General features: G+C 40.4%; 49 protein-coding genes (1 of these 49 running past the window's edge). 17 read left to right on the top strand and 32 right to left on the bottom strand.

Features of this window, described 5'->3' with window-relative positions; genetic code table 11:
- Positions 1 to 731 carry the 3' portion of an N-acetylglucosamine kinase gene (locus tag ABDW32_RS22465; protein ID WP_077437438.1) on the top strand. Its footprint begins 136 nt before the window's first position, so the window shows 731 of its 867 coding nt (coding positions 137-867); the start codon falls outside the window, past its left edge; its stop codon occupies positions 729 to 731.
- A gap of 11 nt (positions 732 to 742) precedes the next feature.
- Positions 743 to 1,267: a glutathione peroxidase gene (locus ABDW32_RS22460; protein WP_343566060.1), complete on the top strand. Its 525-nt coding sequence runs from the start codon at positions 743 to 745 to the stop codon at positions 1,265 to 1,267.
- A 180-nt stretch (positions 1,268 to 1,447) separates the two neighbouring features.
- Here the strand turns inward: ABDW32_RS22460 and ABDW32_RS22455 are convergent, their stop codons facing one another.
- Positions 1,448 to 2,584, bottom strand: a complete 1,137-nt coding sequence (locus tag ABDW32_RS22455) for a serine hydrolase (protein ID WP_343566059.1) — start codon at positions 2,582 to 2,584, stop codon at positions 1,448 to 1,450.
- 33 nt (positions 2,585 to 2,617) lie between these two features.
- Positions 2,618 to 3,499 carry a LysR family transcriptional regulator gene (locus ABDW32_RS22450; RefSeq protein ID WP_343566058.1) on the bottom strand — a complete coding sequence of 294 codons (882 nt, stop codon included), beginning with the start codon at positions 3,497 to 3,499 and terminating at the stop codon, positions 2,618 to 2,620.
- A gap of 198 nt (positions 3,500 to 3,697) precedes the next feature.
- Between ABDW32_RS22450 and ABDW32_RS22445 the strand changes: the two genes are divergently transcribed.
- Complete coding sequence (locus ABDW32_RS22445; RefSeq protein ID WP_343566057.1) at positions 3,698 to 4,411, top strand: methyltransferase domain-containing protein; 714 nt, start codon at positions 3,698 to 3,700, stop codon at positions 4,409 to 4,411.
- 297 nt (positions 4,412 to 4,708) lie between these two features.
- Here ABDW32_RS22445 and ABDW32_RS22440 read toward each other — a convergent pair whose 3' ends face one another.
- Genes ABDW32_RS22440 through ABDW32_RS22430 form a run of 3 tightly spaced genes read right to left on the bottom strand, consistent with a single transcriptional unit; the run spans position 4,709 to position 7,145 of the window.
- Positions 4,709 to 5,164 (bottom strand): NUDIX domain-containing protein, encoded by a 456-nt coding sequence (locus tag ABDW32_RS22440; protein ID WP_343566056.1) that lies wholly within the window; start codon positions 5,162 to 5,164, stop codon positions 4,709 to 4,711.
- 36 nt (positions 5,165 to 5,200) lie between these two features.
- Positions 5,201 to 5,947, bottom strand: coding sequence for a hypothetical protein (locus tag ABDW32_RS22435; protein WP_343566055.1), 747 nt, complete (start codon positions 5,945 to 5,947; stop codon positions 5,201 to 5,203).
- A 52-nt stretch (positions 5,948 to 5,999) separates the two neighbouring features.
- The gene (locus ABDW32_RS22430) at positions 6,000 to 7,145 is read right to left on the bottom strand and encodes a DEAD/DEAH box helicase (RefSeq protein WP_343566054.1); all 1,146 of its coding nucleotides are present in this window, start codon (positions 7,143 to 7,145) and stop codon (positions 6,000 to 6,002) included.
- Positions 7,146 to 7,468: 323 nt separating this feature from the next.
- On the opposite strand from ABDW32_RS22430, the gene ABDW32_RS22425 reads away from it, so the two are divergent.
- On the top strand, positions 7,469 to 9,883 hold the full coding sequence (locus ABDW32_RS22425; protein WP_343566053.1) for a thiamine pyrophosphate-dependent enzyme: 2,415 nt from the start codon (positions 7,469 to 7,471) through the stop codon (positions 9,881 to 9,883).
- A gap of 188 nt (positions 9,884 to 10,071) precedes the next feature.
- Here the strand turns inward: ABDW32_RS22425 and ABDW32_RS22420 are convergent, their stop codons facing one another.
- The 5 genes from ABDW32_RS22420 to ABDW32_RS22400 form a co-directional block, all read right to left on the bottom strand.
- Positions 10,072 to 10,926: an ROK family protein gene (locus ABDW32_RS22420; protein ID WP_343566052.1), complete on the bottom strand. Its 855-nt coding sequence runs from the start codon at positions 10,924 to 10,926 to the stop codon at positions 10,072 to 10,074.
- Positions 10,913 to 12,019 carry a chorismate synthase gene (gene aroC, locus ABDW32_RS22415; protein ID WP_343566051.1) on the bottom strand — a complete coding sequence of 369 codons (1,107 nt, stop codon included), beginning with the start codon at positions 12,017 to 12,019 and terminating at the stop codon, positions 10,913 to 10,915. Before aroC ends, ABDW32_RS22420 begins: the two co-directional genes overlap by 14 nt.
- A 215-nt stretch (positions 12,020 to 12,234) precedes the next feature.
- Positions 12,235 to 13,485, bottom strand: a complete 1,251-nt coding sequence (gene aroA / locus ABDW32_RS22410) for a 3-phosphoshikimate 1-carboxyvinyltransferase (protein WP_343566050.1) — start codon at positions 13,483 to 13,485, stop codon at positions 12,235 to 12,237.
- Positions 13,485 to 14,597, bottom strand: a complete 1,113-nt coding sequence (locus ABDW32_RS22405; RefSeq protein ID WP_121126455.1) for a chorismate mutase — start codon at positions 14,595 to 14,597, stop codon at positions 13,485 to 13,487. Before ABDW32_RS22405 ends, aroA begins: the two co-directional genes overlap by 1 nt.
- Before the next feature lie 118 nt (positions 14,598 to 14,715).
- Complete coding sequence (locus ABDW32_RS22400) at positions 14,716 to 15,540, bottom strand: prephenate dehydratase (RefSeq protein ID WP_077437425.1); 825 nt, start codon at positions 15,538 to 15,540, stop codon at positions 14,716 to 14,718.
- Positions 15,541 to 16,060: 520 nt separating this feature from the next.
- Between ABDW32_RS22400 and ABDW32_RS22395 the strand changes: the two genes are divergently transcribed.
- Genes ABDW32_RS22395 through ABDW32_RS22380 form a run of 4 tightly spaced genes read left to right on the top strand, consistent with a single transcriptional unit; the run spans position 16,061 to position 18,912 of the window.
- Entirely contained in the window at positions 16,061 to 16,537 is a 477-nt protein-coding gene (locus ABDW32_RS22395; RefSeq protein WP_343566049.1) for a thermonuclease family protein, read from the top strand.
- A gap of 37 nt (positions 16,538 to 16,574) precedes the next feature.
- Complete coding sequence (locus tag ABDW32_RS22390; RefSeq protein ID WP_343566048.1) at positions 16,575 to 17,447, top strand: EamA/RhaT family transporter; 873 nt, start codon at positions 16,575 to 16,577, stop codon at positions 17,445 to 17,447.
- Positions 17,444 to 18,061 (top strand): YigZ family protein, encoded by a 618-nt coding sequence (locus ABDW32_RS22385; protein ID WP_343566047.1) that lies wholly within the window; start codon positions 17,444 to 17,446, stop codon positions 18,059 to 18,061. Before ABDW32_RS22390 ends, ABDW32_RS22385 begins: the two co-directional genes overlap by 4 nt.
- Positions 18,058 to 18,912 carry a nucleoside phosphorylase gene (locus ABDW32_RS22380; protein WP_343566046.1) on the top strand — a complete coding sequence of 285 codons (855 nt, stop codon included), beginning with the start codon at positions 18,058 to 18,060 and terminating at the stop codon, positions 18,910 to 18,912. The genes ABDW32_RS22385 and ABDW32_RS22380 overlap by 4 nt, the downstream gene beginning before the upstream one ends.
- A gap of 26 nt (positions 18,913 to 18,938) precedes the next feature.
- Here ABDW32_RS22380 and rodA read toward each other — a convergent pair whose 3' ends face one another.
- From rodA to ABDW32_RS22325, 11 genes are all read right to left on the bottom strand, one after another.
- The gene (gene rodA / locus ABDW32_RS22375) at positions 18,939 to 20,204 is read right to left on the bottom strand and encodes a rod shape-determining protein RodA (RefSeq protein ID WP_343566045.1); all 1,266 of its coding nucleotides are present in this window, start codon (positions 20,202 to 20,204) and stop codon (positions 18,939 to 18,941) included.
- Positions 20,197 to 22,179, bottom strand: coding sequence for a penicillin-binding protein 2 (mrdA, locus tag ABDW32_RS22370; protein ID WP_343566044.1), 1,983 nt, complete (start codon positions 22,177 to 22,179; stop codon positions 20,197 to 20,199). The genes rodA and mrdA overlap by 8 nt, the downstream gene beginning before the upstream one ends.
- 27 nt (positions 22,180 to 22,206) lie before the next feature.
- Positions 22,207 to 22,725 carry a rod shape-determining protein MreD gene (locus ABDW32_RS22365; RefSeq protein ID WP_077437419.1) on the bottom strand — a complete coding sequence of 173 codons (519 nt, stop codon included), beginning with the start codon at positions 22,723 to 22,725 and terminating at the stop codon, positions 22,207 to 22,209.
- A complete protein-coding gene (mreC, locus tag ABDW32_RS22360) occupies positions 22,718 to 23,560 on the bottom strand; it encodes a rod shape-determining protein MreC (RefSeq protein ID WP_343566043.1) in 843 nt (280 codons plus the stop codon). Before mreC ends, ABDW32_RS22365 begins: the two co-directional genes overlap by 8 nt.
- A gap of 92 nt (positions 23,561 to 23,652) precedes the next feature.
- A complete protein-coding gene (locus ABDW32_RS22355) occupies positions 23,653 to 24,675 on the bottom strand; it encodes a rod shape-determining protein (RefSeq protein ID WP_077437417.1) in 1,023 nt (340 codons plus the stop codon).
- Between the two features lie 373 nt (positions 24,676 to 25,048).
- Complete coding sequence (locus tag ABDW32_RS22350) at positions 25,049 to 26,356, bottom strand: NAD(P)/FAD-dependent oxidoreductase (protein WP_343566042.1); 1,308 nt, start codon at positions 26,354 to 26,356, stop codon at positions 25,049 to 25,051.
- 252 nt (positions 26,357 to 26,608) lie between these two features.
- Positions 26,609 to 26,941: a 2Fe-2S iron-sulfur cluster-binding protein gene (locus ABDW32_RS22345; RefSeq protein ID WP_343566041.1), complete on the bottom strand. Its 333-nt coding sequence runs from the start codon at positions 26,939 to 26,941 to the stop codon at positions 26,609 to 26,611.
- 2 nt (positions 26,942 to 26,943) lie between these two features.
- Positions 26,944 to 27,948 (bottom strand): NAD(P)/FAD-dependent oxidoreductase, encoded by a 1,005-nt coding sequence (locus ABDW32_RS22340; protein ID WP_343566040.1) that lies wholly within the window; start codon positions 27,946 to 27,948, stop codon positions 26,944 to 26,946.
- A 5-nt stretch (positions 27,949 to 27,953) separates the two neighbouring features.
- Positions 27,954 to 28,388, bottom strand: a complete 435-nt coding sequence (locus ABDW32_RS22335) for a MarR family transcriptional regulator (protein ID WP_077437413.1) — start codon at positions 28,386 to 28,388, stop codon at positions 27,954 to 27,956.
- A gap of 114 nt (positions 28,389 to 28,502) precedes the next feature.
- A complete protein-coding gene (gene secDF / locus ABDW32_RS22330) occupies positions 28,503 to 31,490 on the bottom strand; it encodes a protein translocase subunit SecDF (RefSeq protein ID WP_343566039.1) in 2,988 nt (995 codons plus the stop codon).
- Between the two features lie 257 nt (positions 31,491 to 31,747).
- Positions 31,748 to 32,221, bottom strand: coding sequence for a hypothetical protein (locus ABDW32_RS22325; protein WP_343566038.1), 474 nt, complete (start codon positions 32,219 to 32,221; stop codon positions 31,748 to 31,750).
- Positions 32,222 to 32,445: 224 nt separating this feature from the next.
- On the opposite strand from ABDW32_RS22325, the gene guaB reads away from it, so the two are divergent.
- The 4 genes from guaB (at position 32,446) to murA (ending at position 38,798) form a co-directional block, all read left to right on the top strand.
- Positions 32,446 to 33,921, top strand: a complete 1,476-nt coding sequence (guaB, locus tag ABDW32_RS22320) for an IMP dehydrogenase (protein WP_343566037.1) — start codon at positions 32,446 to 32,448, stop codon at positions 33,919 to 33,921.
- A 144-nt stretch (positions 33,922 to 34,065) separates the two neighbouring features.
- Entirely contained in the window at positions 34,066 to 36,345 is a 2,280-nt protein-coding gene (locus tag ABDW32_RS22315) for a UvrD-helicase domain-containing protein (RefSeq protein ID WP_343566036.1), read from the top strand.
- 52 nt (positions 36,346 to 36,397) lie between these two features.
- The gene (locus ABDW32_RS22310; protein WP_343566034.1) at positions 36,398 to 37,192 is read left to right on the top strand and encodes a DUF4290 domain-containing protein; all 795 of its coding nucleotides are present in this window, start codon (positions 36,398 to 36,400) and stop codon (positions 37,190 to 37,192) included.
- 280 nt (positions 37,193 to 37,472) lie between these two features.
- On the top strand, positions 37,473 to 38,798 hold the full coding sequence (murA, locus tag ABDW32_RS22305) for a UDP-N-acetylglucosamine 1-carboxyvinyltransferase (protein ID WP_343566033.1): 1,326 nt from the start codon (positions 37,473 to 37,475) through the stop codon (positions 38,796 to 38,798).
- A 160-nt stretch (positions 38,799 to 38,958) separates the two neighbouring features.
- Here murA and ABDW32_RS22300 read toward each other — a convergent pair whose 3' ends face one another.
- Both ABDW32_RS22300 and ABDW32_RS22295 read right to left on the bottom strand, forming a co-directional pair.
- Positions 38,959 to 39,363, bottom strand: coding sequence for a DUF5606 domain-containing protein (locus tag ABDW32_RS22300; protein ID WP_343566032.1), 405 nt, complete (start codon positions 39,361 to 39,363; stop codon positions 38,959 to 38,961).
- A 25-nt stretch (positions 39,364 to 39,388) separates the two neighbouring features.
- Positions 39,389 to 39,847 carry a peptidylprolyl isomerase gene (locus ABDW32_RS22295; RefSeq protein ID WP_104385786.1) on the bottom strand — a complete coding sequence of 153 codons (459 nt, stop codon included), beginning with the start codon at positions 39,845 to 39,847 and terminating at the stop codon, positions 39,389 to 39,391.
- 164 nt (positions 39,848 to 40,011) lie between these two features.
- Between ABDW32_RS22295 and radC the strand changes: the two genes are divergently transcribed.
- The 4 genes from radC to ABDW32_RS22275 all read left to right on the top strand — a co-directional run bounded on the left by radC (position 40,012) and on the right by ABDW32_RS22275 (position 42,733).
- Complete coding sequence (gene radC, locus ABDW32_RS22290) at positions 40,012 to 40,710, top strand: DNA repair protein RadC (RefSeq protein ID WP_343566031.1); 699 nt, start codon at positions 40,012 to 40,014, stop codon at positions 40,708 to 40,710.
- Between the two features lie 15 nt (positions 40,711 to 40,725).
- Positions 40,726 to 41,475 (top strand): class I SAM-dependent methyltransferase, encoded by a 750-nt coding sequence (locus ABDW32_RS22285; protein ID WP_343566030.1) that lies wholly within the window; start codon positions 40,726 to 40,728, stop codon positions 41,473 to 41,475.
- Positions 41,476 to 41,702: 227 nt separating this feature from the next.
- Positions 41,703 to 42,104 (top strand): hypothetical protein, encoded by a 402-nt coding sequence (locus tag ABDW32_RS22280; protein WP_343566029.1) that lies wholly within the window; start codon positions 41,703 to 41,705, stop codon positions 42,102 to 42,104.
- Between the two features lie 101 nt (positions 42,105 to 42,205).
- A complete protein-coding gene (locus tag ABDW32_RS22275) occupies positions 42,206 to 42,733 on the top strand; it encodes a hypothetical protein (protein WP_343566028.1) in 528 nt (175 codons plus the stop codon).
- A 67-nt stretch (positions 42,734 to 42,800) separates the two neighbouring features.
- On the opposite strand, the gene ABDW32_RS22270 is transcribed toward ABDW32_RS22275, so the two are convergent.
- From ABDW32_RS22270 to ABDW32_RS22255, 4 genes are all read right to left on the bottom strand, one after another.
- Complete coding sequence (locus tag ABDW32_RS22270) at positions 42,801 to 46,115, bottom strand: SNF2-related protein (protein WP_343566027.1); 3,315 nt, start codon at positions 46,113 to 46,115, stop codon at positions 42,801 to 42,803.
- An 11-nt stretch (positions 46,116 to 46,126) separates the two neighbouring features.
- Positions 46,127 to 48,196: a TonB-dependent receptor gene (locus ABDW32_RS22265; RefSeq protein WP_343566026.1), complete on the bottom strand. Its 2,070-nt coding sequence runs from the start codon at positions 48,194 to 48,196 to the stop codon at positions 46,127 to 46,129.
- Between the two features lie 19 nt (positions 48,197 to 48,215).
- On the bottom strand, positions 48,216 to 49,025 hold the full coding sequence (locus ABDW32_RS22260) for a hypothetical protein (RefSeq protein WP_343566025.1): 810 nt from the start codon (positions 49,023 to 49,025) through the stop codon (positions 48,216 to 48,218).
- 106 nt (positions 49,026 to 49,131) lie between these two features.
- Positions 49,132 to 50,442 (bottom strand): BamA/TamA family outer membrane protein, encoded by a 1,311-nt coding sequence (locus ABDW32_RS22255; RefSeq protein WP_343566024.1) that lies wholly within the window; start codon positions 50,440 to 50,442, stop codon positions 49,132 to 49,134.
- A gap of 252 nt (positions 50,443 to 50,694) precedes the next feature.
- Between ABDW32_RS22255 and ABDW32_RS22250 the strand changes: the two genes are divergently transcribed.
- A complete protein-coding gene (locus tag ABDW32_RS22250; protein ID WP_343566023.1) occupies positions 50,695 to 52,575 on the top strand; it encodes a M1 family metallopeptidase in 1,881 nt (626 codons plus the stop codon).
- 220 nt (positions 52,576 to 52,795) lie between these two features.
- Here ABDW32_RS22250 and ABDW32_RS22245 read toward each other — a convergent pair whose 3' ends face one another.
- From ABDW32_RS22245 to ABDW32_RS22225, 5 genes are all read right to left on the bottom strand, one after another.
- Positions 52,796 to 53,419, bottom strand: coding sequence for an alpha-ketoglutarate-dependent dioxygenase AlkB (locus ABDW32_RS22245; protein ID WP_343566022.1), 624 nt, complete (start codon positions 53,417 to 53,419; stop codon positions 52,796 to 52,798).
- Positions 53,420 to 53,443: 24 nt separating this feature from the next.
- On the bottom strand, positions 53,444 to 54,280 hold the full coding sequence (locus ABDW32_RS22240) for a methylated-DNA--[protein]-cysteine S-methyltransferase (protein ID WP_343566021.1): 837 nt from the start codon (positions 54,278 to 54,280) through the stop codon (positions 53,444 to 53,446).
- A 78-nt stretch (positions 54,281 to 54,358) separates the two neighbouring features.
- Positions 54,359 to 54,646, bottom strand: coding sequence for a SelT/SelW/SelH family protein (locus ABDW32_RS22235; RefSeq protein WP_343566020.1), 288 nt, complete (start codon positions 54,644 to 54,646; stop codon positions 54,359 to 54,361).
- 154 nt (positions 54,647 to 54,800) lie between these two features.
- Positions 54,801 to 55,685, bottom strand: coding sequence for a 4,5-DOPA dioxygenase extradiol (ygiD, locus tag ABDW32_RS22230; RefSeq protein ID WP_343566019.1), 885 nt, complete (start codon positions 55,683 to 55,685; stop codon positions 54,801 to 54,803).
- Between the two features lie 88 nt (positions 55,686 to 55,773).
- Positions 55,774 to 56,607, bottom strand: a complete 834-nt coding sequence (locus ABDW32_RS22225; protein WP_343566018.1) for a helix-turn-helix transcriptional regulator — start codon at positions 56,605 to 56,607, stop codon at positions 55,774 to 55,776.
- Positions 56,608 to 57,671 lie beyond the last annotated feature (1,064 nt).

The raw sequence follows: 57,671 nt of genomic DNA, 5'->3' as shown, positions 1-57,671 counted from the left end.
AAGAAATACCTGAAATAATACCCTATGCCGATGAGGTGACAGAACTTTATTTTTTTGGGGCGGGCTGTATTACTCCAGACCGTCGTGAAATGGTTTCCAATGCGTTGACCCCTTTATTTGAAAATGCATATATCGCGGTAGAGAATGACCTGTTTGGTAGTGCGCTAGCCACCTGTGGTAATAAGAAAGGCTATGTAGCTACACTCGGTACAGGATCAGATCTGAGCTTTTTTGATGGTGAGGAACTTATGCCTTCCCACAATGGCAATGGTTATGTATTGGGAGATGAGGGTTCCGGTGCCTACTTCGGTAAAAAGCTCCTACGTTTATTTCTATACGGGCGTATGCCAAAAGATCTGAATGAGAAATTCGCCGTTAAATACCGGATAAATAAAGAGGTGGTTATAAAAAATGTCTATCAGAAAGAACGTCCAAATGCCTTTTTAGCCTCTTTTGCACCGTTTATGTCTGATAATATTACCCATCCATTTATTATTGACCTGGTAAAAAGTGGGTTCGAAGAGTTCGTTCAGGCATCTATTTTGACTTATGCCGATTATACACAGTATGAATGTCACTTTGTAGGTTCTATTGCCTACAGTTTTGATTTATTATTGCGTGAGGTGTGTGAAACACATCAGATCAAGGTCGGAACAATACTAAAATCACCTATTAACGAACTGTTCAATGCAGTATTGGAAAGAGAGAGTAACTCATTGTTAAGTCTATAAAATAAATAAATATGATTGTAGCAACTATTATGGTGTATATGTCAATGTTATTTGGCAATCCCGACATTTATAATTTCACTTTTAAAACGCTGGAAGGGCAGGAGGTGAAGATGTCCGAATTTAAAGGAAAGAAGATACTCATCGTTAATACCGCTTCTAAATGTGGTTTCACAAAACAGTACAAAGACCTGGAAGAGCTCCACAAGACATTTGGCGATAAGTTAGTGATCATCGGTTTTCCGGCAAACAACTTTGGACAACAGGAACCGGGATCTAATACGGAGATCCAAGAATTCTGTGAAAAGAATTACGGCGTGGATTTTTTGATGGCTGAGAAAGTGGAAGTAAAGGGAGATCAAATTTCCCCTTTATTTAAATATCTGACCACGCAGGATAACCCTGATTTTACAGGCGATATCAAATGGAACTTTGAGAAATTCCTGATCGACGAAAATGGTAAATTGGCCCATCGTTTTCGGTCAGCTACAAATCCATTAGACCCAGCGATTGTAAACTGGGTGGGAAATAAGAAATAAATCAATTAGATACTCAATAATAAATATGATACCCTCAAAAAGTTAGATACTATTTGGGGGTATTTTTATGGGTGAAAGACAGCGGGATGATTCTGATTGTGCTCCAACTGTTCTGCTTATCAAGCCTTTTTTTCGTAGTTGAAAAATAAAAATTGTGAAACTTTTTCACTGAATTTTAGGCTATTTTATATATGTGTCATATAAGGCCTGGATGCAGTCTTTCAATAGCGGATTAAACTCTTCACTATCAGGTATGTTGCAGCCATTGGTAATCACTACAAATCCATATTTTTCTGCAGGATTGAAAAACATGGCACTATATAAGCCATAGGCAGAGCCTGTATGCCCCGTTAATGTAATTCCTGGAATGACCGTGTCTTCATTCATCATGGCCAGTCCATATCCTGAATCCCTGTTGACAGCAGTTTGCATAATCTTCGCATACTTTTTATCCATTATTTTCTTTCCGTTCCCCATTCCATAGTTCATATGCATGAGCATATATTTTGCAAGATCGAGTGCCGATATTTTCATTCCGCCGGTCGGGGAGAGTGTAGGTGTTGTATACCCCAACTGATAAGCTGTAAGTTCATCCCTTCTTGGGGCATAGGCATTTGGTTCTTCTATAAAATTGGCTTTGTCATCAAATGAGTATAAAGGGACTAACTTGGTCTGATCCAGCGAATCAATACAATATCCACCATAAAGATGCAATGGCTTGAGAATGTTTTTGGAAATATAATTGTCAAAACGCATCTGTGTCAGCTTCTCCAATACGGCCCCTGCCATATTAAAATTAAGATTGCAATATTGATATTGGCTGCCTGGTGCATAAAGGTTGTATGAATCTTTCCAGTCCGGATTTTTAGATGGGTTGATTACATCCAGATTAAAATAGCCGTTTTTATCATTGATGCTGGAAGTATGGGAAAGTACCATCCGAAGGGTAATTTTTGCTTCGGGATAGTTTGGATTTCTAATCGGGAAACCGATGAGATCGCCGAAATCATCGTCTAGCGAACAGCGGCCCTGTTTTAGAAGTTGCATAAAAGAGGTCGCGGTAAACGACTTCGATATGGAGGCGATTCGGAAAATATCGTTGTCCTGTAAGGTGGTTTTGTCTTTTATGTTTTTGTAGCCGTAGTTCTTATGAAAGTCAATCTGGTTATTTTTGACAAGTACCACACTCAATCCTACTGCTTGATAGCGTTGCATGATTGCCAGCAATCTTTGATCGATTTCTGAAGCCTGCTGCCCAAATAATAGTACGGGGAGCAGCAATGTTAGTAGGAGGAAGGAAATGAAGGTCTTTTTCATGATATGTAAGCGAAAAAATAATCAGGGCTAATTTTAACTTTTATTGAATTTAAGATATTCTTTTTGAATACACTGAATAAATTCCCCAAGAGCACTATTCTTGCTTTTTATATTCGAAACAAGGATAACCTCTGTTTTACTATCGATGTCATCAAGTTTCAGCATTTTCAATTTTAGATGTGGATACTGTTTAATCGTCGATGCCGGAACAACAGCCAGGCCCAATCCCTGCGCAACGAGTTCAAGGATAGAGGACATGGAATTGCTCTGGTGTACAATCTTGGGTTCGAACCCCATACGATTGCAGGTGTTGATCGTCAAACGGTGGTATTCAGAAGCATATTTTTGATTGAATGAAATAAAATTTTCATTGAAGAAATTGATGTTGTTAAAGTCCACGGTAGTGGATCCCACAATAACCATTGGATCTTCAAACAGGGGAGTGATAAGGAGTTCGCTTGCGTAAATAGGCGCGCGCATAATGCCGAGATCCAGTTTTCCATTTTCCAATGCTGCTTTCTGTTTTTGAGTTGATGTTTCAAACAAACTGACCCGTAGGTAAGGGAATTTTTGCTGAATCTGTTTCAATACTGTCGCCAACATCTGCTTTGGTGTGGAACTGATATAACCTAATTTAAATTCACCTGAAATATTGTTATGGATCTGTTTAGTGATTGTTTTGCTATGCTCTAAATTTTGTAGGATCTCCATGACCTCATCCAAAAAGTATTTACCTGCTTCGGTCAGTTCTACTCTTTTGTTGGTCCTAAAAAATAGAATAACACCCAGCTCATCTTCAAGATCCTTGATTTGTCTGCTTAGAGGTGGTTGGGACATAAATAACCGCTCAGCAGCCCTTCCGAAATGAAGTTCCTCGGCCACTGTTTTGAAATAAATAAGATGTCGGATTTCCATTGATACTTTTTTGGTATGAATCGATGACAAAATAAATATTTTTAATGAATTTGGGTTAACCTTACCTTTAAATAATTAAAATTTATAGGCGATACCCATGTTCAGCATGCAAACAGCGCCGATGAAAATAACTTGGATACGCGAGGTATCCATCGCGTGATAATCGCGTATTTATGCACATTAAATAATTATTAGACTATGAATAAGGCAACATTACAGGAAATTGAAACGCGATTTGATCAGGATGTCGAACGGTTCTCCAATTTAGAAACAGGTCAGGCGACGACGCTGGATGCAGTGTGGAATATGGAGCTCATAACGGATGCAATTTCATCGCTCTATCCGAATCTGGAGAATGTGTTGGATATCGGCTGTGGCGCTGGTAACTACGACGTGAAATTGCTTCAGAAAGTCAGCACCAATCCGGATGTTACCTTGGTCGATTTGAGCCTACCGATGTTAGAACGGGCTAAAGAACGTGTCGGCGTACTTACGAATGGAGCGATCAATTTGATTAAGGGTGATTTTAGGGAGGTCGATCTACCCGAAGAGAAATTTGATGTTATCATCGCGACGGCGGTTTTACATCATTTGAGAGACGATCAGGATTGGGAGAGCGCATTTCGTAAACTTTTTAAACTTCTCAAAAAAGGGGGCAGCGTATGGATTTTTGATCTGATCGAACAGAATAGTACTGCTCTCCAACACCTAATCTATCGTGAAAAATATGGCGCTTATTTAATCAGCTTGAAAGACCAGGCATATCGTGACCATGTTTTTGCCTACATCGAGCACGAGGACACGCCACGGCCCTTGATCTATCAGCTTGAATTATTGGCAAAGGTCGGATTCAAAGATATCGATGTGTTACACAAGAATTTATGTTTTGCTTCTTTTGTCGCATTTAAGTAGTATTCTCATATGATAAAAACATAAAATAAATAAGGCGATACGGGGAGTATCGCCATAAAATCACACTAACTATTAAAAAACCTATAGGACTAGGAATTTACAAATTCAATAAACCAATGTCTGTTTGATATCGCTTCCCCTTCACTTATCCCGTCTGGTCGAGATATCAAAAAAATAATAAAATGTAATTATTAAGGTCAATACTTCAAAAAAACAAAGTATTTCCATTGGTTTACGTAAAGATATGTGTTTATTTTTTAAATACAAATAAAATTGACGAAAATTAAAAATTTATTATCATTTCACTGTTTTTAAGAACTCTGTCCACGCTACCTGATCAGTTTTAAACGTTAGATCTGCTATTGTAAGTTCGTGTAACGGAACCCAACGGAAAGACTGCCGTTTATTATCTTCAACTTTCTCGTTCGGATCAAAGTCAAATGCTTTGGTCGTCGTTCTGATCTGAATGCTTGATGTATTTTTTACCTGGTAGTAAATTGATATAATCTGGCTGTCGTTGAAGCTCGATTTCTCATAAAAATCAGTTGTATAAATATGCTTAACAACAGCAATGTCAAATGCACATTCTTCCTGGTATTCTCTGATTAAAGCCTCCAATAGACCTTCGCCATACTCTAGTCCTCCACCGGGGAATTTGGTAAATGAAACATTCTCCGTTCTTTCATCACTGATCAATACTTCCTGCTTTTCATTGATCAGTATCCCGTATACTCTTACGTTAAATGGAAACATTCTTTATTCTCTATTTGTAATAATCAATTTTTTCTTCTATAATGGCATAAAACCATTTTCAACCGCAAACTCATCCAATCCGATATAGGAATAATGTCTTGGCAGAAACCAGCCAATTGCCTCCATAATACTCGTAAATTCTTTCTCTGTTCTAAATTGATTGGCGACGATATTAAATACCAGGTCCTGAGATGCCTTTTCTTGGTCTTTATAATTACGTGCGATAAGCATAATTTTAGCATTCTTGACGCCATAATAATCCAAAAACTCACGAAGTTGTGCGCGCACCTGTTGAGGTAGGATTGTTTCCGATGGTTGACCGACTAAGATTTCTTCATCTTTACCAATTGTAGTTTGCTCCGTTTTTTGTGAAAAAATACTTTGGTCCGTGTAAAACTCTTCATTCAGAAAATAATTGACCAAATCGCCGTAGGTGAATATCCAATCTGGATTTTCATTTTGTGGATTAATAGCGATACCAAAACCTTTGGGTAGTACAAAATCCTTTAAACGGTTTTTGATAACAAAGGCCTGGAAATTCTGATCTTTGGGCACACTTTCCAGTTGGAAATAAGGAAATCCGTCCGGGCCGATGACTACTTCGGTTTCGGCGAGTTTCAATGTACACTCAGCGATGTTATTTAAGAAGGTATCGCGCCATGATTCATCCCGTTCTGCAAAGGGAACTTCCATCAGATTGTTGACGATAATGGTTTTTTCTAGGTCTCCTAACCGATTGTCGTTCGCATTGTTACTATCGTCAAATAAATGTATTGTACTCATCTTGGACTGTGATTTTGTTAATTGCAGGTAAAAGTAAAAGAATAATTATAATTTAACGACGTTTTCTTGATTTTGGTTGCCCTTTTCGGCTATTGTTCTGGCTGCTGGAAAGCATTTTTTCCCAACTCAGTAAAAAGGGGTGTTGATCGTCTATCTGTACTTGTTTACCTAGTGATAATTGTAGCTTGATCCATTTCTGGTTATCTTCGGCGTCACAGAATGTGATAGCCGTACCATCCGCCTGAGAACGCCCCGTTCTTCCAATGCGGTGTGTATATAACGCCGGCGAGTCCGGTACTTCATAATTTATAACCGCTTCCAGATCGGGGAAATCTACGCCTCTTGCCAGTAAATCCGTTGTAATCAATACCCTGTTTTCTCTACTTCTAAATTTGTTGATAATATCCTCACGTTGAGCCTGAGACTTATCACCATATAGGGCGAGAGCTGAAATGTTATTTCGACGAAGATCGGCTTCAATCCGTTCAACGCCATGTACTGTCCGTGTGAAAATAAGAACTTGTGATTTAATCTTATTTTCAAGCAGGTAACGGACTAGATTTTTCTTGTCATTTTTATCGACGTATAATACATACTCGGAGATTTTTCCTTTTTTTAATTGATTTTCTATCGTTATCTCTATCGGGTTTTTCAGTCTTTTTTGAATGATTTTATCCATTTCCACCGTACGTGTTGCGGATACGAAAATAGACTGTCTTTCAGCTGGTAGCGCCTGTATGATTTTATTGATTTCGATTGTAAAGCCCAGATCAAGCAATTGATCAAATTCATCAACGACTAAAGTGTCAACAGTTTTGAGACTAACAAGCTGTTGTTCCAGAAAGTCTAGTAGTCTACCGGGAGTCGCTAGGAGGAATTGCGCTTTAGGATAGTTCGCGAGTTGGCTTTCGTAAGTCCCACCACCATAAAAGCAGGCGATATCGAGACCTGTACCCGCGATCAGTTTAGCAATCCTGTCTTTCGTTTGGATACAAAGTTCGCGTGTTGGAAGCAGAATAAGTACAGAGGCATGTTCTCTTTTCCCCTTTTCCAATAAATGCTGTATGATCGGGATAGCGAAAGCTTCGGTTTTTCCAGTCCCTGTAGGGGCGATAGCCAGACAATCTTTGCCTGCTAATAGGGCAGGAATCACCTGCTCCTGGATAGCTGTAAGTACCGAAAGCCCTTGTTTTTCCATGTTGGAAAAAAGAAGCTTATTGAGTTGAAGTGCTGAAAAGTTCACAGTGAAAAAATAAAATTAAAAAGAAGATCTATCTCAATCTTGTGTTTGCTGTCTGATGAGAGAAGGAAAGTATAAATTTCTGATCCCTATCGCTAGACTTTAATCCCCGTATATAATAATTAAAAATCTACAAAAATTAGGAATTTTTCTCAAAAAGTACTAATTTGAGAAATTAGAATATTCTATTTCAAATACGAACCATTGATTGTCAATTTATTTGACAAACACCAATTATATAGAATAATATTTTTGTTAAATTTGTTGAAACAAAAAAGAATATGTTTGATACTGCATTTGACCAAAACAATGAATCTATTTCCACTTTGAGCTTTGACGAGTTCAAAAAGATTATTGTGAATGATTATCGAACTGCCTTGGAAAGTCGTTACGTAAGTTTATTGGGACGTAAGGAAGTGCTTACTGGTAAGGCGAAGTTTGGTATTTTTGGCGATGGAAAAGAGTTGGCACAAATTGCGATGGCTAAAGTCTTCAGGAATGGCGATTGGCGGTCGGGATATTACCGTGACCAGACATTTATATTTGCTTCGGGGATCAGTGATGTCTACCGTTTTTTCTCTCAATTGTACGCACATCCAGATGTTGAAGCGGATCCTTCTTCTGCCGGTAGGCAAATGAACTGTCATTTTTCTACACGTGTATTGGATGATCGGGGGAATTGGCTTGATCAAACGGTTCAGAAGAACTCCTTTTCAGATATTTCTACTACAGGTGGACAGATGGCCAGGGTGTTGGGACTCGGATTAGCATCTAAATTATATAAACAAAATAGGAATCTGGATTATCTGTCCTATTTCTCAAATAGGGGCAATGAAGTTACCTTCTGTACCATAGGGAATGCTGCAACCTCAGAAGGCGTATTTTTTGAGGTCATCAATGCGGCCGGAGTACATCAGATTCCTGCGGTTATTTCTATTTGGGATGACGGTTACGGGATTTCAGTGTCGAATGAAATACAGACTACAAAAGGCGATATTTCTGAAATCCTGAAAGGTTTTCAAAAAGAGGAACTTACAAACGGAATAGAAATTTTTAAAGTCAGGGGCTGGGATTACGCGGGCCTGTGCGAAACATACGAGCAAGCTGCTAACATTGCAAGAGAAAAGCATGTTCCATGTCTAATCCATGTGACCGAATTGACACAGCCACAAGGGCACTCATCTTCAGGGTCTCATGAGCGTTATAAATCTCAGGAGCGCCTGCAATGGGAAACCGAGTTTGACTGTATCGCTAAAATGAAGGAATGGTTACTGAGTTCGGGCATTGCTACAAACGAAGAGTTAGATCAGTTGGACCGTGAAGCGAAAGATTTTGTCCGTCAGGAACAAAAACGGGCTTGGACCGATTATATCAAAACCCTGACGCTTGAAGCAAAAGAAGCTATAGATTTATTGCTACGTATTCCAAATGAAAAAGCGGATTTTGCAGCTAAAAAACTGCAGTCAATGGTTGAACCTTCATTGAAGGAGGTGTATGGACAGGTACGGAAAGTATTGCATGAACTAAAAGGAAAACCGACCGCAGGCCGTCAGGAATTGTTGGATTGGTATAAAGTTAAACAGGAGATTAACGAAAAACGGTATAATTCAAAATTATTTACCGATGGTGTGGATTCACCGTTCAACGTGCCAACGGTAGCCGCAAATTACAGCGAAGATGCTAAAATTGTAGATGGAAGGGAAGTGTTGAACCTCTGTTTTGAAGAAAATTTCCGACGTGATGAGCGTTTATTGGCTTTCGGAGAAGATGTAGGGAGGATAGGAGACGTTAACCAAGGATTTGCGGGCCTACAGGACAAACTCGGCGCGCATCGTGTATTTGATACCGGAATCCGGGAGAATTCCATCATAGGCAAAGGGATTGGATTGGCAATTCGTGGGTTAAAACCAATTGCTGAAATTCAATATTTAGATTATTTGATTTATGGAATCACCGTTGCCAGTGATGATTTAGCCAGTTTAAGTTACCGCACTTTCGGAGGACAAAAAGCACCGGTTATTATCCGTACCCGCGGCCATCGTCTGGAGGGGGTATGGCATTCGGGATCCCCGATGTCTGTGATATTGGGCTCATTAAGAGGACTGCATGTCTGCGTACCGCGCAATATGACGCAAGCTGCCGGAATGTATAATACACTTTTCCGTTCAGATGAACCTGCTATTGTCGTCGAATGTCTCAATGGTTATCGCCTCAAAGAACGTTTGCCGGATAATGTCGGTGAATTTACAGTGCCAATTGGCTATGCCGAGTGTATAAAGGAAGGACAGGATATCACGGTAGTTTCCTATGGTTCGACGCTACGTGTTGTTGAAGAAGCTGCAGTGGAACTGGAACGATTGGGGATATTTATTGAAATTATTGATGCCCAGACCTTACTACCGTTTGATAAAGGTCAGCTGTGTGCCGAGTCCTTGAAAAAAACAAATAAGTTACTGGTTGTAGATGAAGATGTGCCCGGAGGAGCTGCCGCGTTTATACTACAGGAAATACTTGAAAATCAAAATGGTTATTATTTGCTTGATAGTCAGCCTCGGACCTTAACAGCAAAAGCACACCGCCCGCCCTATGGCTCGGATGGTGATTATTTCTCGAAACCATCTTCAGATGATGTCGTGGAAACTGTGTATGCGATCATGCATGAGGCTAATCCGGAAAAATATCCATCGATGTTTTAACAAATAGCTATTTTTTAGATCATAAAAAAAATTGCTATTCAAAGCACCTCTCAATAGGGAGTGTTTTGAATAGCATTTTTTGTGAAAACACTTTAGCAAGCCAGAACTTATCTTGGCTTGATTTTTTGCTCAGCTATTCATGATAATCTCACTTTTCGGAGAACTTTTTCAGTTTTGCCATCCGGGTGCTAACTGAATAAACTTGCGGCTCCGATCATGGCTGCCTTTTCCCCCAATATCGCTGTGTGGATGGTGAATCTCTTGAATTCTTCCCGGTCGGCAATAAAGATAGGAAGTGCTTTCGCGATATTACCGCCAATAATAAAGAGATTAGTCTGATATTTTTCTTCAAAGAAATGCATAAAATCAAAGAGATGCGTTGCGTATTCATCCTTGATTGTTGCAAATGCAGCTGTTTCTCTATGATTATCCAAAATTTCTTTTAAACCAGTGACATCTTTCCCGGTGATCTCTTTGAATCGTTTGACAAACCATCTTGTCACAAGGTATTCCTCAAAAATACTTTCGTGGTAAGGAGTATTCCATAAATCTGCATCGAAGGCTTTCTCCCCTTTATTCCAGACCGCAGATCCTAAACCTGTTCCCAAGGTAATACCAAGTATTCTCGGATTGTCCTGAAGCTGCTGTACAAATATTTCGCCCTGCAGGAAAGCTGCAGCATCGTTGATAAAGTGAATAGCGGTCGGAGGTAAGCCCAGCTCTGCGGATAAAAGGCTTTTGATGTCTTTATCATACAGGTTGTCGTACTTACTTTGTCCTAACATTTTAGAGATGCCGTTTTCATAGTCAAAAGGCCCTGGCATTGCAATGCCAATGAACTGAATAGCAGTCGGTGAGCTAGCTATACTATCCCGTACTGTGGAGGCCCAGGTCTGTAAAATCGTTTTAGCATCTCCTTGAGAAAAAACGTGGTTTCTGACCACGTTCTCTAAATGTATATTCCATTGTTTGGTGTCAATGATACAGGCGGAAATATGAGTGCCTCCAATGTCAACACCTACGACATAATTATCTTGCAGCATGTTTGTAACTTTGATGTTTAAGTAGATGATCCGCAATCACAAGTGCCGCCATGGCTTCTACAATAATTACCGCTCTTGAAACAACACAAGGGTCATGTCTTCCCTTACCACTTGCGATGGCGGGATTGCCATGGATATCTACTGTTTCCTGATCTCTCATGATGGTGGCAACAGGCTTAAATGCTACTTTAAAAGTAATGTCCATTCCGTTTGATATACCGCCTTGTATTCCCCCAGAGAAATTGGTATGTGTATGCACTTGATTTAAATCATGGTCATCTGCTACAAATATATCATTATGTTCGGAACCTCGCAACTCTGAGCCTGCAAAACCTGATCCATATTCAAATCCGTGTACGGCATTGATGCTCATCATTGCTTTGGCAAGGTCAGCATGGAGTTTGTCAAATACGGGTTCTCCAAGTCCGACGGGTACATGTCTTATCACTGCCGAAATGCGTCCACCTACTGTATCACCTGCTTTTCTCACAGCGTCTATAAATTCGACCATCTCATTGGCTGTAGCCGGATCAGCGCAGCGCGCGATATTGGATTCGCGTAGTTCAAGCAAGGCTTTAAGATCTTTGGTGTCCAGATTCGGAGCTTCGATCGTGCCTACACCGGATACATGGGCGAAGATTTCAATGCCAAATTGTTGTAGAAAGCTCTTCGCAACAGCGCCTGCAGCAACACGAGCAGCTGTCTCGCGGGCCGAGGAACGGCCACCGCCGCGGTAGTCGCGGATGCCATATTTCATTTGGTAGGTGAAGTCCGCATGAGAAGGTCTGAAGATATCTTTAATGTGGGTATAGTCCTTAGAACGTTGATCTTCATTTGGTATAACAATGGCAATCGGCGTTCCAGTAGATTTACCTTCGAATACGCCTGATAATATCTGGGCCGTATCACTTTCTTTTCGTTGCGTGGTAATCCTGGACTGTCCCGGTTTACGTTTATCTAGTTCAGACTGTATAAACTCTTCGTCTATCGTTATATTTGAGGGGCAACCATCAATAATTACACCGATCGCTTTACCGTGCGATTCGCCAAAAGTGCTGATTCTGAATAAATCGCCAAATGAGTTTCCTGCCATAAAAATTAAATTTCAATAAACTTAGATAAATTTGCCTTTAAATGCAATGAAAACACTATCCTAAAACCTCACTTTGTCAATTTTGATTATTTTAAATCATTTCTACGTCCGTCGGTGGATAGCCTTCCTTTTGTTGTTATTAAGCAATTAAAAGCGTGTATATAGGTTATAAAAACCGGGAACTTATAATTATACGCTCCCGGTTTCTCTTAATATTAGTCAATGCTAAAAGATTGGGTCTGCAGATGTTTCCAGAAATCCGGATACGACTTTTCTACAACCATTGGTTCCGCAATCTTGATGTGGTCAAAAACCAATGCGAGGGGTGCAAATGCCATTGCCATACGGTGATCCTCATAGGTGTTAAAGGTCACGTCTTCCGGCCGGAATACCCCTGCTGTTTTAAGATGATAGGTTTCGTTATCTTCGATCAGTTCAGCGCCAAATTTAGCTATTTCAGTCTGTAGAGCTGCAATTCGATCCGTTTCTTTGATCTTTAATGTTTCAAGACCTGTAAAGGAAACCTCACGACCTAAAGCTGCAGCGACAACGACGACAGTCTGTGCGAGATCGGGGCATTCTTTGAAGTCAAATAACGTTTTTTTCGAATCTATTGCTGTTTTATGAAGATGTAGGCCATCGGCTTCAAAACTGGATTGCACGCCAAAATGGGTCATGATATCGACAATTGCAATATCTCCTTGCAGACTGTCTTTTTTAAGCCCAGGCAAGACGATAGATGCTCCGTCTTCTGCCAGCGCTACAATAGCGTACCAGTAAGAAGCTGCACTCCAATCTGGCTCCACATAAATCGTGCTTTTCGAAAAGGGCTGTGGGGCAATATGTATTTCATTTGCTGTCCACTCATACTGTATGCCGACACTTTTTAGCATATCGAGGGTCATGGATACATAGGGCCTGGAGGTCAGTTCGCCCTCGATTTCCAATGTAAGTCCCTTTTTCAATGCGGGAGCAATTAATAGTAGGGCAGAGATGTATTGGCTACTGATATTTCCTTTTATGCGGACACGGTCCTTTCCCTGAAATAATCCGCCTTCTATTTTTAGGGGTGGATAGCCGACTTTCTTCTCGTAATGAATGTCTGCGCCGATTTCCTTCATGGCATCAACCAATATGCCAATTGGGCGTTGTTGCATGCGTTCGGTCCCTGTCAGAATAAAGTTTCCTTGAACCAAGTTTAGATAGGCTGTTAAAAAACGCATTGCAGTACCTGCAGGACCGATATCAATTGTGTTGTAGCCGGGCTGTGGATCTGATGCGATCTGTAAGACGCGGTTTAGTGTAACAGTATCAGCGGCTTCAGAAAGATTAGCAATATCAACCTGCCCCTTACTCAACGAGCGGATAATAAGAGCACGGTTGCTCTCGGATTTTGATCCTGTCAGTTGAACCGTGCCTTTTATTTTTTTCGATGGATGCGTCAGCTTGATGACTTGTTGATTCATTATGCTTCTGCTGTTGGTTGTTCCTGTGAATTCATAACCGCATTTTGTTTACGGATAGATTCATTATGAATTAATTCTAGGAATTTTGTTGCAAATTCACTGCCCAAAGAAAGTGCTTCAGCAAGTTTAGTACGTTTTTGAACAATCTCATCCCAACGGTTTACCTGTAAGATGGTTACATTGTTGTCGCGTTTGTATTCGCCGATTTTCTCAGCAATTTTCATACGCTCGCCGATTTTTTGGATAATTAAATCGTCCAATTTATCAATATTGCTACGCAATTCGGCTAATTTGTCCTCAAATGAAGGATTGTTAGAATCAGCTTTACGTAATGTCAAATGATTGATCAACTCTGCTAGGGCTGCTGGTGTAACCTGCTGTTTGGCATCTGTCCATGCAACAGAAGGATCAATATGTGATTCAATGATCAGACCTTGCATATCCATATCCATAGCTTTTTGTGCGATGTAAGGTAACAACTCGCGGTTACCACAGATGTGACTAGGATCGTTAATGATCGGCAAATTAGGGCAAGCTGTTTTTAACTGGATAGCTAAATCCCACATCGGCTCATTGCGGAATGCTGTTTTCTCGTAGGAAGAGAATCCGCGGTGGATAGCACCTAATTTTTTGATGCCAGCGCGGTTAATACGCTCCAAAGCACCGATCCATAACGATAAATCAGGGTTAACAGGGTTTTTTACGAAAACTGGTACATCTACGCCTTGTAGCGCATCCGCAATTTCTTGTACGGTGAATGGATTTGCAGTGGAACGTGCACCTACCCAAAGTACATCAACACCAGCTGCCAAAGCTTCTTCAACGTGTTTTGCTGTTGCAACCTCCGTCGCTGTTAATAAACCTGTCTCTTCTTTCGCTCTCTTCAACCACTCCAAACCAATGGAACCGATACCTTCAAATTCACCTGGGCGAGTACGTGGTTTCCAGATTCCTGCACGTAAGATATTTACTTTTCCAGTATTCGCCAATAGATGTGCTGTAGATACCAACTGTTCTTCTGTCTCCGCACTACAAGGGCCTGCGATAATTAAAGGTTTGTCTCCAGTATCCAACCATGATTTCAAAGGAGTGATTTCTAATGTATTTTTCATCGGAATAAATTTTTAAAAGGTATTTGAGTCTGTTAAGCTGCTATGCTTGTTCTGTAAGTTATTATAGCTCCAACAGATTCAGGGTAAGTTGATTGTTTTATAATTATTAAATTGTTGATTATAATTTTTCGTTTTTGATGTATTCGCCCATAATATTGAAATTGATACTATGTTTGAGTACTTTTCGGATCGCAGCTTCATAGTCTGATTGTTTTTTCCATTCAACATCAACGAAAAAGTCATATTCGTTGCGTTTTCCGATAACAGGCATAGACTGAATCTTGCTCAAGTTGATATTTTGCTCAGCAAAACACTGTAAAATTGTCGCTAAGGACCCCACTGTGTTTCCCGTTTGGAACGATAAGGATGCTTTATTGGCATTCTTATGTTCAACCACCTCATTCGAAAGAACCAAAAAACGTGTTGCATTCTTTTTATTGGTTTCGATTCTTTTTTCTAAAATCTCAAGTCCATAAATCTCTGCAGCCAAAGTACCTGCAATTGCAGCTGTGTCAGTCAATTTCCGTTCAGCAATCATCTTTGCTGTGGCCGCTGTGTCTGACCCTTCGGTAATACGTACACCTTCCAGTTCCGAAAGAAATTCCTCGCATTGGCGGATGGCGATTGGATGCGATTCGATGTGTTTGATGTCTTTCAATTTAACACCTGGTAATACCATTAGATTTTGTTGAATGTTGAGATAGACTTCACCTGTGATATGGAATTTGTAATCCCGAAGCAGATTATAGTTTGGTAGGAGACTACCTGCAATCGAATTTTCGATCGCCATAACAATGTAATCTACTTTTCTTTGTTTTAGCAATTCACAGGTTTTTTTGAATGAATCACATTCAACAATTTCGACCTCACGCCCAAAATATTTAAATGCTGCTTCCTCGTGAAATGAAGCTTTTGCTCCTTGTATCGCAATTTTTAAACTCATTTTCTTGTTGCTATTTTGCCCTTAAACAAGAAAGAGTCCCGATCATCTAAACCGGGACTCTTTCTTGTTATATTCTAATGTATACACAATCTAATCCCGGCTCTTATTTTTAAAATAAAAGAAGTTAAAATAGAAATATGTATATGATCTGTTCATCCTTATGTTGTTTGACATTTCAAATGTACGAATGTTTTTGAAATATCAAAGAAAAAATAATTTTTTTTATCAAAAAAGCCTCATTTATTACTGCTTTTTTTACTGTTTTTTTTATCAAAAAAAAGCTTTATTTTTTGATAGGATTATATTTTCTTTTGTTTTTATAAAATACTATATATAAGTTATTTATCGTTTTTTAACTATTTTATTTCGGTGTTTTTTAGTGTAAAAATCATTAAAAAAAACATGATTTTTTAATGATTTTTTTTCTTAAAAATAATGTGTTTTTTTATTGAAATATCACTGGTTTTATCAGTTGTTTGCTGAAAAAGTATTTTATTACCTTTGCCCAAATATGAATTTTATGCTAAAGCGATTTAATTTTTTAGTGAGCACCGCTATCGTCTGTTTCTTATTTTTAGGGTTTTCTTATAAAGGTGAGGAGCGGTATGTGAAAGTACGACGTGTAATCGATGGGGATACCTTTGTGATTGAAAATGGTCATAAAAAGGGTGAACGGGTACGTATGATTGGGATTGATGCTCCCGAAACAAGGAGAACAGCACGGAAGGAGATAGGTTACTATGGAACGGAAGCTAAGGCATATCTACAAACTATGTTGACCGGAAAAAATGTAAAGCTGGTCTTTGATGTCGGTAAAAAGGATCGTTATGGAAGACTTCTCGCTTATGTGTATCTTAGGGAGAAATTTGTTAACGCAGAGCTGATCGAGCAGGGGTACGCTGTGACCTACACCTTAGCACCGAATGTTCAGTATGCTGATTTTTTTGTGAAATTGGAACAACGGGCTCGTCAGGCTAAGCGCGGACTTTGGAAATAATTAAGCATGGGGCTTTGGAAAATTTAGTAACAGAACAATGATTTTTGTCCTTATAAGTGTTATCTGCAGTGTCACTGTAGCAGTATTATTAAAATTGGCCAAACAGCGTGGCGTTGAAACAAAACAGATGATTGTCTGGAACTATCCAATGGCAGTTGCGCTGACCTACTTTATATTAAAGCCGGAAATAGCGGATGTTAGCTGGACGACGTTGCCGTTTCCGCTGTATATCGCATTGGCTATACTGTTACCGGGGATGTTTATATTTATTGCACTATCTATACGTTACAGCGGTCTGGTAAAAACTGAAGTGGCTCAACGACTGTCTTTATTTATTCCCTTGATGGCATCGTTTTTTTTGTTCAACGAGAAGGTGCAGGGCAACAAAATATGGGGGATAGGAGTAGGTATATTAGCTATTATATGTTCCATTGGTTGGCGAAAATCGCTTCCCGTAGCAAATATGACTGATACAGGATATAAAAATAGCCTCTACCCCTTGCTTGTATTTTTTGGTATGGGGATTATAGATATCCTTTTTAAGCAGGTGGCGTTGCATGTGGTCATACCTTATGTCAGTTCGATATTTATTATATTTGTCATGGCTATGCTGATCGCATTTGGATTGCTTAGCTACATGCTCTTTATTGAAAAGCAGAGCTTTTCACTTAAAGCGGTTTTTTATGGTCTGATTTTAGGTGCTTTCAATTTTTCCAATATACTATTTTATATGAAAGCTCATCGGGCCTTGCCGGAGAACCCTTCCATCGTATTTACCGGAATGAATATTGGCGTGATCTCACTGGGGGCTTTGGTTGGAGTATTATTTTTTAAAGAAAAGCTGTCGTGGTTGAATTACCTGGGGATAGTTCTTTCTATTGTTTCAGTTTTAATTATCGCATATCTGTGAGCTTATTTGAAGATACATATCGAACGATCGATGCTAACTATGAGGGAATTTTTAGAGATAAGGGAAGTAAATTTATTGCCTATGCATTTCCTTTTAAATCTGAGGATAAATTAAAAGATATTCTACAGGAGGTGAAATCCCTACATCCAAAAGCGCGGCACCATTGCTGGGCTTATCGGTTGACTCCGGATCGTAATGTATTTCGTATAAATGATGATGGTGAGCCGTCAGGCACCGCAGGCCGTCCGATCTTGAATGCCATGCTCTCGGCAGATATTACAAATTTAATTGTCATTGTCGTCCGTTATTTCGGCGGTACTTTATTGGGAGTGCCAGGATTGATCAATGCCTATAAATCTGCCACACAGGAGGCATTGGATCAGGCTCAGATCATCCAACGTACGGTGAATGACAGCTATGGCTTGACCTTCGATTATCTGCATATGAATGATGTTATGCGTGTCATTAAAGAAGAAGGATTGGAAATCGAAAAGCAGGAATTTGACAACAGATGCTATCTGGAATTTGAAGTGCGCAAAATGCAGGTGAACCGTGTCGTAGAACGCTTTTCAAAAATTGAAGGTTGCCAGTTGAATTATTTAAGAACGATATGATAAACAATTCAGAACTCATCCTAAATTCAGATGGAAGTATTTATCATTTGAATTTATTGCCAGAAGATATAGCGCATACGATCATTACGGTGGGAGATCCGGATCGTGTTGCCAAGGTGTCAAAATATTTTGACCGTATCGAACTAAAAAAAGGAAAACGTGAGTTTCTTACGCATACAGGATATGTTGGCTCCAAACGGCTGAGCGTGATTTCTACAGGTATAGGCACGGATAATATCGATATCGTATTGAATGAGTTGGATGCATTGGTGAATATCGATTTTCAGCATAAAACAGTGAAAAGCGAACTTACATCTTTGGATATTGTGCGTATCGGAACTTCTGGTGCAATACAGACAGATGTTGAAATGGGAAGTATACTGGCTTCGGAATATGGGGTCGGGTTTGATGCATTGATGCAATTCTACCAAAAACCTTATGATGAAATTGAACAGGATATCCAGCAGGCGCTAATTCAGTATTTTCCACAATTGAATTTGAAACCTTATGTAGCACAAGCGGGCAAGCGCTTACTAGACCGTATTGCATTTGATCTGCCTAAAGGAATTACCTTGACAGCACCAGGGTTCTACGCGCCACAGGGACGTTGCTTGCGATCATCCAATACAATTTGCGATTTAATTCCTTTGGCAAATGCATTTCAGCATAATGGTTTCCGTTTGACCAATCTGGAAATGGAAACTGCGGGTATATATGCCTTGGCCAGCATGTTTGGTCATCAGGCCTTATCCATCAATGCCATTTTAGCGAGTAGGATAGCCGGAGAATTTTCACCGAATCCTGAAGCAGTCGTGGAAAAAGCTATTCAACTGGTACTGGAAAGAATTTAGAAAATCTCCCCGGTACCAAATCTGCATTAAACAACTCCTTTTCGATTGGAGTCAAATTTGAGCATGATAAAGAGTAGTATCGTGAAACTCCAGAGTGAAGACCCGCCATAGCTGACAAAAGGTAATGGAATCCCGATTACGGGAACAATGCCTATAGTCATCCCGATATTGATAAACAAGTGAAAAAATAAAATGGAGGCTACCCCGTAAGCATAGATTCTGGCAAAAGCCGAACGCTGTCGCTCTGCGATATGAATGATGCGCAGGAGTAGTGTGAGATAAATGGTGAGCAAAATTACGGAACCTACAAAGCCCCATTCTTCTCCCACCGTACAGAAGATAAAGTCGGTACTTTGTTCAGGAACAAAGTTATATTTCGTCTGGGTTCCCTGCAGATAACCTTTTCCCCAAAATTGTCCCGACCCGATGGCAATCTTGGACTGATTTAAATTATATCCCTTATCTTTAAGATCTTCCGTCTTGCCCAGAATGATATCAATCCGGTCACGTTGATGCGGTTGTAGCACGTGATCATAAACCAGATCCACACATAATATAAATGCGCTACAAGCAGCAAACAAAATACTCAGATTAATAATATATTTTCTCTTTTTTCGGAAGCTCCACATAAAAAATCCAATGATAGCCGCTAAAACTAAAATAAGAATCCATGGATTGAATAACAGCGCTAAGACGAAAAGTAAGATACAAAGACCACCGAATATCAATAACTCATTGTTTACATAACCTTCGCGGTAAAAGACAAAAATTAGCGAAAAGAAAGCCAATGCAGAGCCTGTGTCAGGCTGCAGCATAACCAAAAATACAGGGAACAGCACAATTCCGGCCCCCATGGCCAGTGTTTGCATGGTGGGCGCTTTATTACTCTGGGCACTTAGAAAATTGGCCAGCAAGAGACAGGTCGAGAGCTTGGCAAACTCCGAGGGCTGCAATCGAAAAAATCCCAGGTCGATCCAGGCCTGATTTCCGCCGACATTCCGCCCGACAACCAATACAATAACAAGGAGTATGGCCGTTATTCCGTAAAATATGGGTGAGGCCGAACTGAAAAATTTTGCATCGATAATCAGGATGGATATACCGAGGATAATTGCTGAGATCAGGTAGAGAGACTGTTTCCCGTAGTTAGTGCCTAAGGTAAAAAAACCGGGCATCTCCGGATTGAAAACAGCCGCACGGATATTAAATAGACCGATCAGACAGAGTGAGAGCCAGAGCACGATTGTTAACCAATCTATCTTTCCAAAGAAACTATTTTTTTGATTATTCATATCTTCTTTTTACCTCACTGTGGTGAACAATTGTTTCTTTTGGTTTGACCAATGCTGTCAATTGTCGTTTTGATTTAACAGTATCTGTTTTTGACTTGATCGAATCGGTTTTCTTTACCTCTTTACTTTTGGGATCTATTACTTTCTTCGGTGCCGGCAGAAAGTTTGCTTTATAGATGCGATCCTGGATGTATTTTGGGGTTGTAATTGTATCCCGAAGGTATTTTTCAACCATCATACTGGCGATAGGGCCCGCCCATGTACCACCATACCCTGCATTCTCCACAAATACAGCAATCGCAATTTTTGGATTTTCTCTTGGCGCAAAAGCAAAAAATACAGCGTGATTTTCTCCGTGGGGGTTTTGCGCTGTACCTGTCTTTCCACACATTTCAATACCGGGGATACGATTTGCCCAAGCAGTTCCTTCGGGAGTATTCACGGCATCGCTCATTCCCTGAATGACTACAGGGTAATATTTTTCATCTACTCCAGCGCTTATCTTTTCCGTAAATTCCTTTTTCGCGATTTTTTGAGCGCCAATACCCTTAATGAGATGTGGTCTATAGTAAAAACCTTTATTGGCTACAATAGCCATGATATTCGCCATTTGCAATGGCGTGATCCCCATCTCGCCCTGACCGATGGATAAGGAGATGTTGAAACTTGAACGCCATTTATCATTCCCATATCGTTTTGTATAAAACTCGGATGTAGGCAATAATCCCGGTTTTTCCCCAGGCAGGTCTATTCCCAATTTGTGCCCGATGCCAAACTGTGTGATTGCGTTACGCCATAGGTCGTAGGCTTTTGGTCCCGAAAGACCACGTCCGTCAATCATTTTGGCATAGGTAAATCCATAATAAGTATTACAGGATACAGCTACCGAGCGCTGTAAAGTGGTCGAGCCGTGGTAGTGGGTACATCCCATCCAGCCACGTCCGCCACCATAACTATAACCATGTGGACAGAAAAATACCGTATTTCGGTCAATGACGCCAGCTTGTTGTGCTGTAAGAGCCGAAACAACCTTAAAGACAGAACCCGGGGGGTATGAGGCTTGAATAGGACGGTTGAAAAGAGGTTTGGTCTCATCGTTCAGCAACTTCATGTAATTATTGCCAACTTGGCGACCCACCATAAGATTGGGGTTGTAGCTTGGGCTGCTTACATAGGCTAAAATTTCTCCCGTTGCCGGTTCAATGGCAACAATAGAGCCAAGCTTATTTTTCATCAGATTTTCCCCTAAAATTTGAAGATCCTTATCTAAGGAGGAGACCAGTCCCTCACCAGCAACGGCTAGGGTGTCATATTTGCCTTCCATAAATATACCCTTTGGGCGATTTAGTGCATCCACCATTAAATTATTTACACCCCTTTTACCGCGGATGAGATCTTCATAAGAACGCTCAACGCCACTTCTTCCGATATAATCTCCGCTGCGGTAAAAGCCATTGGATCGTTCGATATCTTTGTCGTTTACCTCACTGACATAACCTAAGAATTGAGCAGCGATACTATCGGGATAGCTCCTGATTGTCCGCTTTTGTACATAAAATCCACGAAACTGATATTGATATTCCTGATATTGCGCCCAGGTCCGCACGGATAGCTGTTTTTCAAAAATCGATGCCCGATAAGGAGAGTGAGCCCGGGCTTTGGCCATGCGTTTAATAAAACCCTCTTTGTCAATGTCAATTAATTTACAAAACAGAGCCGTGTCAATTTCTTTGACTTCGCGCGGTGTAACCATCAGGTCATAAACTGGTTCATTTTGTACGAGTACTTTACCTTTTCGGTCCAGTATCACCCCTCTGGCAGGATAAACGATGACCTTACGCATCACATTACTGTTAGCCGAATGTATATAAGAGTCGTCTATGATCTGTAGATAAAATAAGCGAGCGACCAAAGTCAAAACTATGGCAACAAAAATTCCGGAAACGACGTACTTGCGAGCAAAAAAACTATTCATAGAAATAAATTTCTATCCACCGATCTACTACAACCGATCTTTCTTTTTGTAGAATAATATGCTAAACAACAGCATAATAATTACCGTAAATATACAACTTAAAACAATACTGAGCAGTGTGTATTGAATATGTTGGAAGGAGAAAGATTCCAGTAGATATAGGAATGTATGATGAATCAATGTGCCAAAAAAGATATAGGAAAAAAACCATCTCACATTCATCAATCCTAGCATTGGTGTAAGAAAAGAATCCCGTTCCTCAACCTCGAGAGTGATTTTCATAAAGAAAATACGGAAGGCGGCTAATGCGACACATGCAGCGGTATTGACCCCAAGTGTATCATAGAAGGAGTCAACGGTCAGTCCTGTTAGAAAAGCGATCAGGTAAACCAAAAAATTGGGTGTTCCGGTCGGGAGCAAAAAGATAAATAAAATATAGGGGAACGCTGCAACTAGGTTGTAATAGCCAATATTTTGGAACAAAAATACCTGCATTCCAATCAAGACGATAAATCGAATAAAGTTAAATATTAAAATCCTAGCCATTGTCCTTTGTCGATTCCTCCAATGTTTTTAGTTCATTACTTAACAAATCCTTTACGACGTATACATGTTGTAGATTAGAGAAATTGGTACTTAAAAGAATGCGCAGATCGAGGAACGCGTCACCCGAAGAGATACCAGTTTGAATCACCGTTCCCACAAAAATACCTTTTGGAAAATGTCCCGAATATCCTGAGGTATAGACTTTGTCGCCTTTGTTTACTTTGACATGATTCGGAATTTCCTTAACTGTCGCAGCCCGATAATCGATATTATTGCCCCAGACCAAGGAGCCAAAAACCTCACTGTGGCCCAAGGTTACCGATATACGCGTGTCAGGATGTAATAAGGATTGCACAGTGGAAAAATTAGGCGATACATTTAATACAATACCCACAACTCCATTTGGGGCGATGACCCCCATTCCTTTTTCAATGCCGTCTTTACTGCCTTTATCCAATGTGATTGTATTCGCTTTTTGATGGATGCTGTTGTTGATTACACTTGCGATAACAAATTGGTAACGCCCAAACTCGCTACTATCCATGGCGGGGACCGGCCCGATTTTGATGCTATCCGTTGATTTGTACGCTTGAAGATCCCTCCGTAATTGGGCATTTTCTTTAGCAAGTGCGTCATTTGTTTCCCCCAGATGTAAATAACTTTTCCAGGAGTTGACTTTTGCATAGAGACTTCCGATTACGCTGTTGGAAGAATTTAGGACCGAGTTGCGTTGAAATGAGTTGTTGGTAATGATCAAAAATAACGAGAATCCAAAAAATAGGATAAACCAAAAGAATGCATTATATCGTCTCAGGAATAACCAAAGGTTTCTCATCTTTTATTGTGGGTATTTAATAAGCAAGCGATATAATAATTTTGCATATTATATCGCTCTTTAAAAAAATCTTGTTAATTATCGAACGCTAATTATTGCATCAAGAATTTGAATCGACCAATATTTTTAAGCGCAATACCAGTACCTCGCACCACAGCACGAAGAGGATCTTCGGCAATGTGCACTGGAAGTTTTGTTTTTGCCTGAATACGACGGTCCAAACCACGCAACAAAGCGCCACCACCAGTCAGATAGATACCGGTTTGATAGATATCAGCTGAAAGCTCGGGCGGCGTAATTTCAAGCGCTTTTAAGATTGCTTCTTCGATTTTGGAAATAGATTTATCCAGACAATGGGCAATTTCGGTGTAAGAAACGGTTATCTGTTTAGGAATACCTGTCATCAGGTCACGACCCTGTACCGCAAAATCTGCCGGTGGTTCCTGTAATTCGGGAAGTGCAGCACCTACCTCAATCTTGATCTTCTCCGCTGTACGTTCACCGATCATGATATTATGTTGTCTACGGATGTATTGAACAATATCAGAGTCAAAATTGTCACCCGCTACACGGATGGACTGATCACATACGATACCGGATAAGGCGATAACGGCAATTTCTGTCGTACCACCGCCAATATCAATAATCATGTTACCCATTGGTTCTTCCACATCAATACCGATACCTACGGCAGCAGCCATGGGTTCGTGTATTAAATAAACTTCCTTGGCGCCCGCAATTTCAGCCGAATCACGTACGGCTCTTTTCTCTACCTCGGTGATGCCTGATGGAATACACACAACCATGCGCAAGGATGGGAAAAACCAACTCTTACCATTGTTGACCAATTTTACCATCCCTCTGATCAAATGTTCAGCGGCTGTAAAATCAGCAATTACTCCATCACGTAAAGGTCGTACCGTTTTTATATTATCATGTGTTTTACCCTCCATTTGCATGGCCTGTCGACCAATGGCAATCACTTTATTTGTGGTGCGGTCAAATGCAACAATAGAAGGCTCATCCACTACTACTTTGTCATTATGAATTATCAGGGTGTTCGCAGTACCCAAGTCAATCGCAACTTCTTGCGTAAACCAATTAAATAAGCCCATTTGCTAATCCTTAAGCTATTTTAAAATAATATGCAAACCTACACAAAAAAAATTAATCTTTTTGAGGTTGTACATCAAAAAAAACTATATTCTGCAAGTAAATTCTGTCTGGAAAAAACTGTCTTTAAATTTAACGAATATAATCTGCAATTGTTACGTTCAGCAGCAACTTATTTTTTTTATTGGATACAACAGCAAAGTAGAATTAAAAAAATGCTTTTGGGATCTTTGCTATCCATATGGGCTGAAAGGAGCGAGATAGTAGTTTTTTGCTAGCAAAAAAAGAATGCCGTTATAGACTAAAATAACGGCATTCTTTTCTAGATTGAGGAAACAGGCTTCCTTGTTTCGCTCCAATTATTTGTTATCAATGCTATTGAGCAGTTGTTGTTTGTTCTTCGGGCTTAGGCTCATCATATTTATGGAAAATTAAGCGGACACCGCTGTTTTTGGTGAAAAACTTCAGCGACCAGTTCACAAATGTGATCAACTTATTTCTAAACCCATAAATAGACATCAGGTGAACAAACATCCAGGTCATCCATCCGAAGAAACCACTAAAGTGAATTTTGCCCATGTCAACGACGGCTTTATTGCGCCCTACCGTAGCCATTGAGCCCTTGTCAAAATAGCTGAATTTTTCCGTAGGCTGGTTAGACATCGTTTTAAGGATGTGTTTTGCGACATAAGCTCCCTGTTGTTGTGCTACCGGAGCAACTCCGGGTAAACCACGAGGTAAGTCATCTGTAATAAATGCGGATACGTCGCCAATCGCGTACACACCCGGCATGTCAATGACACGACACTGATCATCCGTTTGTATGCGGTTACCGCGCTGGATAACTTCTTTTTTGAACCCGTCCGGATATTGACCTGCAACACCTGCGCCCCAGATCACCGTTTTGGTTTCTATGCTTCTGCCGTCAGCGAAGGTGATCGATTTACCATCGTATCCGGTTACCTGTACATTCAATAGTACTTCAACACCCAAATCTTTTAAATACTTCTCGGAATTTTTGGATGCTTTCTCCGATAGATTGGCCAGAACCTTTGGTAGACCTTCTACCAGGTAAACAGACATTTCTGATTTCTTTAATTCAGGATAGTCTTTTTCCAGCACGTTATTCTTAATTTCTGCAATAGCACCAGAAAGCTCTACTCCCGTAGGACCACCACCAACGATCACAAAGTTCAGGTTTGGCTTACGATCTTCAGGATTTGGTATCATTACCGCTTCTTCGAGGTTTTGAAGAACATAACTTCGTATATTGAGTGCCTCCTGGATGTTTTTCATTGGCAAGGCATATTTTGTGATCTGCTGATTGCCGAAGAAGTTTGTCGTGGCACCGGTGGCAACAACCAAATAATCGTAGTCAAAATCTCCAATATCAGTTTTAACTATTTTAGCCTCATTGTCGATGCTTTTTACATCGGCAAGTCGAAAATGGAAGTTATCCTGATTTTTGAACATTTTACGGACAGGGAAGGAAATGGAGTCCGCCGAAAGCGTACCGGTAGCAACTTGGTACATGAGTGGTTGAAAGGTGTGAAAGTTGTTTCTATCTAATAATAGAACTTCAACTTCCTTATTTTTAAGCTTTTTAGCAACTTCAATTCCTCCAAATCCAGCACCAATAATGATTACTCTTGGGAATTTTCTATTTGAACTATTGCTTGGCATATTTTTAATAGTTTGTTGTAAAAATTCGTACAATCGAATTAAGCTGCAAATATCTTAAATTTTGAACCAAAAAGCTAAAAAATATTTATTTATTATGGCAATACATTGTGAAATTTATCGTTATAAGGCCAATTCTTTTGATAAAATATTTTGTAGTGTTTTGGTTTTAAGTCTTTTATGTCGTAAAAAGGCTTTTAAAAAAAACTTGTATGAATAGCAGAGTCATTGTGTATATTATACACAATGACTCTGCTATTGCAACGAACCTTTGAGCTTGATTTTCATGCCATTGTTATTCGAGTGGAGGCGGAGTTGACAAGCGAGCCGGCTTTGTCCATCGGCATCTGGTAATGTATCCAGCATATCCAACTCCTGATCACTGGCTTCGGAAAGGTTTTCCAGGCCTTCAAGAACTTCAATATGGCAAGTAGCACATAACGCCATGCCGCCGCAGGTCGCCAGTATATCGTATTCCGATGCCTTCAGAATTTCCATTAACGATAGATTGATATCCGTCGGAATCTCGATTGTGTTTTCCGAGCCGTCGCGATCGACGACAGTTAATTGTATCAGATTGTCTTCCATGGCTAAAAGGTATTTACACCGTTGACGGTTGTATATTTAAATGTTAGCTTTTGATCCGGGTAAACAAATTTGAAAGCACTTTGGCACATCAGTGCGGCTTCATGGTAGCCGCAGAGAATCAGCTTTAGTTTGCCAGGATAGGTATTAATATCGCCAATGGCATAGACACGTTCGACATTGGTCGAATAATCAAAAGTATTGACTTCAATTGCATTTTTATCAATATTTAATCCCCAGTCCGCGATAGGACCCAGTTTTGGTGTCAGACCATATAGCGGAATGAAATAGTCCGCATCAATCGTAATTGTTTCCTTTTCTTTATTTACCGTCTCGACGGCTGTAAGGAGACCATTTCCGTGTATATTGCTTAGGTTATGGGATAACAGTAAATTGATTTTGCCTTGTTGAGCCAGTTTGAAGACTTTTTCCGCTGAATCGGGAGCTCCGCGAAAAGAATCACTGCGATGAATAAGTGTAACCTGTTGCGCTATATCAGCCAGATGGAATGTCCAATCCAGAGCTGAGTCACCACCTCCGGCAATAACAACTCGCTTGTCCGCATATTTAGCCGGATCTTTTACCATATAATCCACGCCCTTCCCCTCATAGAGATGCAGATTTTGGATCTCTGGCTTACGCGGTTCAAAACAACCGAGCCCACCGGCGATCACAATAACCTGCGCATGCACTTTGGTATCATCACTTGTGGCGATAATAAAGGAACCATCATCCTGTTTTTCGATCTGTTCTACACGTTCACCCAGTGTAAATGTGGGTGCAAAAGGTTTTATTTGCTCGAGTTGATTATCGATAAGCTCCTGCGCTGTAATGCTCGGATAGCCGGGTATATCATAAATCGGTTTGTGTGGATATATTTCAGATAACTGTCCGCCCACCTGAGGTAACACATCGATCAGATGGCATCTCATTTTTAGGAGGCCTGCCTCGAAAACAGCAAACAATCCTACTGGTCCAGCACCGATGATACAAATGTCTGTATTTATCATAGTGATTATACATTTAAATTGTTGTAAATCGTATTTAATATTCTTGTAAAATCCTCAAAATCTTTTTCCGTTAATTTCTCCCAGGCTTTCATGCGGATCTCCGCGACGAGGGGGGATAGGGAAGCGACCTTAAGCTTACCTTCTTCCGTCAAATGGAGGTAAAGGCTTCGTCTATCTGTCTCATCAATAACACGTTCAGCCAAACCTTTCTTCAATAAGATATCCACAATACGGGTTAGGGTGGGTTGGTCTTTGCCACAGCGCTTGGCTAATTCTTTCTGAGACAGTTGTTCGGTCTCATACAGCGCCTTTAAGACAGCCCATTGATCCACTGTAATGTCAAATCCCTTTTCAGAAAAAGATGATTGAGCAAATTGTTTTACCTTCCTGGCTGTTTGATCCAGGATGAAAGAATAACGGTCAAATTTTTCGTTTAGCATACAAATATTTAGTATGACAAATATATAGAAATATTTAGTATGACAAGTAATTTGAAAGCAATAAAAAAAGGCGTTCAAATTTTTGAACGCCTTTTTACAATATGTTAAGATCGATTAAGGTCTTACTACTTCAGCTTTTTTTGCTGTATTACCTTCAGCTAAGTGTTTACCCTTACGTAAGTCGTATACGGAAGGCGCTGCTAAGATAATGGAAGAATAGGTACCTACAATCACACCGATTAAGATTGCGAAAGAGAATCCGCGGATCACCTCACCACCAAAGATAAACAAGACCGCAAGAACGAAAATAATCGTCAATGAAGTAATGATCGTTCTACTCAATGTCGAGTTGATTGCGTGATTGACAACTTCGCCAAGATTTTCATTATGTGCATTCGGTTTTGATACGAACTCTCTCAAGCGGTCAAATACAACCACCGTATCATTTACTGAGTATGCAATTACCGTTAGGATTGCCGCTACAAAGTGTTGGTCAATATCCAAGGAGAATGGTACAATACCGTCTAGTATAGAGAATAAACCCAATAGAATAATCGCATCGTGGATGGTTGCAATAGCTGCACCCACAGAGTATTCCCATTTGCGGAAACGGATTAAGATATAAGCCGCTACAATGATAATGGAGAAGATTGCTGAACTAGTCGCTCTTGACTTGATGTCTGATGCGATACTAGGTCCTACTTTCTGTGAGGATAGGATCTCATGTTTGTTGGAGGCATCTACCTTCGCTAGTCCCTGGTTTAATTTATCCAATACTTCTTTATCGGCCGCATCGGAAGTTTCTTCAATATGATAGGTTGTGGTAACACGAAGTTGGTTTGATGCTCCAAATACTTTTACTTCCGTTGTTTTTTGGAAAATATCATCCAGACTGGTACGAACAGCTTCCGGATCAACCGTTTTATCGAAACGAACAGTATAGGTACGTCCACCTTGGAAATCCACACCTAAACTGAAGCCTTTTGTGAAAATTGAGGCTGCGGAAATTAAGACCGCAACAACAGAGATTGCATAGAATACTTTACGTTTTTGAACGAATTTGAAGTTTGCATTATGCAAGGTATTTGCAGACCAAGGGAAAGATACTTTGATTTTAATATCTTTTTCCAGCATCCATTCGATAATAACGCGTGTTACAAGTATAGCTGTAAATAATGAGGTAATGATACCTACCATCAATGTAGTTGCGAAACCTAAGATCGGACCGCTACCAAAGAAGAATAAGATAATACCAATTAGGAAGGTTGTAATCTGAGAATCTAAGATCGATGGTAAAGCATGTTTATAACCATCTGCAACTGCCTGGCGAATTGATTTTCCTAGGCCAAGTTCCTCACGGATACGTTCGTATATCAGTACGTTGGCGTCGACGGCTGTACCCATTGTCAATACGATACCGGCAATACCAGGTAAGGTCAGTACGGCATTGAGCGAGGCTAATACCCCCATGATAATAAATACGTTCAACAATACAGCAATGTTAGCCACAATACCTGCAGTATTGTAGTATGCAATCATAAAGATCATGACCACGATAATACCGATTACCGCTGAGTTGATACCTGCATCAATTGCTGCTTGTCCCAAAGTAGGGCCTACAATCGCTTCTTCAACGATTTTAGCTGTAGTTGGAAGACGACCAGCTTTTAAAACGTTTGCTAAATCTTTTGTATCCTCTACCGTAAATGAACCGGAGATAGATGAACTACCGTTTGGAATTTCACCGTTAACAGAAGGAGCAGAATAAACCACATTATCCAATACGATGGCAATTGCATCTCTATTTTGAGCAGCTTTTGCTGTGATTTTTTTCCACTCACGTGCACCTTCACTGTTCATTTGCATACCAACAACAGGCTGGTTTTTTTCATCAAAGTTGGAGTTAGCATCTGTAATGACATCACCGGTCAATACGGCGCCATTATCCGGACCTACTGCTTTGATGGCATATAGGGAAAGTTGTTCTGGGGTTTTTTGCTCAGGTTTTACAGCCCATAAAAGCTTCAAGTTGCCCGGAAGAATTGATTTTACTTCTGGACGTTGCAAGTAAGCGTTTACTTTGGACGTATCTTTTAATGCAGCAATACCAACCATAGCGCCTGGCATAAGCGCCATTTGTTGGTTTTCGCCCATATAAACTGCTGGACGTAATACTTCAAACAATGGATTTTTCTGTCCTAGATTAAGTGCCGCACTGTCTTTTTTAGCTTTATTGTCTTTTTGACCACCGGTTAGGTTAGAAAGTAAATCGTCTGATTTTTTCGTTGTGTCAGTAGTAGCACTGTTGTTCGCAGCCGGAGTAGCTTTCAACGTAGTTGCTAATGTTCTGTCGATATTTTCTAATAGGGGGTAAACTTCCTGATTAGTGTACGTTTCATAGAACTCCAATTTAGCTGAACCTTGAAGGAGGTTACGGACACGGCTTTCGTCTTTTACACCAGGTAACTCAATTAAGATACGGTTTGTACCTTGCTGAATCTGGATGTTTGGCGAAGCAACACCAAATTTGTCAATACGTGTACGAAGTACTTTGTACGAATTTTGAATGGCATTGTCGGCTTCTTTTTGAAGGAATGATTCAACTTTTGAATCAGAATCACCCGGTTTAATCAAAGAAGCATTGTCTTTTGTCGAAAAGAACGTCGAAAGCGGAGTAGATGCGCCAATGGATTTGTATTCTTCCATAAACAAAGCGACTACCGTTTTTTGACTGGTTTTGCTTTTTGCTACCGCCTGTTCCAACGCTTTGTTGAATTTCTCATCTTTTGGATTGTTGGCCAGATTACGGATCAGCTCATCCAATGAGATCTCCATGGTTACGTTCATACCACCTTTCAAATCCAGTCCTAAAGCCAGTTCATTTGCTTTTGCTTCCCGATAGGTGTATTTCGCAAAACCTAAATTGTACACTACTTCACCTGCCATTGAATCTAGATAGCGTTTCTCTTTTGCCAAATCTCCCTTGGCAAAATTCTCAGCATCTCGCTCCACCTTGCGGGTCACCCAAGTAAATGATAGGGAGTATAGACACGCTAATGACACCACTATCACTAAAAGTTTAATCAGCCCTTTACCTTGCATCGTCTGTTATTAATTGTATTAATTTTAATGTTAAATACTGTTTATGTAATTGATAATTAGTTCTTCTTTAATCACACTTTACCAAGAATGGCAAAGGTATAAAATTTTTGTAGAATGAAAAGCTTTATTTATGCCATTTAGGTCAAAGGCATAAAATTAGAAGAATTGCTGAAAAAAAGAAATATTTAACGTATTTATTTTATATAAAAAAGGCCCTGCTCAAATTTGAACAGGGCCTTTTTTATGATTTTTTAATACTATCTCAATGTATATTTAATACCGAAAGAGAAGGTAGAAGCATCAAAATCACTGTTGTGATTTAATCTCCAGTCTGGTTTCCAGTCTGCGTGAAAACCGATAGGAGCAGCTGGGATTTTAAATTCCAAACCTAATTGCGGACGTAAGCTAACCGCAGTGTAGTTGTCTGCAACATCAACGAATGTCAATTGAGCACCCACACCAGCGTACCAACCTAAGCCGTTTACACCGCGGAATGGTCTTGCGTATTGGTAATCCGCACCTACAGCAACAACATGGTCATCAAACATTACTTGCGCTTGACCGTTATTTGTCCCGCCGAAAGATTGTTTGTATTGAATACCCCAAAGATCACCAACTGAACCATCGAAAACAACACCGATAGCGGCACGTTGTGGAGATTGAGCTTTCGCTTCTTGTGCACCAAATGCTAATGCTGCAACAGCAGCTAATGAGAGTAAGGTCTTTTTCATAATTATCTTTACTTTATATTTTCAATTAATTAAAATTACTTTTCGGTGTAAGCAAAAGCAAATAGCTTGCCAAAAAAAAGAAGTGACATTGGGAAATAAGGTTTTGTTTCAATTTATATCCATTCTCATTTGTCTAACGATTGTAATTTGTTTATTTTATTTTTTTATATTGCATATTTTTCTTAAATTTGCCTGGCAAATAGAAAACCCAATACATATTTGCCATGCAATTAGATCCACAAAAATTCGTAGCAGAAGGTCTCACTTACGATGACGTTTTATTAATTCCAGCTTATTCTGAAATTTTACCCCGTGACGTCGATACGAGTACCTCGCTGACTAAAAAAATCAAATTAAATATTCCATTGGTTTCTGCGGCAATGGATACGGTTACTGGTGCTGATTTAGCAATCGCGATCGCACAAGCGGGCGGTATTGGTATGTTACATAAGAACATGACTATTGCAGAGCAAGCTGCTGAAGTGCGCAAGGTAAAGCGTTCTGAAAGTGGTATGATCCAAGATCCAGTCACATTATTAGCTACTGCAACTGTTGGTGATGCCTTTAATATTATGAAAGAACATAAAATTGGGGGAATTCCAGTGGTTAATGAAATAGGCCAATTAGTGGGGATCGTCACCAACCGTGATCTTCGTTTTCAAAAAGATATGCGTCGTCCGATCAATGAGCTGATGACGAAAGATAATCTTGTCGTTGCCCCCGAAGGAACGGATTTGGTGAAAGCAGAGGAAATTCTTCAGAATGAAAAAATCGAGAAACTTCCGGTGGTCAATAAGGAAGGGATCCTAAAAGGTCTGATCACCTTTAAGGATATCCAAAAATATAAACATTATCCAAATGCGGCGAAAGATAGCCATGGTCGTCTATTGGTAGGTGCTGCAGTAGGTGTTACGCCAGATACATTGGACCGGGTTGAAGCATTGGTGAAAGCAGGTGTGGACGTCGTAACCATTGATACTGCGCACGGGCACTCTAAAGGTGTAATTGACAAATTGAAACTGGTGAAATCCAAGTTCCCGGAACTACAGGTGATCGTCGGAAATATTGCAACAGGAGCGGCTGCAACAGCATTAGCTGAAGCTGGCGCGGATGCTGTAAAAGTAGGTATCGGGCCGGGTTCTATCTGTACAACCCGTATTATTGCAGGTGTTGGTGTTCCTCAGCTTTACGCAGTTTACGAAGTCGCTAAAGCGCTAAAAGGTACTGGAGTACCGTTGATCGCTGATGGGGGTATCAAACAAACCGGTGATATCGCAAAGGCGATTGCTGCTGGGGCGAGCACCATTATGGCCGGATCGCTATTTGCCGGAGTAGAGGAAGCTCCCGGAGAAACCATTATCTACGAAGGACGTAAATTTAAATCCTACCGTGGTATGGGATCTATCGAAGCAATGGAAAAAGGTTCTAAGGATCGTTACTTTCAGGATGTGGAAGATGACATCAAAAAACTGGTTCCAGAAGGTATCGTTGGCCGTGTTCCTTATAAAGGTACATTGGCTGAGGTCGTATATCAGTATATCGGTGGATTGCGCGCTTCAATGGGCTATTGCGGTGCCGCAACAATCGAAAAATTACAGGAAGCACAATTTGTCCGTATTACAGGTGCCGGTTTGAGAGAATCGCATCCACATAATATCTCAATTACAAAAGAAGCTCCTAACTATAATAGCAGAGGCTAAACTGGGCTTTAATTTATAAAAAACCTGATAATTTGCATTATCAGGTTTTTTTGTGTAAAAATATTAGCAAGATAACTCCAGTGATCGCGGGGAAATTTGTACTTTTATACCCTATTCTCAGGTTTTAAAATTTAAGGAGTTAATTTGGATTATTTAGCGGGTTTAAACCCTTCACAACGAGGAGCCGTAGAGCAAACAGAAGGCCCTGTCATGATTGTTGCAGGAGCAGGTTCAGGAAAAACACGGGTAATTACTTATCGTGTCGCACATTTGATTCAAAAAGGCGTTGATCCATTCAATATCTTGGTCTTGACATTTACGAATAAAGCAGCCAAGGAAATGCGTGCGCGTATTGTTTCTGTCGTGGGCAGCGAAGCAAAAAATATTTGGATGGGAACATTTCACTCCGTATTCGCAAAGATACTTCGCGTAGAAGCCGAACTAATTGGATATCCGCGAAATTTTACCATATACGATACCGATGATACCAAAAGTCTGCTACGTGCCATCCTAAAGGAAATGAACCTGGATGACAAATTATACAATGTCAATCATGTTTACGGTCGGATATCCCAAGCCAAGAATAACTTGATCTCGCCACAGGAATACAATAAAAATGAAGCTATACTAGCCGAAGATATTTCGAATGGACGAGGGCAGCTGGGGCAGATTTATATGACGTATGCACAGCGTTGTTATCGCGCAGGTGCCATGGATTTTGATGATCTCCTGTTCAAAACAAATGTTTTATTGAACAAACATCCTGAGGTATTGCACAAATACCAGCATCAATTCCGGTACCTGATGGTCGATGAGTATCAAGATACAAACTTTTCACAGTACCTAATCGTAAAACGACTGGCTGCCGTCAATGAAAATATCTGCGTTGTCGGTGATGATGCACAGTCCATATATGCCTTCCGTGGTGCCAATATCCAGAATATTCTGAATTTCCAGAAAGATTACCCGGATGTGAAGATCTTTAAATTGGAACAAAATTATAGGTCCACCAAAATGATCGTCAATGCGGCCAATTCGGTGATCGCCAATAATCAGAATCAGTTGGAAAAGAATGTTTTTTCGGATAATGAAGAAGGGGAGAAAATTAAGGTTTCACGTGCTTTCTCCGATAACGAAGAGGGGAAAATCGTTGCGGATCAGATTATTGAAGAGAAATCTTTGAAGGGACTCAATTACAAAGATTTTGCGATTCTTTATCGAACCAATGCGCAATCAAGAGCGATGGAGGAGGCCCTGCGGAAGATCAATATACCTTATAAGATCTATGGTGGAACATCTTTCTACCAAAGAAAAGAGATTAAAGATCTGATTGCTTATTTCCGTCTTACTTTTAATCCCAATGACGAGGAGGCCTTGAAACGTGTCATCAATTACCCACGCCGGGGAATCGGAGATACAACCATAGAAAAGATTATGATTGCTGCCGACCAAAATCAATATCGGATATGGGATGTTGTTGCAAATGCCGCCCATTTCCTCGATGGTCGTAGTGCGACCTCAGTTGGAGGTTTTGCACAGATGATACAGAGCTTTCAGGCATTGGCTAAAAATAACAACGCATTTGATACTGCTATGCATATCGCACAGCATTGTGGTATCCTGAAAGAACTCTACGAAGATAAATCTGTTGAAGGGTTAGCGCGTTATGAAAATATTCAGGAACTACTTAACGGTATTAAGGAGTTTTCGGAACGGGAGGATATTGAAGACCGTGGTCTTGATGTTTACATGCAGGACATTGCTTTATTGACCAATGATGACAACGATAAAGATCCAAATGCAGATACGGTTTCGTTGATGACGATACACTCTTCCAAAGGACTTGAGTTTCCAATCGTATTTATTGTAGGTCTTGAAGAAAACTTGTTTCCCTCTCAGTTGTCATTGAATTCCAGATCGGAATTGGAAGAAGAAAGAAGACTTTTTTACGTTGCTGTTACCAGAGCTGAAAAAAAATTACTACTTTCGTATGCTACTTCGCGATATCGTTGGGGAACGTTGAATAATTGCGAACCCAGTCGTTTTTTGGATGAATTGAATCCTGCTTGTCTTGCGTTGGATTTTAAACCACGACAAACTTCCGCCTCAGCCGGCAGTTTTCAGGGCGAACGAATCGCATGGCAACAAAAGGATAGTGACGATGTGTTTTCGAAACCTAAGCCCAAGCCAATGGTCAAAACAACGTCGATACTGCCAAAAGCCCACAAACCTACTGCGGGTTTTGCTCCTTCTGACACATCAAATCTTCAGGTCGGCATGGAAGTTGAACATGAACGCTTTGGATTTGGTAAGGTTGTCAACCTCGAAGGAAACAAAGGAGATATAAAAGCAACTATTTTCTTTAAAGAGTTGGGGCAGAAACAATTGTTGCTTAAATTTGCAAAACTTAGAATAATTCAATAATAAAATACCAAAACGAGATCTTAACCGTTTAATAGGTACTTATATTAGCTATATGAACTTTGACTACAACAGCACTAGGCCAAAATTGATCCTTGCAGAATATGGTCGCAATGTGCAAAATATGGTAGATTACATCTGTACTTTACCCACAAAGGAAGAACGAAATAAACATGCCCAAATCGTGATCGACATGATGGGTGTATTGAATCCACATTTAAGAGACGTTTCTGATTTTAAGCACAAACTTTGGGATCATCTACAAATTATCTCAGATTTCAAGCTTGATATTGACTCGCCTTATCCTATTGCTACAGCCAAAAGTGTCAAACACGAAGTTGAACACTTAGGTTATCCTCAGCACTCGATCAAATTCAAACATTATGGATTTACAGTGGAGAAAATGATCGATAAAGCGTTGAAGGTAACTGATGAATCTAAGCGGGAACAAATGGTTATTGGTATTGCCAATTTTATGAAAATGGCGTACCTCACCTGGAACAAGGATTCCGTATCTGATGAATTGATTATACAGGATCTGAAAGAACTGTCCGGATATCAACTAACCCTGCCTGAAGGCACGGTATTGACCAAACTTGATTTTAAAACCCCGCCTCCGGGAAATCGTGTTAAAGGTCCAGCGACGACCAACTCTGGTGGAAATAATAATAACAACAGTAACAATAATAATAGCTCTTCAGGTTATCAGTCAAAAGGCAGCGGTAGTAGCAAGCCCCGTATGTCAAATAACAATAACAACATGAAGCGTAATAACTTTGGTAGTAATAACAATAATAACAACAATAGAAATAGAAAACCTCAAAATAATTACAATAATAAAAGAGGCTAGTTCTTTAAGTTTTTAGTTTAAGAAGCAGGCAATTGCGAAGTGATTCATAGATTTCTTTACAATTGCCTTCTTTATTTATAGTATGGATTTGTCTGTCAGCTCTGGTTTAGACAATGATCAATAAAAATCTGACGCGATCCGGATTTGTTGATCGGACAGCCCCATAATTTTTTTAATACAATTTTGTCGATTTTAAGAATCCCGCGGTGTCATTGAGTGACATCATAAATTAAATTAAACGCCGGGTTTTTGTTGTAATAAGAAGATATCAGTTATATAAATGAATGCATTTGAAATAATCGGTGGAAAACCGTTAAAGGGAGAGATTATTCCTCAGGGAGCAAAAAATGAAGCTTTACAAATTCTGTCAGCAGTTTTACTGACTGAGGAACCCATGACCATCAGTAATATTCCCGATATTAAGGATGTCAACAAATTAATTGATCTGTTAGGCGCGTTGGGCGTCAAGATTGATCGAATAGATAAAGATACTTACGTTTTTGAAGCGAAAGATATTAATATAGATTATTTCCAGTCGCCTGAATTTAAAGAAAAAGGTGGAGGCTTACGTGGTTCTATTATGATTGTCGGACCATTGTTGGCTAGATTCGGAAAGGCTGCCATTCCAAAACCGGGTGGTGATAAAATTGGCCGCCGACGTTTGGATACCCACTTTCTGGGCTTTGAAAAACTAGGAGCTAAATTTGTTTACGATGCTTCAACACATTTCTTTAATGTGGATGCTACCGAACTAAAAGGTAACTACATCTTATTGGATGAAGCTTCTGTTACTGGTACAGCAAACATCGTTATGGCTGCTGTATTGGCTAAAGGAACAACAACTATTTACAATGCGGCCTGTGAACCTTATTTGCAGCAGCTCTGTAAGATGTTGAACCGAATGGGCGCAAAGATATCAGGTATTGGATCCAATTTATTGACCATTGAAGGCGTGGAACGCCTTGGCGGAACATCTCACCGTATGTTGCCTGATATGATCGAGATCGGCTCTTTTATTGGTTTAGCAGCAATGACAGGTTCCGAAATTACTATTAAAGATGTTTGTTTCAAGGAGCTGGGTGTCATTCCATCGGTATTCTCACGCTTAGGGATTCAGTTTGAATTACGTGGGGATGATATCTTTATTCCTGCACAGGATTCTTACGAAATTGATACGTTTATAGATGGTTCTATTCTGACCATATCGGATGCGCCATGGCCTGGATTCACACCGGATCTATTGAGTATTATTCTCGTGGTGGCAACACAAGCAAAGGGAAATGTTTTGATCCACCAAAAGATGTTTGAAAGTAGACTGTTCTTTGTCGATAAATTGATCGATATGGGCGCGCAGATTATTTTATGTGATCCGCACCGCGCTACAGTCATTGGTTTGAACAAATCGCACACCCTGAAAGGTATCGAAATGACATCTCCGGATATTCGTGCCGGAGTATCGCTATTGATCGCTGCATTATCTGCGAAGGGAAAATCTGTGATTCACAATATCGAACAGATCGAACGTGGCTATCAGGATATCGAGGAGCGTTTACGCAAATTGGGAGCGGATATTAAGCGTGTTGACGTTGAACCAAAAGGACACTAGTCTCCATTTGGCGAAGGTAACCCATACAAGATAATTTTTATAATTAGAGCCTCGGAGAAAAACCTGAGGCTTTTTTAGGAAACTAGACAGATAACAAAACATGCATAAATAGAAAAGGAGTTGATTATATCAACTCCTTTTCTATTTATGCATGTTTTCCTTATACCAAAGGAGCTGGTGCTTCTTCTTCAAACAAAGGAAACTCTTTGATAATATTGTACCAAGTGATCACTTTTTTGATGTCGGATGTATATACACGGGATTCATCATGGCCAGGAGCTACTTCGCGGAAAAACTCTCGCAATGTCGTAGCATCCGATTTTGTGTCAGGCAAAGTCAATCCTTTTTCTTTAATAGTCTCAAATATATCCAAAAGGCGGATTTCTTCTTCGTCACCGTAGATCGTGATATCTTCCAATGTTGCCATTTTTGTTGAAGATAAACTTACCACTGTCTTAATTTTTGCTTGATCAAGGGTTTCCAGAATAAAACCACCCTTATTTTGTCCAACCAATTTGAACAATCCTGGTTTACCAGTTACAGATACTAATGCTCTTAAATTCATCTTAATTTTTTTTAAACCTCCAGAATTAATCTTCGATTACTTCAATTGATAAAATGCGGTCTCCTTGTCTGATATCGTCTACTACATCAACATTCTCGATTACTTTCCCGAAGCAAGTATGATTACGGTCTAAGTGCGCTGTGTTGTTGCGGCTATGGCAAATGAAAAATTGGGAACCACCTGTATTGCGTCCGGCATGAGCCATTGACAATACACCTCTGTCATGGTACTGATTTTCTCCTGTTAATTCACAATCGATTTTATAACCGGGGCCACCAGTTCCAGGGATACCTGCAGCGCCTTCACGTGAATTAGGACAACCACCTTGAATCACAAAATCAGGAATAACACGGTGGAAAGCCAATCCATCATAATAACCTGATTTAGCAAGTTTAATAAAATTTGCTACTGTATTTGGAGCATCAGCTGTGTAGAATTGCACAGTCATGTCGCCTTTTTCTGTTTTAATAATCGCTTTACTCATGTTCAAAAATTTTTATGAAATACAAAGATAATGTTTCAGAGTGAAATGCGAAGTAATTCGCAAATTCCATTTTTTAAAATTGCACGATTTGTAGCGGGATGACCTTAAGAATAATGTGAAATATTTTCTATATTTATGTCAGCTAGCCGGTTATAATTTAAATCATGTCAAATCTGCATAAATTAGTTATCAGGGAATGGTCCGAAGCAGATCGACCCCGCGAGAAATTAGTAAGTCAGGGAAGGAGAGCGCTTTCCGACGCGGAACTATTGGCGATTCTGATCGGCTCCGGTTCGATGGATGAAAGTGCTGTAACACTTTGCCGGCGTATTTTAGCAGATGTCAACAATAGCTTGGATACGCTTTCAAAGATGGATGTCAAAGAATTGAGCCGATATAAAGGTATTGGTGAAGCCAAAGCGATATCGATCATCGCCGCATTGGAGCTTGCACGACGCAAGAAGGAATCTCCCGCAGAGGAAAAAAAGATTTTGAATAGCAGTAAACGTGTATATGATTTTATGAAACCCATTTTACAGGATTTACCACATGAGGAGTTTTGGACACTTTACCTGAATACCGGATGCAAATTATTGGATCAGCAACTTATTGGTCGTGGCGGAAATGATTTCACTCCCGTCGATGTCCGCATCATTCTGAGAAATGCCCTTGCCGTAAAAGCTCATTCCATCATACTGATTCACAATCATCCCTCAGGGACTTTGCAACCCAGTAATGCTGACAGAATTCTGACGCAAAAAATTGTCGAAGCATCAAAAATTATGGATATTAGGGTAAATGATCACCTGATCTTCACAGACAACGGATATTATAGTTTCAGAGATGAGGATATAATGGATTAGCTATAGGAATCTAATATGAGCAAAAATAGTATTGAGCGATTTACAGACAGGGTAGTGGATTATGAAAAATTCAGACCCAATTATCCGAAGGAAATTATTCAGATTCTCAACGAAAAGATCGGCTTGAAAAAGAGCTGGCTGGTGGCAGATATCGGTAGCGGTACAGGTTTATCGACACAGCTATTTTTGGAAAATGGAAATGATGTCTTTGCCGTTGAACCAAACCGGGAGATGCGCGAATCCCTTGTCCATCATTTTAAAACTTACCGGAATTTAATTGCGTTAAATGCCACAGCCGAAAATACATCCATAGAGCCGGGTTGTGTAGATCTGATTTTCGCCGGGCAATCATTTCATTGGTTCGATCGTAGCGCCTGTTATAAGGAATTTAATCGTATTCTTACAGAAAGCGGCCATATTGTACTGGTTTGGAATCAACGCGATCCAGCAGACGCTTTCCAGCAGGAATATGAACAATTTTTACGTCAGCATATTCCGAGTTATCAATCTGTCAGTCATAAAAATATAAGCGATGAAGATCTTCGCGACTTTTTTGTGGGTAGACCGATGACGAAAGTATCTTTGCCGAATCAACAGGTGTTTGATCTGAAATCCTTTTTTGGAAGGGTCAGATCATCTTCTTATTTTCCAAAAGATGGCGATGAAAATAAAAACTTGTATGATGACCTGCGCTTACTATTTGAAAAATATGCAATTTCCCAGCGTATCGTGTTTAAATATATTACCGAGATCTATATCAGTTAAATTAAGCGAGCAGAATATTGCGGTTTTAACACTCGGCTATTTCTTTTTTATGAGGCAAAGTTAAAGCGGAAACGGATATAACACTGATAGTTAAAAAAATGTTAAACATTCCATTGAAAAAGGGACATGGCATTTTATTTGGAAGTGATTGAGGGATAAGTTAAAAAGATATGTTTGGAGTTGATTTAATATTCTTTAGACGGTTTTTAGTTTTATTGCCAATTTTCATGCTGGCAATTAGGGCAAATGGTCAACAGTTTACTTCTTTCGGTAATGGAGAAGGAAACTTTCATCTGGCGAATCGTTGGATAGATCCTTTTTTTCCTTTAAATATACATGCTAATATGGTTTCATTAGCTCCGCTCTTCAGTGATAAAACTAAGGCCCCAGTAGCGAAAGAGACCATCGATAAGGTAAATGACCGGCCAGCTGAGGTTACAAATTCCAGTGTGGAACATAATAAACCTAAAGCGGAAATAAAATACTCTTCTTCCCGTGCAAGCACCTTATATCGCGTTACTTTGGACAAGCAGCTGGATGAGCATTATGATGGAAAGCAAGTTTTTGTAGATGCAAAAGGCGTGAAATATATAATTGACTCGAAATACAGAAAGAAAATCATTAAATAATTATATATCGAGGTTAAAACTTTGTTAAAAAGGTTATTCTAAAGAAGTATTGGCATTTGTATTGTTCTTTTACTTATAATTATTTAAATAACAATTGCGTTATGAAATCAATAAATCGTTTCAAAAAGATCACAGCTGCATTAGCTTTGATAGCCACATTTGGATTGGGACAATCCTATGCGCAAACAGCTCCTAAGAAAATGGAGAAAGAAGCCAAAAAAACAGAACAAAAAGTAAAAGAAGTAAAGACTAAGGCCAACGAGACCGAAACGAAAGCGAAAGCTGCTTCTGCGAAAGCGACGGAAAAGAAAGATGCAGTAGCCAAAGAGAAATCTACCCAAGCAAAAAAAGCTGCTCAGGTGGAAACCAAAGAAAAAGCTGTAAAGAAAGAAGCAACGAAAGCTGCTGAGACAAAAACTGCTCAAGTAGCACCCCAAGAGAAAGCTGTAAAGAAAGACCTTACTAAAGCTCAAAAACAGGTGTCTGCTGTTAAAAAAGAGGCAGTAGCAACAGCTGACAAGGCAACCAGCGAAAAATATAACGGTCACACAGTTTATCTAGGTCCAAAAGGAGGTAAATATTATATCAATGGAAATGGGAATAAAACGTATATTTCCGACAAAAAATAGTATTTAAGAATATAGTATACGAAAAAGGGGCATCCATGGATGCCCCTTTTTCGTATAATCAATATTCCTACCGCAATATATTCAGGAGGTATTCCTTATCGAGGTAAAAAGTGTTTAAACTTCCACCATCTTCGAGAATAGTGCTACTGATTTCCTTTTTATGCTGTTGTAGCGTCTGGATTTTATCCTCGACAGTATTTGGGCTGATCAGACGAACAGCGGTGACATTCTTTCGTTGACCAATACGATAAATGCGATCGATCGCTTGCTGTTCTACGGCCGGATTCCACCAGGGGTCGACCAGGTAGACAACATCTGCCGCTGTAAGGTTAAGGCCTGTACCTCCGGCCTTGAGGCTGATGAGAAAAACGCGGATATTTTGGTCGGATTGGAACTCGCTGACCAGCTGCCCACGGTTTTTGGACTGACCCGTCAGCGTAAGCGACGATATTTCATTCTTATCCAATGCTTCTTTAATTAGTCGTAACATGCTCACAAATTGCGAGAATACAATGATTTTATGTTGATCTTTTTTATGTTGGATCTGTTCCACAAGCATTTCAATCTTTGCCGAATCTTCCGCCGATGTTAAGTCTTCACTTTGAAGTAATTTACTGGAATTGCAGATCTGCCGTAATTTGGTTAGACCTTTAAGGACATGCATGGGGCTTTTCTTGATTTCATCCCCATCTTTGGCCGAGATAAACTCACGGAATTCTTTTTCATAGAGGTCATAGATCCTGCGTTGCGCCGTTTTCATTTCACAATAGAGCACCAATTCATTTTTTGCGGGGAGATCATCCAGTACATCTTGCTTGGTTCTCCGCAGGATAAAAGGCTTGATTTTTTCCTTCAGCAATTTTTTTCTTTTGCGGTCGTGAAAAGCATCAATCGGTGTTGTATAGACGTCCTTAAAATACTTTTTATTCCCCAATAAACCTGGAACAGTAAAAGAAAGCTGCGCAAATAGATCCATCGTATTATTCTCAATAGGTGTGCCTGTCAGAATAATACGGTTTCTCGACCGCAATAGATTTACCGCTTTATAGCGCTGAGAATCCGGATTTTTGATGTGCTGAGATTCATCAAGTATGACATAGTTGAATGTCAGTTTCTTTAGTCTATTGATATCCGTCAATAGGTTATGGTAAGAAATAAGCACAATATCCAGTTTTTCAAACTGATCCGCTATGTCGCTTCGGTTTGGCCCTTCCAGAATCAGGGTGTTAAATGAAGGCAGAAATTGTTGAATTTCATGTTTCCAGTTAAAAATCAGTGTAGTGGGAAGGACCAACAGTGTCGGCGAAGATATCCCCTTTGCTTTTTGGGTTGCCAGAAAGGCAAGGATTTGGACGGTTTTGCCTAATCCCATATCATCGGCCAGGCAGGCCCCAAAATTTAGCTTGTCCAAAAAATTGAGCCATTGCAGTCCCTGCTGTTGATAAGGCCGTAAATCTCCTACAAAAATATCCGGTAATTGGACCGGAGGACATGTTGCCAAGGTGGAAAGTTGATTTTTTAAATGGCTGATCTCCGCTGATACTTTCTGATCAATATCTTGTTTATCAAAAAGCTGGTCTATTTCGTTAAACTTATATTTAGGTATCTGAATAAGGTCATCTTCTATAATTTCTGCTGCATTAAAGTAAGCTTCAAATTTTTCCAGCCATTCCTCAGGCAAAATACCAAGTGTACCATCATCCAGGGCGATAAATTGAGAACGGTTTCGAATGGCCTTTTCAAGTTTTTTCAATGAGACACTCTTGGGGCCAAATTTGACCTGTACAGTGGCATTAAACCAATTTTGTCCGCTTAATACTTCGATCTGTATTTTACCTTTAAACTGGCTCAGCTTATTTCCTCTTATGGTATTGAATCCAATAATCTGGATACCATGATTATGCCATTCATCGAATGCATTCAGAAACCAGTTCCTATCCATGAAATATTTACGGTGCAAATAAAGATGTTGAAAGCTATCGTCATCCAACTGTACCTGAAAGTAGGCATGTTGCTTGAGTAGCAACGAAATCACCTTGGTTTCTAATTCTTTTTTGCGTTCTACCAAAAATTGCCCCCCCTTTGCATCGGTTCCAAATATGTTTCTCTTACTCAGTATAGGAACTTCAACATCCCCATAACGCATGACCGGGATAATATTTACGAAATCTTCCGATTCTTCCAGAAAGATGATTGCCTGTATATCTTCGTAATATAGATTTTCCTTCAATTGCGGTTTGCTCGCTTTGGGGATATCTTTGAAATTTAATTCTACTGAATTGGCAAGAGGTTCTAGAAATAATTCGTTAAACTCTTTAAACTTGTTGCGATGTATGCGCAATTGATTGCCTTTGTTGCCAAATAAACGAATCAATTTGAGATGGAGTTTATTCTCTACAAGGAAAAGCTGTTTTTTTATCCGGATGAACTGATCAAAAAGAATATTCAGATCCTGCAGGTCATAAACAATACCATGCATAGATAGTTCCCCTTTGATGCTATAGAATGCATCATTTTTTTCGACAAATAATCTAATATCTCCTTTGTTTGAGCTGATCTGAATCGGGGATAATGATGTAGCTGTAATATGCTCTGCTTTCTCATAGTCGTGTAGGTAGAAATCTATTGCCAATGGATTTTTGGCGATGGCACGCAAACTCCGTTCGATGGCGACATCTGCTTGCTGTAAAGGTTGGGACAGCAGGTTGACTGCTGCAAAAAACTGGGTTTCTTCGACAGAGTCGGTCTGCCAGATGCGCGTTTGACTTTCCAGGAAGGAAATGGGATTTTTTGGGGTACCCGATTTCGAAAGCGTTGACTGACATAACAATACCTGTAATTGCTTATAGTAGCGATTGCGGGTTAATACAATAAAAGTATGTTGGTGTTCTCCGGAAGGTTTGGATTGTTTTGTCGATGGCTCGAGTAGATCAAAATCGTCTATAGAGGTGAGTTGCTTGTCTTTTAAAACGAATTGCAGCTCACCATTTTTGACCTGGGCTGAAAAGTAGTTTTCCAGGGCAGGTTCATTTTCCAAACCATATTGAACGGCAGCTTTTTTAAGTAGATTTCGATAACGGTTAAAGTCGAAAAAAGATAGCCAGTTTTCTTGTCCGAATAGCTTGGTTAATGTTGCTTTCTGGTGAGTACAAAAGCCCGTTTGCGTACAGTTGCAGAAAAGAGAAGTGACCGGTGATTTGTAAATAACCATTACCTGAAAATTCGTGTAGCTTTCGATTACCTGAAAGGTTGCCTGCTTGAATTCCATCTCCTGTACATTGATCTGGATATTTCCCAGAATAGTATCCATCCATGGAAAATAGGAATACCGACTTACTGTACCAAAATCTATTGTTGTTAATGTATGCTGATGGAATTCCATACTTGGTGAGATTAAAAATTAAAATTCATGCCGCCATAGTAATTTCGCAATGGAGCTGGATTGAAATACCGGCCACCGAAAGCATTGATGTCATTGCCTAGACTATACTTTTGGTTCAGCAGATTGTCAGCACCAGCAAAAATACCAACTTTGTACCTATGACTGATCGCTTTGCTCCAGGATATTTTGCCTTGCAAAAGGTGGTACCGTTTTGCAAACACGGTATTGGCATCGTCCAATGGTATGGCTGCGGTTAAATTGGAAAGCAGGTCCAAACGAAGCTCATAGGGGAAAAGAACATTTAAGCTGTTTACCCATACTGTTTTTGGTACCGCAGTAAGTTTGTTGCCACTGTAATCTTTATCCCCAACCCGGTAGTTTTTAAAAGAATAATTATTGATGGAGAGATTGCTCCCAACCTGTAGGCTGCGGATTAGCCCGTCCGGCTTGGGAGTTATCAAATAAAGTAGTACGGACGCTTCCATTCCCTTTTGATCTATTTTTCCTGCGTTCTGAAAATATTCTGCTCCAGTTTCGCGTACCTGCCGGATGATGGCATTATCCATTTGGTAGCTGTATGCGGCCGCATCCAATATCATTCGACGGTTCCACAGATGCCAGCGTATACCGATTTCATGGTTGGTACCGATCTCTGGCCTGAGTTCGTCATTGATCATATTATCCGATGAGCGCACTTCCGCAATTGTTGGTGCAGAAAATCCCTTTGAAATTGAAGCCCGGACTGCGAATGTTGGAGCCAGCATGTAGGAGGCGGCGGCCCGCGGCATCCAGGTGTTGCCAAAATTGATATGCGATTTATCTTTCTGTTCAATCGGATAGCCTTGTTGATAGGCTATTTTATTCGCATTGAGTCCCATGGATAATTCGACTTGTAGGTGTTCCGACCAGGCTAACTGGGCACGTGCAAAAAATGCCTGCTGACTATTTTCCAGTTTGTCTTTGGCCTGTGGATTCCCGGCCTGCCCTTGGTTATTGTCATAATTATCTATATCGTACCAGCCTTTTTGAGCTTCTAAACCCATTTGTAGCTCATATTTTACGTTTTTGTAAAGCTGATCGACGTAGGATAAATATAGTCGTGTTCCTAAGTTTTTCTCATCCCTTTTTTCATAATTGGTGATAAAGGGATTTTTGATCTGGTTGGACGAGCCGAATATATTAGCAAACAAGGTCAATTTGGAACTAATACTCGTTTGGTTGCTCACACCGCCAAAAATCGTTTTATCGTAGATTGCTGCTTTTTGTTCCGCAGCACTTGGGTTCGGCCCAGCTTTGGGACGGGATTGGCGGCGATCGCTCTCCATCTGTGTGGTCGTAAGCCCCCCGGGAGTCTGATACCCCAGGTCGGTAAAGAATCCCGTGAATTTAAGTTCAGAATGCTGGGAATAATGCCAATTATAGTTCAGCTGGATGTTTTTCCTGTTTAGCGCTGAATGTTGGCGATAACCGTCGCTGCGTGTCCAGCTCTGATTGATAGCCAATTGCTGTGTTTGCTTGATGGGAAGCACGGCATTGAGCTGCTGCTGAAACAAGCCATAAGAACCTCCCGTTAGCTGTACGTTGACTTCGGGTTTGGCCAGGGCATTAAAACCTTTGCTGTATAGTGAAATTACGCCACCGGAGTTGGCACCGTATATAGAACCATCAGGGCCTTTCAAAATATTGATCTGGTCTATCGCGTAAGGATCAATCAGATTCAGATAGGTATTTCCCCCTGCATCTGTAAGTGGAAAGTCATCCAGATAGATTTTTACATTGCGGACGCCAAACGGAGAACGGAGCATACTGCCGCGTAATGCCAAACGATAACTCCCCGGGGAGCGTTCTTCCATATGTAGTCCAGGGACCGTATTCATGACAGCGACAAGGCTCGGAGATTGCTGGGATAGGATACGCTCCTGACTTAATACGGCACCAGATGATGTAAGCCTCAGTAAAGGTTGTTTGTTAAAATAAGCTTTGATTTCGACCTGTTCAAGCCTGTTGTGCGTACTGTCAGCTGTCTGAGCATATAATTTACCGCATAGAAAAATAGCGGCAACTAGGTGTTTTTTTTTCATTGCTAATGGTAAGATAGGCTTAGTCTGCAAATTCCTGGCTAAAATATAGTTCAAAAACCGCCTTGGCCTTGTTGTATTTCAAACATTGATAATTGGCATATACCGAACTCGTCGGCATGCACAAGGTATTGGACATGTTATCCGTTGAAAAGTCCTTGCTTAAGCATCCACGTTTGAGATCGAAGCTGTTATTTGTTGAAATATTGTCAATCGAGAATGCATTTTCGTCCATCAAATAATTTGATTGACTTGAGCGTATATAATCCTCTTGATAAATTAATTCTGCTGCGATGCTGTAATCTACTGTCCCATTTGCATAATAACAATCCGATTGACGCAGTAAATTGGATACCTGTATGTCCCGATACAACGTTTTAAAAAGCTTATTTTTCTGATCAAAAAGCAGGATTTCAATCTGATGCTTTTCTGTTTCATAGACAATGTATGCGACATCATTCGCTTTATTTCCAAAAATATCTCCTTTTGCATACGCCAGGATATGAAGATTCGCATGCTGTTCAAAATAATCCTTTTGTTCTTCCCCTAGATCGCCACTTAGTTTTAGATGTAATTTTTCAAAGAGCCCCGCATCAGCTAATTTGACCAACTGTTCCCGTTGCTGACTGGCTATTTCCGTCGTCCGTGGTTTCGAATAGGTAGACGTATCAAGTACAGGAGTTCCGGTGGGGCGACTTTCCGCGATCCGTTTATTTTGACTATTGACCGCACTATCTTTGGTCGAAATAGTCCGAGGATTAGATTGCGTTATTTGCTGACAGGATATCAAACCCAAAAGCAAAATAGATAGAAAAGCCGTCTGTAAATTCATGTATTTATCTTCAATGGGGAGTCCATCTAACGGATTTTAGACAGAGTCACAATATCGGCTAATTTAATGATTTTGTAGAAAAGAACGCTTGCTGGTTCAGGTTAAATTAAAATGCTTCGTTCAATCCAAGGAAGAAGCCACGGGATCCATATTTTCCTATAGCATAGTCCAGACAAAGATTTGTTCGGGTGGCTTTGTTAAATAGGACACGTAATCCGGCACCACCCCCCGGTTGCCATCTTTCAAAGAGTTTTGTTCCCAATTCATCGCTTGCACTTTGGAGATTAAAAAATGCAGCCCCGCTTAAAAAACGATTTTTTAAAATCGGGAAACGGTATTCTGTTTCGGCATAGGCAAAAGAAAGCCCTTTGAAATAACCAATGGTATAACCACGGCCAGTCCTTACTGCAGCATCCCTTCCTGTTCCCGGAAGGTCGAAGTAGGGGAGGACACCGCCAAGTTTGTAAGAGCCCCAATACCAAAAGGCGAGTACATGTGCCGGATCGGATTGCGATAAACTAAAGTATTTACGAAAGTCGGTTGTTAGTTGGACAGCATTTTTGCTACTGCCAAGCAATGTTGTATTCCATCGCAGGCCAATATCCGAATAGATCCCCTTATAAGGTCTGTTGGGATTATCACGGGTGGTATATTGCATATTCACAAGGAGTCCGTTGGAGTTGTAGCTATCTGGAGCAAAACCATGCTTTTCGGTATAAATGGTATTTGGTGTAATATTTCCATTTGGGCCACTGCTTGTTATTTTTCGGCGCAGGTCGAATGCCAATCCTGCCCCTAAGAATAAGCCATCGGCAACTTTTTTATATACCTTTTCATTAAAAGTAAAGGCATTGTATTTGGCGCCATATTTTTTATGTTCGGGATTAGCAAGTATTTCCTCCGCCTCGTTAGTCCATTTTCCCTGTGGGGTCATGCCTAATCCAGCGTCAAGCGCAACCATTTTGACCAAGGCAAAAGCTCCTTGAAAATTCAGCTTATTGTTTGGTGTAAATACATTATGGCTTATGTAGAAAACCATGATATTCTTGGTGGTAATGGAGGCAGATGTTGCAGCAATTGACATGGTTGTCGTTTTGGGATCGCCGAGTACTTTTCCGGCAACTGCCTTGATACCTATCTGTCCGCCAATCGTCGGATTATAAGCAATGTTTGGCATCAGGGTAATCGGAGAACGTTTACTGGATCTTTCCTTTTTGCGTTTGGGGTGAATAATCCGGCCAATTAGATCCGAAATATCATATTGACTCGCCAGAATAGAATCACGTTGTTTTTTATAGAAGGAGGCCGAATCAATTTCAGTTTCGGATTGAGCCACCAGCCTATTGGATAGCAGCAGGAAGCAAGGGAGGAAAAAACAGAAAGTGAATAAATTATGATGACGTAAAAATTGCTGCATACCTTCGGGTTTATCTTCAATCTAAACGTCAAAAATATTAAAATGTTTTCTAAAGCGATAAAGCCAACTCTCTAATAGATGTATAGTAGCATAGGCTGATAGCCGTGGTAGGACCATTTGTCCACATGAATTGGCTAAAGCTTATGGTAAATGCTATGGTCAGGATTATTTTCGCCGGGAGAACAGAATCCGGTAATTAAACTTGGAAGTAAGCGCAAATTTATCTTAGTTTTGATTATCTAATTCGGAAATATGATCAGAAAAAATACCTATTGCTGCAGTTTAGCCTTACTGCTGATCACTGGCTTTGTACAAGCACAGGAACTCTATATGCCAAGAAATATTAAGCAGGCCATTGAAAAAGGTACGCGTACCATAACTGGTGTGCCGGGCAAAAATTACTGGCAAAACTTTGGGAAATATGATGTGAAAGTACAGTTGGATCCTGCTGCGAAAACAGTTCATGGAAGTGAGACAATTTTGTATACCAATAATAGCCCGGACACCTTAAAACAATTGGCGATCCGATTTGTGAATAATGTGCACAAACCTAATGCCGTGAGAGCGAATTATGCCTCTGACGACTACCTGACATCGGGACTAAACATAAAATCTTTTAAGCTCAATGGACAGGTTTATGACGTGAACAGCGGGGAATGGGGAACAGTCAAGCTGGCTGATTTTGGACAGAAAATCCTGCCCGGATCGGTGGCTACCTTAGAAATTAGCTGGGAATATCCTTTATCGGTGGAGAGCGATCGCGAAGGCCTGCTCAATGCATCTACTTTTTATTGTGCTTATTCTTATCCACGTGTATCTGTATATGATGATTACAATGGCTGGGACGTTTTGGAGCATAACGGCAGACAGGAGTTCTATAATGGTTTCAATGATTACCAGTTTGAAATTACTGTTCCTAAAAATTTTGTTGTATGGGCAACAGGCGAGCTTCAGAATGCCGCAGAGGTATTACAGAAACCGATTTTAGAACGTTTTGAGCAATCGAAGCAAAGTGATGTGCCTATTCATGTTGCCACAGCATCTGAGATGAAAGAAGGCCGGGTGACCGCACAGCAGGATTGGAACAAGTGGAGGTTTAAAGCGACTTATGTTCCTGATTTTTGTTTCAGTGTGAGTGACAATTACATTTGGGACGCCGGTAGTGTGGATTTAGGAACGAAACGCGTCAGTGTACAATCCAGTTACGTCGCCGGTACTCCTGATTTTGAACAGTATATTGGCTGGCAGCAATATTGCATCGACTGGTTTTCCAAAAATTGGCCCGGAGTGACCTATCCTTACCCGACGATGACAGCAGTACAAGGGTTTGCGGATATGGAATACCCGATGATGATCAATGATTCCAGTGTACCTGATAATTTTGTTGATGCACGACAAACAGCAGATCATGAGATAGCGCACACCTATTTCCCATTTTATATGGGAATTAATGAGACCCGATACGGCTATATGGACGAAGGCTGGGCTACTGCACTTGAGTTTTGGATTGGTAATGCGGAGATTGGAGCTGAAAAGAATAAGGAGCTCTTTAAAGACTCACGTGTGAAACGATATATTTTTGATCCGTCCACAGAAGAGGATCAACCTTTGATTACCATGACTTCGCAGTTAAATGGTCTGGGATACGGAAATAACGCTTATATTAAAGCCGCCTTATCCTATATCGCATTGCGGGATTATTTGGGGGATGCGGTATTCAAAAAAGCTTTGCATCATTATATGGATCTTTGGCATGGTAAACATCCAACACCTTGGGATTTCTTTTACAGTATCAATGCAGGAGCAGGTCAGAATTTAAACTGGTTTTGGAAGAATTGGTATTTTACCAATAATTATATTGATTTAAAGGTGGATAGTTTCAGACAATCCGGAAATAAAAATACGCTTTCGATCGCCAATGTAGGGGGATTTGCTATTCCATTTGATGTCTTGATTACCTATACGGACGGCACGGTGGAAACCAAACATCACACGCCGGCAATTTGGCAACAGCATGAAAAGCAGGCAACAGTCAGCTGGTCATCCGCAAAGAAAGTGAAGAAAATTACATTGGATGGCGGTGTTTTTATGGACTATACAGCCAAAGACAATGATTGGGAAGCTGTAAAATAACGATGTATTTATGTCCATCTCCCCATAGGAAGGAGATGGACATAAGTTGTTTTTAATTTCGGGATTGATATTGTTCGGCGATAAAACCGTCTTGGATCCGGATCCATCCATAAGATAAAGTGGGGTTTTTAATGCGTACGGTTTCAGTGCTGCTTATGCCTGCGGTTTTGATCAAAAACTTCAAACTTGACGGATAACCACAAAAATTTGCTATGTAAAATTAACTGTCCTTGCTATCATTGTCGATGGTTCTGAAAGTAAGATTGATACGTGGCATAAAAACCTTTTTTGTTGGTGGCAAGCGATGTAGCCAATAAGTCTGGGTGAGATCTTTCATGACTAGCAGACTACCATTACCCAAAATAAGATCGATCTTCTCTTTTGTTGTTTTGTGCTTGAATGCAAATTTTCTTTCGGCGCCGAAACTCAATGAAGCAATTGCCCCATTTTTCTTTAGATCTTTTTCTCCGTCGCTATGCCAGGCCATGCCTTCATCGCCATTGTGATATAAATTCAATAAGCAGGAATTATAGGTTTCCTCCGTTTTCAATTCGGCAAGTGCTTTTAGTTCGAGTAGCTCTTTTGTCCAGGGGAGGGCCTTTTTGGTGGTATTGGAATAGCTATATTCAAAAGCCTGTTCACCATACCAAGCAACTTTGCGTTTGGTGATAATTTCATTTCCAAAGATAATGGCACGATCATTTACCCATTCAATGGAATTCATTAATCGGTCAAAATAGTAATCCGCTTGTGTATGATCTAGTATTTTACCATAGTAATTGACCGTCCCATCGTAGGGGAGTATGTTTTTTTTCCCATCAAAAAGATTGTCGAAGAGTTCCATGCTATTCTTTGTTGTTATGTTTCTTTAAATCGCGGTATGTAGGCTTTCCCAGCCGATCATTGCTGTCTTTCGCATCGGATCCCAACGATAGCCGCCGAAAATACCACTGTTTTGGATAACCCGATGGCAGGGGATCAGGTATGCGATGGGATTGCTGCCGACGGCGGTACCTACGGCGCGCGAAGCCTTGGGATTTCCAATCTGAGAAGCGATGGAACCGTAAGTACTTAAATTACCCATCGGGATCTTTAGCAGGGCTTCCCATACTTTCAATTGAAACTCCGTTCCCTTGAGGTGCAATTTCACCTGACCAATGTCGCCATCCTGTGGATTTAGTGCTTTGAGTGCATTTTCGTGCATAACGTGTCTTTGCTGCATAAATTTAGCGTTAGGAAAACGCCTTTGGAGTGCTTTGAATGCAGATTCTTTATCTTCTTCGTATGCAATATGACAGATACCTTTGGCGGTGGAAGCGATGATAATAGGGCCAAAAAGTGTATCGTAGTAATCATATGAAATGAGCAGGTTGGCGCCTTCGTTCTTGTACTCAGCAGGAGTCATTCCTTCGATATTGATAAAAAGTTCGTGCAACCTACTGCTACTTGAAAGTCCCAATTGAAATGTGGTTTCTGCAATATTGTTTTTCTTCAATAATGATTTGGCGTGATTTAAACTGATATATTGCAGAAATTTCTTTGGGCTTGTACCTGCCCAGGCCGTAAACATGCGTTGGAAATGAGCTTCACTCATATAGACATGGGAAGCGATCTGCCCTAAGGTGGGTTGAGTTCTAAAATTTTCCTGTAAAAAATGTATAGCCTTGGCGATACGTTGAAAATCTACTTCTTGTTGAATAGTCATGATCTGTCATTTTGTTTATACAAAGTTGCTAAGAAGAAGAAGTCTATAAAATCCGATTTATGCTATAGTGAACAAATGTTATGATGTTTTGTCCGAATGTCCTAATGATTTTGAGGGTGCAACGATATCACGGATCAATTGCTTAAGCTCTTTGATCTCTGGAAACCTGCCAGCTCTCTTTCGATCAAAGATTTCTTCCCCATCTATGCGTATGGTATAACGGCCGGAAATTTCACTCGGAATAAGCAGGACGCCATGGATCTCTTCGGTAAACGAGCTGAGGATTTCCTGCGACATATAGGCCGCGCGCAACATCCAATTGCATTTTGGACAGTATTCGATTTCGATAACGGGTTTTGTTGCCATGATGTAAGTTAAGCTATTATGCTTTCTGTAAAACAAATGTACCGATCTTGCTGCTGCTATCAAAGCATCTCTACGAAATCATCCCTTGGGCCTTGCGCTACATTATTTGCTTGAATTGTGAAGAAGGGTTTCTATGACATTACCGTATTTTTCATTAACCTATTTTTAAAGAGGTCATGGTGAGGGAACCCGCTACAGCATTGTCATTGAACAACAATATATCTTCATTTTTTTCCTGTAAAGCCAATGTATAGATTAAAGGGAGATAGTGTTCTGGGGTAGGGATAGCCAGATCAAACTCTTTTCCCTGCTTTCTGAAATCAATTAGCGCCTGATGGTTGCCATCCAGGATAAACTTTTTCATCTTATCATTGGCAACGGTTGCCCACTCGTAAGCATATCCTGTTGTATTGAGTTTGTCCCAGGCCACCATTCGGAGATTATGAACCATATTTCCACTTCCGATAATGAGGACGCCTTTTTTGCGTAGTTCAGCCAGCTGCTGTGCAATTTCGTAATGATAGGAAGCCGGTTGGGTATAGTCGATACTCATCTGAATAATGGGCACGTCAGCATTTGGATATAAATGTTTGACAACAGACCATGAACCGTGATCCAATCCCCATTTATCGTCAAGATGTACCTCGGTTTTGGTAATAATACGCTGTGTTTCGTGTGCTAAAGAAGGACTTCCGGGGGCAGGATATTGTACGTCAAACAGAGCCTGGGGGAAACCTCCAAAGTCATGGATGGTAGCCGGATGCTCCATGGCGGTAACAAATGTTCCACGTGTCTCCCAATGCGCGGAGATAACCAGGATTGCTTTCGGTTTTTCGAATGTTTGTCCTATTTTTCTGAATCCTTGCACAAATTCATTTTCTTCAATGGCATTCATGGGGCTGCCGTGCCCTAAAAAAAGAACTGGAAATTTATCTGTTGCCGTAAGTTCAGTAGACAATTTACGTAATGAACTTGCGGGACTGGCTAAGCTTGATAAGGGGAATGTTGCCATCATTTTTATAAAATCCTTTCTACGCATTTGAATATTTCTAATAGCGTTACTTGTTATTACAAAATTAAGTAGAGTCGGGTGAGAGGAGGTATTGTTTTTTAGTCGATCTGTTGTATTATTCGGAAATGAGCTTCTGCATTTCATTTCTAAATTCAGATGGGGTCATGCCGGCTTTCTTTTTGAAAACGTTGGTGAAATAAGATTTTTCCTGATAGCCTAATTCAAAGCCGATTTCTGAAATGGTCTTATTTGTTGTTAGCAACAGATTTTTGGCTTCGGTCAGCTTTCTTGTTTCAATGATTTCCGATACGCTCTGTTGTAGTATACTTTGACAAATCAGATTTAAATTGCGTGCGGACATAAAAAGTTTTTCCGCGTAATAGTTTACACCTTCCGGTCGTCGGTAATTCTCTTCCAATATAGATAGAAAGCTGCTGAACGTCGTACTTTGGTTTTTCAATTGTTGTTGCGTATCCGGAAATTGTTTTTTTCGTTCTGACTCGATCATAATAAAAATTGTACTCAACAATTGCTTGATTACGGCATAATCAACTATGGCCTGTTGTGTTTCCTGTTGTATCATTTGGCAGAGGATGACCAATCTGGAAAAACAGGGCGGCTGGAAAAAAGTTAATGTCGAATTTTCATGAAAATGCGCATAGAGCTGGAATGTGGTTTCGGGAATGAATTCGCTTTTAAACCGGAGCACCCAAAAGTCGATCTCTTGATCCAGAAGGAGAGGGGTTACCCGGTGGTTTTTGCCCTGCGCGACAAAACTGACGAAAGGAGCCTGATATGTTTTCGACTTAAAATCGATGAAATGTTCTAATTGTCCCTTGACGCCAATAATCAGTTCTTCGAAATCATGTTGATGGATTTCATTTTTCGACTCTTGGATGCGCAGTGCTTCTTTCGCATCGACTTGATATATCTTGAAAAGTTCGTTCAAAACTGTTTACAGCGATTAAATATTCCTTATTATCCAAACTTAGATAAATTGCTTTTGATATACAATATAATTGCACTTCCTATAAAAACAATTATTCGGTCTATTCTTCGCCACTGGGATTTTTTTATGTGAAAATACACGGTCTGATTTTTCCCGTTTTTTGATTCGTAATTTTTGGCTTTCCACTTTAATAGCCCCGTTCCGGGCGAGTTGTATACATTTGAACGCTTTTCATTGTTTTTTCAGTTCCCCTCCTGCCGTTGTGCATCCTGCATCGGGGAGAGGTAAGCTAATAGGCTGACCCTTCGGGCCGGACACAAAAGTCAAAACCCATTTCCCCACTTGTACGCTATCCGCTTTTGACCATGGTATCACCTGCTTATATACAACTTAACCAATAACTTAGTGATAGTTTAGATTTAAGATAGGATTTAATTAGGTATTCATTAGCTTTTACCTAAACTATACCTAAACTATACCTAAACAAACCTTAACTAAACCCTAACTAAACCCTAACCAAATAGTTACTCTGTAAGCACGCTGACCCGGCCTATTGGTACCTGTTTTCTGCCGAGATTAGTATACTCCTGGGCTGTCCGCCTTTATCTATTGTTTGATACCCCAACCGTTCGCGCCGATGCCTGCCCCATATCCCTACATAACCGGCCTTTTGGCGCTGCGGAATTAAATCCCTTGACCTTGCCATACTTTCTGCTGCGCGGCCAGCCCAACCGTTCGCCTGGGTGCCCGCCACATCTCCCTACATAACCGGCCTTTTGGCGCTGCCGGGAGTAATTCCCCTGGCCTTACCGTAATTTTCACCGCGGGGCCAGCGCCAACCTTCAGCGCAGATCCGTAGCGGTCCTATGCTGACCGGCCTTTTTTGGCCTTACCGCACACCCTTTGCCGTCACCGTACACCCTTTGCCGCCACCGTGCCCCGCCGGAGCCCACCGGACCCCGTGCGGGATCCCGTTTCACAAAAACAATCCCCCAAGGGTACAGCCAGTTAGCGGAAAAATGAAATAAATAAGAACAAAAGGCTTGGAAGTTTGTTAACAATCT

The organism is Sphingobacterium sp. (genome assembly GCF_039596235.1).
Lineage (GTDB): Bacteria > Bacteroidota > Bacteroidia > Sphingobacteriales > Sphingobacteriaceae > Sphingobacterium.
This window is presented reverse-complemented; position numbering and strand designations above follow the sequence as displayed.

Excerpts from the sequence above, each read along its gene's own strand:
- ABDW32_RS22365 (WP_077437419.1), bottom strand. The coding sequence starts at position 22,725 with ATGGCTAGGATTTTAATATTTAACTTTATTCGATTTATCGTCTTGATT.
- ABDW32_RS22325 (WP_343566038.1), bottom strand. The coding sequence starts at position 32,221 with ATGAAAAAGACCTTACTCTCATTAGCTGCTGTTGCAGCATTAGCATTT.
- ABDW32_RS22450 (WP_343566058.1), bottom strand. The coding sequence starts at position 3,499 with ATGGAAATCCGACATCTTATTTATTTCAAAACAGTGGCCGAGGAACTT.
- ABDW32_RS22455 (WP_343566059.1), bottom strand. The coding sequence starts at position 2,584 with ATGAAAAAGACCTTCATTTCCTTCCTCCTACTAACATTGCTGCTCCCC.
- ABDW32_RS22255 (WP_343566024.1), bottom strand. The coding sequence starts at position 50,442 with ATGCAGCAATTTTTACGTCATCATAATTTATTCACTTTCTGTTTTTTC.
- murA (WP_343566033.1), top strand. The coding sequence starts at position 37,473 with ATGAATGCATTTGAAATAATCGGTGGAAAACCGTTAAAGGGAGAGATT.
- ABDW32_RS22310 (WP_343566034.1), top strand. The coding sequence starts at position 36,398 with ATGAACTTTGACTACAACAGCACTAGGCCAAAATTGATCCTTGCAGAA.
- ABDW32_RS22430 (WP_343566054.1), bottom strand. The coding sequence starts at position 7,145 with ATGGAAAAACAAGGGCTTTCGGTACTTACAGCTATCCAGGAGCAGGTG.
- ABDW32_RS22240 (WP_343566021.1), bottom strand. The coding sequence starts at position 54,280 with ATGACTATTCAACAAGAAGTAGATTTTCAACGTATCGCCAAGGCTATA.
- rodA (WP_343566045.1), bottom strand. The coding sequence starts at position 20,204 with ATGAATAATCAAAAAAATAGTTTCTTTGGAAAGATAGATTGGTTAACA.
- mrdA (WP_343566044.1), bottom strand. The coding sequence starts at position 22,179 with ATGAATAGTTTTTTTGCTCGCAAGTACGTCGTTTCCGGAATTTTTGTT.
- aroC (WP_343566051.1), bottom strand. The coding sequence starts at position 12,019 with ATGGCAGGAAACTCATTTGGCGATTTATTCAGAATCAGCACTTTTGGC.
- ABDW32_RS22265 (WP_343566026.1), bottom strand. The coding sequence starts at position 48,196 with ATGAAAAAAAAACACCTAGTTGCCGCTATTTTTCTATGCGGTAAATTA.
- ygiD (WP_343566019.1), bottom strand. The coding sequence starts at position 55,685 with ATGCGTAGAAAGGATTTTATAAAAATGATGGCAACATTCCCCTTATCA.
- ABDW32_RS22435 (WP_343566055.1), bottom strand. The coding sequence starts at position 5,947 with ATGAGTACAATACATTTATTTGACGATAGTAACAATGCGAACGACAAT.
- ABDW32_RS22285 (WP_343566030.1), top strand. The coding sequence starts at position 40,726 with ATGAGCAAAAATAGTATTGAGCGATTTACAGACAGGGTAGTGGATTAT.
- ABDW32_RS22390 (WP_343566048.1), top strand. The coding sequence starts at position 16,575 with ATGATTTTTGTCCTTATAAGTGTTATCTGCAGTGTCACTGTAGCAGTA.
- ABDW32_RS22245 (WP_343566022.1), bottom strand. The coding sequence starts at position 53,419 with ATGGAACTCTTCGACAATCTTTTTGATGGGAAAAAAAACATACTCCCC.
- ABDW32_RS22400 (WP_077437425.1), bottom strand. The coding sequence starts at position 15,540 with ATGAGTTTAAAAATTGCGATACAAGGAGCAAAAGCTTCATTTCACGAG.
- ABDW32_RS22380 (WP_343566046.1), top strand. The coding sequence starts at position 18,058 with ATGATAAACAATTCAGAACTCATCCTAAATTCAGATGGAAGTATTTAT.
- ABDW32_RS22250 (WP_343566023.1), top strand. The coding sequence starts at position 50,695 with ATGATCAGAAAAAATACCTATTGCTGCAGTTTAGCCTTACTGCTGATC.
- ABDW32_RS22340 (WP_343566040.1), bottom strand. The coding sequence starts at position 27,948 with ATGATAAATACAGACATTTGTATCATCGGTGCTGGACCAGTAGGATTG.
- ABDW32_RS22260 (WP_343566025.1), bottom strand. The coding sequence starts at position 49,025 with ATGAATTTACAGACGGCTTTTCTATCTATTTTGCTTTTGGGTTTGATA.
- ABDW32_RS22355 (WP_077437417.1), bottom strand. The coding sequence starts at position 24,675 with ATGGGCTTATTTAATTGGTTTACGCAAGAAGTTGCGATTGACTTGGGT.
- radC (WP_343566031.1), top strand. The coding sequence starts at position 40,012 with ATGTCAAATCTGCATAAATTAGTTATCAGGGAATGGTCCGAAGCAGAT.
- ABDW32_RS22345 (WP_343566041.1), bottom strand. The coding sequence starts at position 26,941 with ATGGAAGACAATCTGATACAATTAACTGTCGTCGATCGCGACGGCTCG.
- ABDW32_RS22295 (WP_104385786.1), bottom strand. The coding sequence starts at position 39,847 with ATGAGTAAAGCGATTATTAAAACAGAAAAAGGCGACATGACTGTGCAA.
- ABDW32_RS22275 (WP_343566028.1), top strand. The coding sequence starts at position 42,206 with ATGAAATCAATAAATCGTTTCAAAAAGATCACAGCTGCATTAGCTTTG.
- ABDW32_RS22405 (WP_121126455.1), bottom strand. The coding sequence starts at position 14,597 with ATGAAAAATACATTAGAAATCACTCCTTTGAAATCATGGTTGGATACT.
- ABDW32_RS22440 (WP_343566056.1), bottom strand. The coding sequence starts at position 5,164 with ATGTTTCCATTTAACGTAAGAGTATACGGGATACTGATCAATGAAAAG.
- ABDW32_RS22350 (WP_343566042.1), bottom strand. The coding sequence starts at position 26,356 with ATGCCAAGCAATAGTTCAAATAGAAAATTCCCAAGAGTAATCATTATT.
- ABDW32_RS22335 (WP_077437413.1), bottom strand. The coding sequence starts at position 28,388 with ATGCTAAACGAAAAATTTGACCGTTATTCTTTCATCCTGGATCAAACA.
- ABDW32_RS22395 (WP_343566049.1), top strand. The coding sequence starts at position 16,061 with ATGCTAAAGCGATTTAATTTTTTAGTGAGCACCGCTATCGTCTGTTTC.
- aroA (WP_343566050.1), bottom strand. The coding sequence starts at position 13,485 with ATGAATCAACAAGTCATCAAGCTGACGCATCCATCGAAAAAAATAAAA.
- ABDW32_RS22280 (WP_343566029.1), top strand. The coding sequence starts at position 41,703 with ATGCTGGCAATTAGGGCAAATGGTCAACAGTTTACTTCTTTCGGTAAT.
- ABDW32_RS22460 (WP_343566060.1), top strand. The coding sequence starts at position 743 with ATGATTGTAGCAACTATTATGGTGTATATGTCAATGTTATTTGGCAAT.
- guaB (WP_343566037.1), top strand. The coding sequence starts at position 32,446 with ATGCAATTAGATCCACAAAAATTCGTAGCAGAAGGTCTCACTTACGAT.
- ABDW32_RS22270 (WP_343566027.1), bottom strand. The coding sequence starts at position 46,115 with ATGGAATTCCATCAGCATACATTAACAACAATAGATTTTGGTACAGTA.
- secDF (WP_343566039.1), bottom strand. The coding sequence starts at position 31,490 with ATGCAAGGTAAAGGGCTGATTAAACTTTTAGTGATAGTGGTGTCATTA.
- ABDW32_RS22420 (WP_343566052.1), bottom strand. The coding sequence starts at position 10,926 with ATGCTGCAAGATAATTATGTCGTAGGTGTTGACATTGGAGGCACTCAT.
- ABDW32_RS22300 (WP_343566032.1), bottom strand. The coding sequence starts at position 39,363 with ATGAATTTAAGAGCATTAGTATCTGTAACTGGTAAACCAGGATTGTTC.
- ABDW32_RS22425 (WP_343566053.1), top strand. The coding sequence starts at position 7,469 with ATGTTTGATACTGCATTTGACCAAAACAATGAATCTATTTCCACTTTG.
- ABDW32_RS22235 (WP_343566020.1), bottom strand. The coding sequence starts at position 54,646 with ATGGCAACAAAACCCGTTATCGAAATCGAATACTGTCCAAAATGCAAT.
- mreC (WP_343566043.1), bottom strand. The coding sequence starts at position 23,560 with ATGAGAAACCTTTGGTTATTCCTGAGACGATATAATGCATTCTTTTGG.
- ABDW32_RS22445 (WP_343566057.1), top strand. The coding sequence starts at position 3,698 with ATGAATAAGGCAACATTACAGGAAATTGAAACGCGATTTGATCAGGAT.